The organism is Nocardia sp. JCM 38205, assembly GCF_058222935.1.
The window spans coordinates 1,268,298-1,325,591 of record NZ_JBYHFL010000001.1 but is presented as its reverse complement, the minus strand read 5'-3'; the positions used below and the strand labels follow the sequence as shown (position 1 = coordinate 1,325,591).

Below are 57,294 nucleotides of genomic sequence, written 5' to 3'. Positions count from 1 at the left end.
GCGGTTTTGCCGATCACGAAACTCCAGCCCGCCAGGTACCCCCAGAACGGGCCGAGCCGTTCCCGGCCGTAGACGTAGGTGCCGCCGGAGTCGGGGTAGCGGGCAGCCAGCCGGGCCGAGGACGTCGCATTGCAATAGGCGACCACCGCAGCGACCGCGAGCCCGAGCAGCAGCCCGCTGCCCGCGGCCTCCGCGGCCGGCGCAAGGGCGGCGAAGATTCCGGCGCCGAGCATCGCGCCGAGGCCGATCATGACCGCATCGGGGACGCCGAGGTGTCGGTGTAATCGCTGCGGGCGCGGCTGGTTCGAAGATGGGCGGGGCACGGCGGCTCCTGGCAGGCGGCGGAATTCGCCGCTCACCTTATCCACGACGGTGCGGCGGCGCCGGATGAGACGTCGGGGCTCGGGACCTGGGTGTGCGCGATCCAACGTCGATCCGGACGTGAACGGCTGCCGCACCGCCCCGCGTCGCAGCCGGGTGGCTATCGATGCCCACCGTTGGAGAGGAATTCCAAGGAATATGGCGCAGCTAATTGTTCGCCCTTCCGTGCCGTCTGCGCCGGCGCTGCGACGGCCGATGTTCGCGAATTGCCCATGAAATTGTGGGCACCACGTTAAGTAATTTCTCAGATTATTCCTCCGGCGGGCTCTCGCACGTGCCGTGATCGAACCGTAACCAGGGCATTTGTCCGTTTTCGCTGATAGGACGCCTGCATCGCGGCCGTCTGGCTCACAGGAGCCCGTAATTTGTGGCCTGCGTCACTAATGGGTAATTTCCCGTAACCGATTCTGCGCGCGGCTCGATGGACCGTGTGTCAGCCAGTTCGACTGGATTGAATTTCGACGAGAGGTATTTTCATGATCCCCGTTATCATCGACACCGGTAGCGCCGCTGTGAACGGTCTTTTCGACACCCTGGGTGCGGCCCTGCACGGCCTGGTGAACACCCTGTGGACGGGCTCGTTCGGCGGCTGATCAGACGCTGCGGTCGCGGACGCGACCTGACTCCTGCCCCGGCCTTCCTCGTAGCGGCCGGGGCAGGTCCGTGTCCGGGGGAAAACGGCTACCACGAACCCTCGGCCGCCCGACTGAGGACAGCCGCCTACCAGGCGGTAGGTGGCGCGGAAATTGCGCCAACTAAGCTTGGCCCCGGTAACTGCCGACCCCCATTTCTTCCCCAGGAGTAACCCACAGTGAGCCAAGCAGGCCGTCCTGTAGTTCTGATCGCCGACAAGCTCGCCCAGTCGACCGTCGACGCGCTCGGTGACGGTGTCGAGGTCCGCTGGGTCGACGGTCCCGACCGTCCGGCGCTGCTGGCCGCCGTTCCGGAGGCCGACGCGCTGCTGGTGCGCTCGGCCACCACGGTCGACGCCGAAGTGCTGGAAGCCGGTAAGAACCTGAAGATCGTCGCCCGCGCCGGCGTCGGCCTCGACAACGTCGACGTGCCCGCCGCCACCGAGCGCGGCGTCATGGTCGTCAACGCGCCGACCTCCAACATCCACACCGCCGCCGAGCACGCCGTCACGCTGCTGCTCGCCGCGGCCCGTCAGGTGCCCGCCGCCGACGCCACCCTGCGTGAGCGCACCTGGCAGCGCAGCAAGTTCAACGGCGTCGAGATCTTCGGCAAGACCGTCGGCGTCGTGGGCCTCGGCCGCATCGGCCAGCTGTTCGCCGCGCGCCTGGCCGCCTTCGAAACCCACGTCATCGCCTACGACCCCTACGTGTCCCCGGCCCGCGCCGCCCAGCTGGGCATCGAGCTGGTGACCCTGGAGGAGCTGCTCGGCCGCGCCGACCTCATCTCGGTGCACCTGCCCAAGACCCCGGAGACCAAGGGTCTGCTGAGCAAGGAGAAGCTGGCGCTGACCAAGCCGGGCGTCATCATCGTCAACGCCGCCCGCGGTGGCCTGATCGATGAGCAGGCCCTGGCCGACGCCATCAAGTCCGGCCACGTGCGTGCCGCGGGCCTCGACGTGTTCGAGACCGAGCCGTGCACCGACAGCCCGCTGTTCGATCTGCCGCAGGTCGTGGTGACCCCGCACCTGGGCGCCTCCACCACCGAGGCCCAGGACCGCGCAGGCACCGATGTCGCCAAGTCGGTGCTGCTGGCCCTGGCCGGTGAATTCGTCCCGGGCGCGGTGAACGTCACCGGTGGCGTCGTCGGCGACGAGGTCGCCCCGTGGCTCGACATCGTGCGCAAGCAGGGTGTGCTGCTCGGCGCGCTGGCCGACGAACTGCCGGTGAGCGTGGAGATCCAGGTGCGTGGCGAGCTGGCCGCCAGCGAGGTCGGCGTGCTGGAGCTGTCGGCGCTGCGCGGCATCTTCTCCGCGCACGTCGAGGACCAGGTCACCTTCGTCAACGCGCCGGCGCTGGCCCAGGAACGCGGGATCAGCACCGAGGTCACCACGGTCTCGGAGAGCCCGAGCCACCGCAGCGTCGTCGATCTGCGCGCGGTGTTCGGCGACGGCCGCACGCTGAACGTGGCGGGCACGCTGACTGAGCCCGCTCAGGTGGAGAAGATCGTCAACATCAACGGCCGCAACTACGACATGCGTGCCGAGGGCCTGAACCTGGCCGTGCTCAACTACGAGGACAAGCCGGGCGCGCTTGGCAAGATCGGCATGAAGCTCGGTGAGGCCGAGATCGACATCCTGGCCGCGCAGCTGACCCAGGACGTCGACAAGGAAGGCGCCACCGTGATGCTGCGGGTCGGCAAGGAGGTGCCCGCCGAGGTGCAGGCCGCGATCGGCGAGTCCGTCGGCGCCACCAAGGTCGTCCAGGTCGACCTGTTCTGATTCACCGGGCACTGCCCGAACTGTGTCGTCGAGCCCCGTTCCGTATGGAGCGGGGCTCGACTACATCGGCCGGTCGCGTAGCGTGGCCGCATCGCCCACACGAGCTCGGCACGATCACCTCAGGCGCCTGCGCACAACACCGGTTTCCCAGTGTCCGGGACGAGTTCGCCCTGGTCGCGGCCCGGTTTCGGGCACCGGCTATCGTTGCGATGTTCACGGGCGCATCATCGGAAACGGAGCACTGCTTTCATGAAACTCGCTGTCATCCCGGGCGACGGTATCGGTCCCGAGGTCATCGCCGAAGCCCTCAAGGTGCTCGACGTGGTCTCACCCGGGGTCGAGAAGACCGAATACGACCTGGGTGCCAAGCGGTACCACCGCACCGGCGAGATCCTGCCCGAATCGGTGCTGCCGGAGCTGAAGCAGCACGACGCGATCCTGCTCGGCGCGATCGGCGACCCGTCGGTCCCCAGCGGTGTGCTCGAGCGCGGGCTGCTGCTGCACACTCGGTTCGCGCTCGACCATCACGTGAACCTGCGCCCGTCGAAGCTGTTCCCCGGCGTCACCAGCCCGCTCGCGGGTAACCCCGACATCGACTTCGTGGTGGTGCGCGAAGGCACCGAGGGCCCCTACACCGGCACCGGCGGCGCGATCCGGGTGAACACGCCGCACGAGGTAGCCACCGAGGTCAGCACCAACACCCGGTTCGGCATCGAGCGGGTCGTGCGCTACGCCTTCGCGACCGCACAGCAGCGGCGCAAGCATCTGACCCTGGTGCACAAGACCAATGTGCTGAGCTTCGCCGGATCGCTGTGGCAGCGCACCGTCGACGAAGTGGGCGCCGAATTCTCCGACGTCGAGGTGGCCTACCAGCACATCGACGCCGCTACCATCCATATGGTCAACGATCCCGGTCGCTTTGATGTGATCGTCACCGACAACCTGTTCGGCGACATCATCACCGACCTGGCGGCCGCCGTCAGCGGCGGCATCGGCCTGGCCGCCAGCGGCAACATCGATGCCTCCGGCACCAACCCGAGCATGTTCGAGCCGGTGCACGGCAGCGCGCCCGATATCGCGGGTCAGTCCAAGGCCGACCCGACCGCCGCGATCCTGTCGCTGTCGCTGCTGCTGAACCACCTCGGCGACACCGAGGCGGCTGCGCGGGTGGAAGCCGCGGTCGCCAAGGATCTGGCCTCGCGCAGCGGGGTGGCCTCGACCGTGGAGATCGGCGACCGGATCGCCGCCTCGGTCTGAGTCGTCTGTCGGCAAGGCCCCGCGCTCTTTTCGAGCGTGGGGCCTTTCGACTGCGCGGTGACGCTTGCCTGCTTGTCGGCGGGTGCCTATCGAGTGGACGTCGCCCGGGGCATGGCACCTGTGGCGCTGCGACGTCTGCCGGTGGAGAGGATCCAGAGCGTCGAGCGGTCGCCCGCGAATCCCGGCGCCTGTCTGTGCGGTCGAGCTCACGGAGTGTTCAGCGCGGCGCAGCATCCTTGGGCACCAACGGAATCGCGACGACGGCGAGCGCGGCGGCGGCCAGGTACGTGGCGGGGAATCCGGCGTAGGTGATCAGCGCGCCGAAGACCGGCGGGACCACGGCCAGCACCAGATTCTGTCCGGTGTTCTGGATGCCAAGTCCGCGCCCACTCCAGTACGGCCCGGCGATCTCGGCGACCGCGGTGAAGGCCAGACCGTTGTCGGACACGGTGACCACCGACGCGATCACCAGCAGGGGAATGGCCAGCCACCACCACTGTGCCCAGGCCGCCAGCGCCAGTGCGGCCATCGTCAGTACGGCGGCGACCGCGACCGAGCGCAGCGGCCCCAACCGGCTGCCCACCCGATCCGACCAGGCGCCCGCGCCGATCCGGCCCGCCGCACCCAGCAGCTGGGTGGCGGTGACCAGAATCCCGGCGACCGGCAACGACCATCCGATATCGCGATGCAGCCACAGCAACGCGAACGTCCACACGGTGGCCTGCGGGAACACCAGCAGCACCGACACCGCGTGGATGCGCAGCAGGGTCGTCGAGCCGCGATAGGGATTGGCCCGGTCCGCGGCCGAGCCCGCCGGCCGGGGCGGATCCACGATTCCGATCAGGCAGCCCACCGCGGCGACCGCCGCCATCAGCGCGGGCACCAGGATCGCCACCGCCGCACCGTGCGCGCCGGCGACCCACGGAATGGCCACGGCGCCGACTCCGACGCCCAACGGCTGCGCGGTCTGCCGGATGCCCATGGCCAGCCCACGGCGATGGGGCGGGAACCAGCCGACGATCACCCGTCCGCTGGCCCCATTGGTGCTCGCGGCGCCGACGCCGCCGAGGAACAGCAGCACGCCGAGCGCCGGATAGCTCGACGTGGTCGCGGCCGCGGTACCCGCGACGAACATCACCAGCGGACCGCCGACGAGCACCTTGCGCTCACCGATCCGGTCGACGACGTATCCCCACGCGATCAGGGTGCACACCAGCCCGACGGTCGGCATGGCCACCAGCAGGCCTGCCGTCGCCAATGGCATCCCGCGATCGGTCAGCGCGGGGAGCAGGAACGGGACACCGTGCACGAAGACCGCGCTGGAGGCTTGGGCGAAGACACCGAGACCGAGCATCGACCACCGTCGGAACGCGTCGACCTGCGGTGTGGTCGCTGCGGAAGCGTTCACGGCCATCGGTAGCCCACCTCTCTCGCATCTCACTATATGGAACGTCAATCTCACGCAGTGAGCATCGGTGGTAACCGTACACCCGGGGACCGGCCGCCCTGAACCATCGGATGTGTCTGACTTCTCACATCGGATGAAGGCGCGCGGTGCCGGCCGCTCGGTGCATCGCCTGCGGATCGGCGGACCGTGAACGCCTCGCGGGCGAGCTGGGCGGTGGCCGCCGACTCGCTCGCGTTCGGCGTACGGCCGACGGTCACGCGGGGACGCGCGGATCCGCTTGCGGGTACCAGTGAACCGGTAGCCCGGCGCCGGGCGACCGGACCGCCCGGACCGCCGCGTTCGGGCAGGTGGAGCCGGGTCGATAGACTCCGACCCATGCGTCTAGGTCGAGTTGCCAGTCCGGATGGAGTCGCCTTCGTCAGCATCGAGGGCGAGGGTGGCGACAGCGTCGCCAAGGAGATCGCCGAACACCCCTTCGGCACCCCGACGTTCACCGGGCGCAGCTGGCCGCTTGCCGATGTGCGCCTGCTCGCGCCGATCCTGGCCAGCAAGGTGATCTGCATCGGCAAGAACTACGCCGCGCACGCCGCCGAAATGGGCGGCGAGGCACCCGCCGATCCGGTCATCTTCATGAAGCCGAGCACCTCGATCGTCGGGCCGAACGCGCCGATCATCCTGCCGCCCAGCTCCTCTCAGGTCGACTACGAAGGCGAGCTGGCCATCGTCATCGGCCGTCCGTGCAAGGATGTGCCCGCCGCCCGCGCCCTCGACGTGATCCTCGGCTACACCGTTGCCAACGACGTCACCGCCCGCGATCAGCAGCGCCACGACGGGCAATGGACCCGGGCCAAGGGCTACGACACCTTCTGCCCGCTCGGCCCATGGATCGAAACCCAGCTCGATCCCTCGGACCTGGAGATCGTCACCGAACTCGACGGTGAGGTGCGCCAGCGCAGCCGCACTTCGCTTCTGCTGCACGATATTCCGAAGCTCATCGAATGGGTGACCACCGTGATGACGCTGCTGCCCGGCGACGTCATCCTCACCGGGACCCCCGAGGGCGTCGGCCCGATGACCGCGGGGCAGAACGTCTCCGTCACCGTGTCCGGTATCGGCACGCTGACCAATCCTGTTGCCGCCAAACGCTGATCGAAAGAGAGCCATGACTGAAGTACGGGTCCGATTCTGCCCGTCGCCCACCGGGACGCCCCACGTCGGCCTGATTCGGACGGCGTTGTTCAACTGGGCGTACGCCCGCCATCACGGTGGTGCTTTCGTCTTCCGGATCGAAGACACCGATGCGGCACGCGATTCCGAAGAGTCCTACCGCGCGATCATCGACGCGTTGCGCTGGCTCGGACTCACCTGGGACGAGGGGCCCGAAGTCGGTGGACCGTACGGGCCCTACCGGCAATCCGAGCGCCGGGATCTGCATCTGGACGTGGTGCGGCGGCTGCTGGAGGCGGGGGAGGCCTACGAGTCCTTCTCCACCCCCGAGGAAGTCGAGGCACGCCACCTCGCCGCCGGACGCGACCCCAAACTCGGCTACGACAACTACGACCGCGATCTCACCCCCGAGCAGATCGAGGCCTTCCGCGCCGAGGGCCGCGCGCCGGTGGTGCGGTTGCGCATGCCCGACACCGACCTCACCTGGACCGACCTGGTGCGCGGCGAAACCACCTTCAAGGCGGGCACCGTGCCGGACTTCGCGCTGACCCGCGGCAACGGCGCCCCGCTCTACACCCTGGTCAACCCGGTCGACGACGCGATGATGCGCATCACCCATGTGCTGCGCGGTGAGGACCTGCTCTCCTCGACACCGCGCCAGCTCGCGCTCTATGCCGCGTTGCAGCGGATCGGGGTCGCGGAGTTTACCCCGGAGTTCGGCCATCTGCCATTCGTGATGGGCCCGGGAAACAAGAAACTGTCCAAGCGCGATCCCGAGTCGGACCTGTTCGCTCACCGCGACCGCGGCTTCATCCCCGAGGGTTTGCTGAATTATCTGGCGTTGCTCGGCTGGAGCATCGCCGAAGACCGCGACCTGTTCTCGATGTCGGAGATGGTCGCCGCCTTCGACATTTCGAAGGTCAATTCGAATCCGGCCCGTTTCGACCAGAAGAAGGCCGATGCGCTCAACGCCGAGCACATCCGTTTGCTGGACGTGGGCGATTTCACTCATCGTTTGCGCGAGTACCTCACCGAACACGGGCATATCGGCGCCGAAATCGACGAAAAGACGTTTGCCGTGGCCGCCGAACTGGTGCAGACCAGGATTGTCGTACTGGCCGACGCATGGGATCTGCTGCGATTCCTGTTCGCCCCCGACGAACAGTTCGCTATCGACCCAGCCGCGGCCGCGAAGAATCTCGGCGCCGACGCGGCGCCGGTATTGGACGCAGCCATTGCCGCACTGGACTCGCTGACCGCGTGGACCACCTCCGCTATCGAGGAGGTGCTCAAAACCGCGCTGATCGACGATATGGGCCTCAAACCGCGTAAAGCCTTCGCGCCGGTGCGCGTCGCGGTGACGGGCTCACACATCAGCCCGCCGCTCTACGAATCGCTGGAACTGCTCGGCCGCGACCGCACCATGGCACGGCTGCGGGCCGCCCGGACGCAGACGCCGGCCGGCTGAGCCGACGGTCCCGGCGGTGGGCGGCTGCGTGCACAGCAGCCGCCCACCGCCCGAAAATGGGGCTTTGACCAGGCGATTTGTAGTCACCCTGCACTCGTTTGGTACTCTTCTTCTCGGCCGGAACACGGCCTCGGAGTCACCCAGACACGAGGCCGAAGGTGCTGGTCATTGGGGTATGGTGTAATTGGCAACACAGCTGATTCTGGTTCAGCCATTCTAGGTTCGAGTCCTGGTACCCCAGCGGAGAAAGCTCCAGCTTCGACTCACGCCCATAAGGCCAGAGAAGAATCCTCCTCGCGACGGCGAGCAGGTTCGCCGGACGCTCATCCAGGCGATTTGGTCGCCGAGCCTCGGCCGGTTAAGCTTGCCGAGCCTGATCGAGAGATCAGAACGATCGAAAGATCACCCGGATACACCTCAGCCAGAGGTTGATCCAAGTCCTGGCCCCGTCGTCTAGCGGCCTAGGACGCCGCCCTCTCAAGGCGGTAGCGCGGGTTCGAATCCCGTCGGGGCTACGCAGAATGGAAGGCTCATGCTCACGAAGAGCGTGAGCCTTTTTCTGCTTCGCATTGTTTTCTGGGGGTGCAACCCCCAGACCCCGCCCGGAGGGCTTCGCCCCCGGACCCCCCGCTGTCGGGCACCCGTTTCGGGGCGGGTTCTCGCCGGCCCCGAACCCCGCCGGAGGGCTTCGCGTCCGGATCCCCGCTGTCGGGCACCCGTTTCGGGGCGGGTTCTCGCCGGCCCCAGACCCTGCCGGAGGGCTTTGCCCCCGGAGGGCTTCGTCCACGGACCCCTGGGGGGTGCTTCGTCTATTTGGGATGTAGTCCGCATACTCCGCCCGGGAGGCTTCGTCCGCGGACTCCCTTCGGGGCGTGCTCTCTTTGGGGTGCGAACCGTACATCCCGCCCGAAGAGGCGTCCCCGGACTTTCTCGCGGGTGCCTCGCGCTCTGGGGTGCTTCCTGCCGGGGGAGTTGGTGGGAACGGCCATGTCCTCTGTGGACGTCCTGCGTGAGATGGCCGATCGAGCGACGTTGCCGGTGAGGATGCGTTGGTGGGAGAGTCGCCTGGAAGGTGGCTGCGGTGTGGGGGTTGTTGCCGGTCGGCCGCTGGAGACACGCTGAGGGCCTGTGGGGCTGGTGGCTGAAGCAGGTTCTCGGCTGTTCGCGGCGAGCGGGATCTCGAGGCTTCGCCGGCTGGGCTGCTGTTCGTTGTCGCGGCTGATCGCCGCGTTTCGTGCCTTGCGGCCGAGGTGAATCGCCTACCGGCCTGGCCGGGCTTCCCGCGCCAGGCCGGCGGCTCGGTGGCACTTATCCGCTCTTGCGGCGGAACTCGCGTTTGTGGCTGGCGTTGCCGTGCGGGCCGGTTGCCTTGGAGTGGCCGTCCAAATGATCGGCGGAGCGGGCGTGGTGCTCGTTCTTGCGTTCCAGTGCCTCCCGGAATTTGCGCTTCACTTCGTCGGCGCTGCTATGGGAACCACTCGATTCCGACATGGTGTGCTCCTTGTGGTCGGGCCGAGACCGCGCCCGGCGAGCGGGGGCGGTGCCCGGCCGAAACGTCTCGAACACCTCGACGCTAGCCCGCCGCGGCGGTCCTGTCAGGTGGATTAACCGGGGCCCGAACGCGTCAGGCGGAATTCAGTCGTCCAGCGCGTGCGCGGTGGTGCCGCCCAAAGGCATCTCGGGCAGACCGAGCTTGCGGTGATCCCAGCTCCTGACACGGTCGGCGACCACCCGCACCGCCACCCGCTTGTTGAGCATGGTCTCCACGAACGGGCGCATCTCCTCGCTGTAAGGGCCCGTATAACGCTCCCAGACGCTCACACCGACCGCGAAAAGCTTCTCCGGATCATCGATGATCTCCGCGCGGCCCTCGATCGACACACCGCGCAATGTGTCGTAGGTCTGGCCGGCCTCCACCATGCACGTCACCCGCGGATCGCGGCGCATGTTCACCGCTTTCTGCGACTTGGCCTTGGTTTCGAACCACAACTCCGGCAGGCCGCCGTCCGCAGTATCGATCAGCGCGTACCACATCGCGGTCAGATGCGGTGCGCCGCTCGCACCAAGGGTGGCGAGCGTGGCGACGCGGCTGCGCGTCAAGAAATCGGTGATCTCGCTGTCGGACATGACGATCTGCGACCGTTGATTGACTCCCATGGGTCGACTGTAGTGAGGGCGGGTGCCCTCGGGTAGAGCAGCCGTACCGGGTGGCCGGCGGCAGCGGTAGCGCAGCGGATTCAGAGCCGCTTGTGCAGGGCATCGGCGGCGGCCACCAGATCGGCCGCCCACCGGGCGCCGGGCCTGCGTCCCATGCGATCGATCGGGCCGGACACCGACACCGCGGCCACCACCGAACCACCGGGATCGCGCACCGGCGCCGACACGCTGGCCACCCCGCTGGCCCGCTCGGCGGCGCTCTGCGCCCAGCCACGCTTACGGACCTCGGCCAGCGCGCGTTCGCTGTAGACGGCGTCGGCGAGGATGGATCGCTGCAATTCCGGATCCGCCCACGCGACCAGAACCTTCGCCGCCGAACCCGCGGTGAGCGGCAGCCGCGCCCCGATGGGCACGGTGTCGCGCAGACCCGCAGGCGGCTCCAGCGCGGCGACGCACACGCGGGCGTTACCGTCACGGCAGTACAGCTGCACGCTCTCGCCGGTGATCTCGCGCAACCGCGGCAGAATGGCCGAGGCCGCGTCGTGCAGCGGATCGCTGGCGCCCGCCGCCAGCTCGGCCAGCGCCGGACCGGCGCGCCAGGAACCGCTGTTGTCCCTGCTCAGCAGCCGGTGCACCTCGAGGCCGACGGCCAGCCGGTGGGCGGTGGCGCGGGGCAGCCCGGTGCGTTCGCACAGTTCGTTGAGGCCGCACGGTTGCTCGGCCACCGCATACAACACGGCCACCGCTTTGTCCAGGACGCCGATACCGCTATGCTGTCTCATAGAACGATATTAGCGTCTCGCATGCTGAGATTCCTAGCCTCGGGTTCCAGGTACCGGGATTCCGGGCTCTCGGATCACTGAATGCGAATTCCCCTCATGTCGCGCATCCGGCGCCGCCAGCCCAGAGCGGCACACCGGATGCCAGCCCGAAAGGTGATCGATACATGGCACGCACGCTGGCCGAGAAGGTATGGGAACAGCACGTCGTCGCCCGTGGTGAAGGCGAAGGCGCCGCGCGTGAACCCGACCTGATCTACATCGACCTGCACCTGGTGCACGAAGTGACCAGCCCGCAGGCCTTCGACGGCCTGCGCGCCGCAGGCCGCCAGGTGCGCAGGCCCGATCTCACCATCGCGACCGAGGACCACAACGTCCCCACCATCGATATCGATAAACCGATCGCCGATCCGGTCTCGCGCACCCAGGTGGAAACGCTGCGGCGTAATTGCGCGGAATTCGGGGTACGCCTGCATCCGATGGGCGATCTCGATCAGGGCATCGTGCACGTGGTCGGTCCGCAGCTGGGATTGACCCAGCCGGGAATGACGGTGGTGTGCGGCGACAGCCATACCTCCACGCACGGCGCTTTCGGCGCGCTGGCCATGGGAATCGGCACCAGCGAGGTCGAACACGTGCTGGCCACCCAGACATTGTCGCTGCGCCCCTTCAAGACCATGGCGATCACCGTCGACGGCACGCTGGCGCCCGGCGTCACGAGCAAGGACCTGATCCTGGCCGTCATCGCGCAGATCGGCACCGGCGGTGGACAGGGCTATGTGCTGGAATATCGCGGCGAGGCCATCAGGAACATGTCGATGGAAGCGCGGATGACCATCTGCAACATGTCCATCGAGGCGGGCGCCCGGGCCGGCATGATCGCTCCGGACGAGACGACCTACGAATTCCTCAAAGGCCGCCCGCACGCGCCGCAGGGGGCCGACTGGGACGCCGCGGTGGCCGCCTGGGAGGCGCTGAAGACCGACGAGGACGCGGTTTTCGACGCCGAGGTGCACATCGATGCCGATCAGCTGACCCCGTTCGTCACCTGGGGCACCAATCCGGGGCAGGGCGCCCCGCTGGGCGACCGGGTCCCCGACCCCGCCCAGATCGCCGATGAATCGGCTCGTGAGTCCGCGGAGAAGGCACTGCGATACATGGATTTGGTGCCGGGTACCCCGCTGCGCGAGGTCGCGGTGGACACCGTATTCGTCGGATCGTGCACCAATGGCCGGATCGAGGATTTGCGGGCCGTCGCCGAGGTTTTGAAGGGCCGCAAGGTGGCCGACAGAGTCCGAATGATGGTCGTACCGGGTTCTATGCGGGTGCGAGCACAGGCGGAAAAAGAAGGACTCGGCGAGATTTTCACCGCCGCCGGCGCGGAATGGCGCCAGGCCGGTTGTTCGATGTGCCTGGGAATGAATCCCGATCAGCTCGCCCCCGGCCAGCGCTGCGCGTCCACCTCGAACCGGAACTTCGAGGGCAGGCAGGGTAAGGGCGGCCGGACCCACCTGGTGTCGCCGCTGGTCGCCGCCGCCACCGCGGTGCGCGGAACGCTGTCCTCGCCTGCGGATCTGGACTGACCCGCCAGTAAGTCGCCCCGTCGAAGCCGAATCAGACTCAGGAGAATCAGATGCAAGCCTTCACCGTGCACAAGGGGATCGGGGTTCCGCTGCGCCGATCCAATGTCGATACCGATCAGATCATCCCCGCGGTCTATCTGAAGCGGGTCAGCCGAACCGGATTCGAAGACGGTCTCTTCGCGGCCTGGCGAACGGATCCGGACTTCATTCTGAACACCGAACCCTTCAATCGGGGCAGTGTGCTGGTGGCCGGCCCGGATTTCGGTACCGGATCCTCCCGTGAGCACGCGGTATGGGCACTGTCGGACTACGGCTTTCGGGTGGTCATCTCGTCCCGTTTCGCCGACATCTTCCGGGGCAATGCGGGTAAGGGTGGTCTACTGGCCGCGCAGATGTCACAGAACGATGTCGAAATGCTCTGGAAGTTGCTCGAGGAACAGCCCGGACTGGAATTGGTTGTGGACCTCGAGGCGCGCACGGTGACGGCAGGAACCATCGTGTTGCCGTTCGATATTGATGACTACACCAGGTGGCGTCTGCTGGAAGGTTTGGACGACATCGGGCTGACCCTGCGGCGTAGCGAGCAGATCGCCGAGTTCGAAAAGGCAAGGCCAAGTTGGAAACCCACAACCCTTCCGGCGCATATTTCGCAGACGTAATCACCTGCGGCGGTTAGCTGGGCGCCGACCGGGGCGGTAGCTGTACGTGTGCTAAACCACATGAATTTTGGCGTGGCACATAGACTCTTGCCCAAAGTGGGTTTACCGTGGTACCTAGTCGGTCCGACGACGGGCCATTAGTCTGCGGAGGATTCAATGAACAAGGCGGAACTGATCGACGTTCTGACCGAAAAGTTGGGTACTGACAGGCGCACGGCCACCGCGGCAGTCGAGCATGTGGTCGACACCATCGTGCGCGCGGTGCACAAAGGTCAAAGCGTCACCATCACCGGATTCGGAGTATTCGAACAGCGCAAGCGCGCGGCCCGTGTCGCGCGGAACCCGCGCACCGGCGAAACCGTCAAGGTGAAGCCCACTTCGGTGCCCGCGTTCCGTCCCGGTGCCCAGTTCAAGGCCGTCATTGCCGGAAAGCAAAAGCTGGCGGCCACCGGGCCCGCGGTGAAACGCGGTGTGAATGCGCCGGTCGCGGCCAAGAAAACGGCCGCGAAGAAGACCGCTGCCAAGAAGACCGCGGCGAAGAAGGCGGCCACCAAGGCCCCCGCCAAGACCACGGCTCGCAAGGCAGCCACCAAGGCGCCGGCCAAGACCACCGCGCGCAAGACGACGGCCACCAAGACGGCCGCGAAGAAGGCGCCCGCCGCCAAGAAGACCACCACGGCGGCCAAGAAGGCGCCCGCCAAGAAGACGACGGTCGCGAAGAAGACCGCCGCCAAGAAGGCTCCCGCCGCCAAGAAGACGACGACGGCGGCCAAGAAGACCACCGCCAAGAAGACCGCGGCGAAGAAGGCTCCGGCCCGCCGCGCACGCTGATCCGACGTCAGGCGCGTAACTCAGCCCGTCGCGCGCGGACGCCAGTCCACCGGGTGGATACCTCCACCCGCGGTACCGAACGCGAAACGGCCCCGGGAGATCCCCGGGGCCGTTCGTCGTATTCGAGGCAGCCGCGCGGCTCACTCGGGGGCGTCGGGCCCCACGTCGATCGACAGCGACCGGTCCAGATGATCGGCGGCCACCAGCCGGCGGTCGACGAACGACAGGACCCACACGCTGCCCTTGCGGTTGCGGGCAGGCGGCAGCGTCACACCGTCGCGTTCGGCCCACCAGCTCATCAGATCCGGGATCACCGCGCCCTGGCTGCACAGCACGCGCACAGCGGTATCGGAGACCAGTTCGCGGGCCCGTTCGCGCGCCCGGTCCGGCGCGGCCGCATAACCGGATTCCGACAGCAGCGGTTCGATTCCGATCGCCACGTCCAATTCCCCGGCCAGTGGCTGCACCGTCTGCACACAGCGCAACGGATCGGCGGAATAGATCTCGCTCGCGCCGAAAGCGAGCAAATTCGGCACAAGGGCCAGCGATTGTTTGCGTCCGGCCCGTTCCAGCGGTCGTTGATCATCGGGGCCGTTGAACCGGTCGCGGCGCCCGGCTTTCGCGTGCCGGACCAGCAGCAGCGTGCTCGTCGCCGCGGGTAGCCGGGTGAATGCGCGCACGACCTGCCGATCCATCGGATACGACAGCTCATCCATCACCTGATCCAGCCGCAGCCAGACCAACTCGTCGACCTCGGCATTGGCTTCGAAGGCGCCATCGATCACCTGGGCGGCCCAGTAATAGACGCGTTTGAGCTTGCGATGGCCCGGCACCGGATAGGTGACGTGGCCGAGATAGCGGCCGAGGCGGCAGCGCAGCCCCGTCTCCTCGGCGACCTCGCGCGCCGCGGCGAGCACCGGAGTCTCGCCGGGATCGAGTTTGCCTTTCGGTAGCGACCAATCCTGATATTTCGGGCGGTGGATCACCGCGATCTCGACCGCACCTGACCCGTCGGGTGCGTGCCGCCAGACGACGGCACCGGCGGCGTGGATATTGGCCTGCATCCGGGAATCCCGGAACAACCCACCATTGGTGGCGAAACCGGTCGTCGCGCTCACTGCTGATCCGGCCGCCGCAATCGCATCAGATACGCCTGATGATCCCGGACCTGCGCGCCGTCGTCGGCACCGCTGCGTTCGGGCCAGGCCTGCCAGCTGCCATCGGGTTGCAGCACCCAGCACCTGGTCATCGGATCGAGCGCCGAATCGAATACCGAACCGAGCCGGTCGCGCAGTTTCGGATCCTTCACCTGGGCCATGACTTCCACCCGCCGGTCCAGATTGCGGTGCATCATGTCCGCGCTGCCGATCCAGTACTCGTCCTGGGCCTGGAAATGCATGATCCTGGAATGCTCGAGGAACCGGCCGAGAATCGAACGCACCTCGATGTTGTCGCTCATTCCCGGTACACCGGGGCGCAGCCCGCAGATTCCGCGCACCACGACCTGTACCGGTACCCCGGCCTGCGAGGCGCGATACAGCGCGTCGATGACCTGTTCGTCGACGATCGCATTGGCCTTCAGCCGGATTCGGCCCGGCTGCCCGTTCTGAGCCAGTTCGATCTCGCGCTGGATTCGCTCGATGATTCCGGCGCGCACACCGGTCGGGGCGACGAGAATATTGCGGTAATCGGACTTGCGCGAATAGCCGGTCAGCGAGTTGAACAGATCGGTCAGGTCGGCGCCGATTTCCGGTGCGGCGGTGAGTAATCCGACGTCCTCGTAGAGCCGCGCGGTCTTCGGGTTGTAGTTGCCGGTGCCGATATGGCAGTAGCGGCGGATGGTGGCGCCCTCGCGGCGCACCACCAGGCAGGTCTTGCAGTGGGTCTTGAGGCCGATGAGCCCGTAGACCACGTGCACGCCGGCCTGCTCCAGCGTCCGTGCCCATTTGATGTTGGCCTGCTCGTCGAAGCGCGCCTTGATCTCCACCAGTGCGACGACCTGCTTGCCCGCCTCGGCGGCGTCGATGAGCGCGTTGACGATCGGCGAATCGCCGGAGGTGCGGTAAAGGGTCTGCTTGATCGCCAGCACCTGCGGGTCGGCGGCGGCCTGTTCGATGAACCGCTGCACGCTGGTGGAGAACGAATCGTAGGGGTGGTGCACCAGCACGTCCCCTTCGCGCAGCGCGGCGAAGACATTGCGCGGGGTCTCCCGCTCACCGAACGCGGGCGGGGTCGCGGGCACATAGGGCGCGTCCTTGAGGCCGGGACGGTCCACCCCGTACACCTGCCACAGGCACGACAGATCCAGCAGACCAGGCACCTGGATGACGTCGCCGGGATCGACTTCCAACTCGCGCAGCAGCAGTTCGAGCATGTGCTCGGTCATATCGTCGGAGACCTCGAGCCGCACCGGCGAACCGAACCGGCGCCGGGCCAGTTCCCGCTCCAGGGCTTGCAGCAGATCTTCGTCGCGGTCCTCGTCGACCTCGAAGTCGGCGTTGCGGGTGATGCGGAACGAATGATGTTCCACCACCCGCATGCCGGGGAACAGCTGATCCAGGTGCGCGGCGATGAGTGCCTCCATCGGCAGGAACGCTGCCACCGCACCGGAACCGGAATCGGTGCGGCGCACCCGCACGAACCGGTCCACATTGTCGGGCACCTTGACGCGGGCGAAATGCTCACCGCCGGTAGTAGCGTCCTGCACCGTCACCGCGAGATTGAGGCTCAGGCCGCTGATATAGGGGAACGGGTGCGCCGGATCCACCGCGAGCGGGGTGAGGACGGGGAACACCTGATCCTGGAAATGCGCCGAGAGTCTGCGCCGCTCGGCCTCGTCGAGATCGGCCCAGTCGATGATCGCGATGCCCTCGGCGGTGAGCGCGGGCAGCACGTCATCGAGGAAGACGCGGGCGTGGCGGTCGGCGATCTCCTGTGCCCTTGCCGCGATCAACTCCAGCTGTTCACTGGGGGAGCGGCCGTCGGCCGAACGCACCGAAAGCCCCGTCTCGGCACGGCGTTTGAGGCCGGCGACCCGGACCATATAGAACTCGTCCAGATTGGAGGCGAAGATGGCCAGGAATTTGGCGCGCTCCAGCAACGGCAGCGACGCGTCCTCGGCGAGGGCCAGCACCCTGGCGTTGAAGTCCAGCCAGCTCAATTCCCGATTGAGGTAGCGATCGGCCGGCAACCGCTGGGCCGGGGAACCGGGCTGCAAGGGTGCCGCCGCCGGCGGTGGAGTGGGAAGCACCTGCTGCTGCTTGACGGTTTCGGTATCGCTCACGCCAACGATCATCCCTTACAAACCGGCCGGTGTGCAGCCTGACACCGTGATTGCCACGCGAATCACCCCCGCCGTGGCGACCGGCTAGCACACGTGCGGGACGGGGGCGTGAACACGGCCGCACCAGCCGATGTCGCGCAGCACCGAGCGGGTCTCGGCGCCGGTGCCGAGGGTGATCGCGCGGTCGAGATCGGCCGCGGTATCGACGTCGAGGCGCAGGCCCGGCCAGTCGCCGTCGAGCCGCACCGCACCCGCGGCGATGTGCCGTTGCGCCGACTCCGGACCGAAAGCCGGATCGAGTGCCACGGCGGCGCGGGCCAGCAGGGCCGCGGTACCGCTGCCCGCGTGATCGACCACGACCGAGCGGGCGGCGCGGGGCGCGCGGGCGAGCATGTCGGCTAGTTCGCCGGCGCGCAGCGCGGGCAGATCCGCCTGCAGGGCCAGCAGATCGACGGGGCCGTGCCTGCGGCGCAGCTCGTCGGCCGCCGCGCGCAGCGCCGAGTTGAGTCCGTCGGGATCGTCGGGACCGCCGGAGCCGGTCATGGGTTCGGGATGCACGCGCGCGCCGAGCCTGCCCGCGCGTTCGGCGACGGCCGGATCCGGGGTGACGACGGTGACCGAGGCGAGCTGCCCGACGGCCGTCGCGGCGCGCACGGTATCGGTGAACATCGCCAGCACCAGGTCCGCGCGCTCGCGCGGCGGCAGTCGATCGGCCAGGCGGGACTTGGCACGATCGAGACTCTTCACCGCGATCACGGCGTGCACGGTGTGCGAACGCATGGCCCCGATCTTTCCATGGCATATTGGGCTGATGACGAGGGCGGCAGTGCTTGGTGCGGGATCGTGGGGTACCGCATTCGCGAAGGTGTTGGCGGAAGCAGGATCGGACGTCACCATCTGGGCGCGCCGAGCGGAGGTGGCGGCGACGCTGAACGCCGAACATCGCAACCCGGACTACCTGCCCGGAATCCAGCTGCCGCCGGTGCGGGCCACCGACGATTACCATCTCGCCCTCGACGGCGCCGAACTGATCGTGCTCGCCGTGCCCTCGCAATCGCTGCGCGCCAATCTCGAGGTGTTCAAGCCCGCTATCGGCCCCGACACCACCCTGCTGAGCCTGGCCAAAGGCATCGAGACCGGAACGCTGCTGCGGATGAGCCAGGTGATCTCCGAAGTCACCGGCGCCGAGCCGAGCCGGGTCGCGGTGCTCTCCGGCCCGAATCTGGCCAGGGAGATCGCGGCCGGGCAGCCCGCGGCCACCGTGGTGGCGTGCAGCGACGCCGACCGTGCGGTCGCCGTCCAGCAGGCTTGCGCCACCGGATACTTCCGGCCCTACACCAACACCGACGTCATCGGCTGCGAAATCGGCGGGGCCTGCAAGAACGTCATCGCTCTCGCCTGCGGCATCGCCGCGGGCATGGGCCTCGGCGACAACTCCATCGCCAGCCTCATCACCAGGGGCCTCGCCGAAATCATCCGATTGGGCGTCGCGCTGGGAGCCGAACCGGTCACACTGGCCGGACTCGCCGGCGTCGGCGATCTGGTGGCAACCTGCACCTCGCCGCTGTCGCGCAATCGCTCCTTCGGTCATGTCCTCGGTGCGGGCGGATCCATGCAGGCCGCCCAGGAAGCCACTCATGGCCAGGTCGCGGAGGGTGTGAAGTCGTGCACATCGGTGCGGGCGCTGGCCGCCGCGCACGATGTGGAGATGCCGCTGACCAACGCCGTGCACCAGGTCTGTCATGAGGGAATGCCGGTGCCGGAGGCGGTCGGCAAATTGCTGGGTCGTCGGATCAAACCCGAGTAGTCCGGCGCGTGTACCCGGCCCCGCAACGGGTACGGTTCCGAGCATGACGAACCGGATCAGGGTGGCTGTGGTGTTCGGCGGGCGCAGTAACGAGCACGCCGTGTCCTGTGTGTCGGCCGGCGCCGTGCTGCGCAACCTGGACCCGGAGCGCTATGAGGCCGTCCCGATCGGTATCACCACCCAGGGCACCTGGATGCTCGGTGGCACAGATGTCGCCGCGCTCGGCTTCGGTGCGCAGAGTCTGCCCGCGGTCGACGACTCCGGCACCGAACTTTTGCTCGCCACCGATCCGAGCCGATCCGGCGATCTGATCCCGGTCGGCGATCCCGGTGCGGCTCTCGGCTCGGTGGATGTGGTCTTCCCCGTGCTGCACGGTCCGTTCGGTGAGGACGGCACGGTCCAGGGCATGCTCGAACTGGCGGGCCTTCCGTATGTCGGTCCCGGTGTGCTGGCCAGTGCGGCCGGTATGGATAAGGAATTCACCAAGAAACTGCTGGCGGCCGAAGGTCTGCCGATCGGCACGCAGGTGGTGCTGCGCTCCCGCGATGTGACGGTGAGCGAGGCCGACCGGGAACGGCTCGGATTGCCGGTGTTCGTCAAGCCCGCGCGCGGTGGATCATCCATCGGTATCACCAAGGTCACCGACTGGGCGGAGCTGGACGCGGCCATCGCGGCCGCGCGCGCCCACGACCCGAAGGTGATCGTGGAGGCGGGCATCGTCGGCCGCGAAGTCGAATGCGGTGTGCTGGAATTCCCGGACGGACGCATCCAGGCCAGCGTGATCGCCGAGATCCGGATGCCCGAGGTGGATGCCGCGGCACCGGAGTTCTACGACTTCGAGACCAAATACCTCGACGACATCTGCGAATTCGACGTCCCGGCCAAGCTCGACGACGACATCAGCGACGAGATCCGGGCGCTGGCCGTGCGGGCTTTTCGCGCCCTGGACTGCCAGGGACTGGCGCGGGTCGACTTCTTCGTCACCGCCGACGGCCCGGTGATCAACGAGATCAACACCATGCCCGGCTTCACCGCGATCTCGATGTACCCGCGGATGTGGGAAGCCACCGGAATCGACTACCGCACCCTGGTATCCACGCTCATCGAGACGGCACTGGCGCGCGGTACCGGACTGCGCTGAGCGCGCGTACCCTCGATCCCATGCTGATGGCCATGACCATCCCTGGGCTCGCCCTGCTCATCATCGTGGTCGCCTTCGGGGACGTGATGTATCGCCGGATCACCGGTCGAACGGCGTTGCCCTGGATGCGCGGTGACGAGGACGGCCGCAGCGCGGGCGCGATCGGACTGGAACAGTTCGACGCGGTATTCGCCGCAGGCAGGCAACACCAATTCGAACAGCAGCAGATGGTGCTGATGTACCGGGAAGACGCGGGTGAGGGCGCACCCGGCGACGTCGGCGTCGATCTGCGTTCCGGAAAGGCGACGCTGCGCAAGGATTGAGCGGGCGGCTCAGTTCGGCAGCGGGCCCGGGTCCAGGGGCTGGGCGGGCAGATTCGCGGTGATCGTGTCGGACACTTCCTGCAACGGCGTCGGCCCGGAACCGCCGGGGATGGTCAGCGCGATATAGGTGGCGCGGTCCACGGCGAACCAGGTGCTGGCATCGGCATCCGGATCGGGGATCTCGAACCACTGCACCTCGTTCACCATCTGGATGGGGGAGGCGCGGTTGAACTCCATCGGCCGATCCAATCCGCACCGCAGCACGATCGGCTCGCCGCCGTCGGGGCGCTGCCAGGCGCGGGTCGCCGGAGGCGCGGGCTCGACCAGCGTCGACTTGGTGAACTCGCCCAAGTCGGCGGGCAACGCGGGCAGCAGCGTCGCACACGCCTCGCTGTCCGCGGCGGGCGCCGGCACCGGACCGAGCACCAGCGGTTCACGTTCGACGGGCATATTGCGGGCCATGATCGCCGCGACGAGCACCGCGATCACCAGGGCGACCGGGAGGGCGACGGCGGTCGCGATCAAGGCCGGCGGATAGCCGGAGCCGCGGGATTCGGTCGCCGGTTCGTCGGTGCCGGGCTCGGTGCCGTCCGAACCGGATTCGGCCGGGGCGGGCTCGTCGGTCGGGGCAGGCCCGTCGGCCGAGGTGGACTCGTCGGTCGGGGCAGGCCCGTCGGCCGGGGCGGGCTCGTCGGCCGAGGTGGACTCGTCGGCCGGGGCGGGCTCGTCGGCCGAGTCGGACTCCTCGGCCGTCACGGACTCGGTGGCGGGCGTGCTCGCGTCCCCCGCGGTCGCCTTATCGCCCGTGGCTTCGGCAGGCGTGGTCGATTCGCCGGCCTCTTCGGGTGATTCGGCCGAATCGTGGTCCGGCGTACTCGCCATGCGCGCACCGATCCTTCCTGGTCTCACTGTCGATTGCGGACTGTGCGGTGGTCGTCCGGTCGTCGCGGCGCCGCCCCGGCGATACGGGCAGGCCGCGATACCGGGCGGTAACCCGATAGCCCGTGCACAGGGTACCGTCGGGGCGAATCCACCTCGGCGGCGCGCCCGCGTCGACCAGCGCGGATCCGCACACGGAAAGGGCCGACCATCAGCAGCAGCACGCAGCCGAGGACAGTGGCCGAACTCGGCGAGTTCGCATTGATCGAGCGCATCAACACCGGACGCACCCAGGCGCCCGCGGTGCTGCTCGGCCCTGGCGACGATGCCGCGCTGCTGGCCGCACCGGGTGGCCGATTCGTGGTCACCACCGACATGCTTGTGCAAGATCGCCATTTCCGGCTGGACTGGTCGAGCCCCTACGACATCGGCCGCAAGGCCATCGCCCAGAACGCCGCCGATGTGGTCGCGATGGGCGCGGTGCCGGCCGCGTTCGTCGTCGCGCTCGGCTGTCCGGGCGAGACACCGGTCGCGCTGATCGACGGCCTGGCCGATGGCCTGTGGGCCGAAGCCGCGGTCAGCGGCGGATCGATCGCGGGCGGAGACCTGGTGCGCGACTCGCATCTGGTGATATCGGTGACGGCGTTCGGTGATCCGATCGAGCCGCAACCGGTACTGCGCAGTGGCGCACAGGTCGGCGATGTCATCGCGGTGGCCGGGCGGCTCGGCTGGTCCGCGGCGGGACTCGCGGCTCTGAGTGCGGGCGTGGGGGAGCGCGCGGAGTTCGCCGAAGCCGTTGCGGCACATCGAGTTCCGCGCCCGCCGTATCGGGCTGTGCTGGACGCGATGACGAGCGGGCTGATCCCGCACGCGCTCACCGACGTCTCCGATGGCCTGCTCGCCGACCTCGGCCATATGGCCACCGCGTCGCGGGTCGCGATCGACCTCGACGGCAGTGCGCTCACCGACGTCCACCTCGAAGAATTGGCCGCCGCGCTGGATGCCGATGCGGCCCAATGGATTCTGGCCGGCGGAGAGGATCACGCCTTCGCCGCGGCCTGGCCCGCCGCGACCGAACTGCCCGCGGGCTGGACCAGAATCGGCGTGGTCGGCGCTGGTCAGGGCGTCACCGTCGACGGGGTGCGCCCAGCCGGGCGGGGCGGCTGGGAATCGTTCGCCGGGGCGGACTCGGCACAGCGGCCCGGATCACGATAGGTTGTCCGGTCATGGGCGCGAAACCACTGTCGGAAGTCGTGGATCCGGGTTGGGCGAAGGCACTGGAACCGGTGTCGGATCAGATCTCCGCCATGGGCGATTTCCTGCGCGCGGAGAACGCCGCCGGACGCGGCTATCTGCCCGCGGGTGAGAACGTCCTGCGCGCTTTCCAGCGTCCGTTCGAGGCGGTGCGCGTGCTGATCGTCGGCCAGGACCCCTATCCCACCCCGGGGCATCCGATGGGACTGAGTTTCTCCGTCGCGCCGGACGTCTCGCCGATCCCGCGCAGCCTGGCCAACATCTTCGCCGAGTACAGCAAGGATCTGGGCCATCCGACACCCTCGTGCGGCGACCTGAGCCCGTGGTCGGATCAGGGGGTCCTGCTGCTGAACCGGGTGCTGACGGTGTCGCCGGGCCAGCCCGCCTCGCACCGGGGCAAGGGGTGGGAGATCGTCACCGAGCAGGCCATCCGTGCGCTCGTCGCGCGGGACGAGCCGCTGGTGGCGATCCTGTGGGGCCGCGATGCCCAGACCTTGAAGCCCGCACTGGCCGAGGCCGAGGTGCCCTATATCGAATCCGCGCACCCCTCGCCGTTGTCGGCGTCGCGCGGCTTCTTCGGTTCCCGCCCGTTCTCGCGGGTGAACGAGCTGCTCGACGAGTTGGGAGCCGAACCGGTGGATTGGCGTCTGCCCTGAACCGGGCGTCGATAGAAAACAAGTGAGGAGCTAGAGACATGCAGACCAGAACCGTCCGGAGCGTCGTACGCGGCACCACCGCCACCCTGGCCGTCGGTGCCGCGCTCGCCGCCGGTGCGGCCAGCGCGGGTGCGGCGCCGCTGGCGCTGGAACCGGCCACCGAGACCAGCACCGCGCCGGTCTCCGAGCAGTACACCTCGTCCGGATCGTCCACCATTTCGGCGACGGTGCACGCCAAGTTCGCGTGCGTGATCTTCACCGGAACGTTGGGCTGCTGAAACCCGTTCCAATATTCCCGGGGGTTCGTTCCGGCGCCAGGTGGCGGCTGTGCGATCCTCAGATCGTGAGTAGTGCGAACAATCTCGTCGATCCCGTCCGGCTGCGCTTGCGCGGTTCGGGCGGGATCGAACTCGCTGCCGACCAGTACGGGCCCGCCGACGGCCCGCTCGTGGTGTTCCTGCACGGCGGCGGGCAGACCCGGCACTCGTGGAAGCAGACCGGCGCCAAGCTGGCCGCCACCGGGATGCGGGTGGTCACTCTCGACGCGCGCGGACACGGCGACAGTCAATGGTCGGCCGAGCGTGATTACCGGCGCGAGACGATGGTCGAGGATCTGATCGAGGTACTCGGCCAACTCGGCGGCCCGGCGGTGGTGGTCGGCGCGAGCATGGGCGGCATCACCGGCCTGCTGGCCACCGCGGTGCCCGGCGGAGACCAGATCAGCGCCCTCGTGCTGGTCGATATCGTCACCCGTCCCGAGCCGGAAGGTGTGCAGCGGGTGCTGGATTTCCTCGGCAAGCACCGCGACGGCTTCGACAGTCTCGACGAGGTGGCCGACGCCGTCGCCGAGTACATGCCGCACCGTCCACGTCCGGACAACACCGACGGCCTGCGCCGCAATCTGCGTGAGCGCGACGGACGCTGGTACTGGCATTGGGATCCGGACATGCTCGCCGATCGCGCCGAGGACCCGTCCGAGATCACCGGCCGGATGGAGGAAGTCGCGCACACGCTGACCATTCCGGTGCTGCTGGTGCGCGGATTGCAGTCGGATGTGGTCAGCGCCGAAGGTGCCGCGGCCTTCCAGGAACTGGTGCCGCATGCGCGCATGGTCGAAATCGGCGGGGCTGCCCACACCGCCGCCGGCGACGACAATGACGCCTTCACCGACGCCGTCGCCGAGTTCATTCTGAGGCTGAACGACTGAATCTCAGCGCTGCGTCTCCCGTTCGGCCAATAGCCGGGTCTGTTCCCGATGGACGTCGAGCGCGGTGCGCAGGAAGTCGAGAATGACCGCGAGCGTTTCTTCGTCGTAGCGGCTCAGTGCGCGGGCGCCTGCCATGCCTACGGGCCGGAAGATCTCCGCGTCGACCGCATGGGCGGCGTCGGTCGCGGTGACCAGCACCCGCCTGCGGTTGTCCGGATCCTGTGCGCGGGTGGCGAATCCGGCGCGAACCAGCCGATCGATGACCGTCGTCGTTGCGGCCGGACTCAGTCGAAGCGCAACGCTCAGCTCTCCTGCCGCGATGGGCCCGCGTTCGAGCACCAGGTCCAGGCAACGCATATCGGTGCGATTGAGTCCGAGACGTGCGGCAGCTGCCTCGTCGAAGGTGTCGAAGCTCTGCTGGAGCAACCGCAAATGATGTCCGATCGCGCCGATCTGTTCATCTTTCGACATTCGAAGCTTTCTGTTATCGTATGTTTCGAACATCGAAACGATAGCAGGGATGCACCGCCATGACCGACAGCCTCACCCGCACTGCCGACGACACCGCGATCCTGGCGTTGTTCGGCGACTTCAAGCAGGCCTGGACCGACAACGACGCCGCCGCGTTCGGCGCGCTGTTCACCGAGGACTCCGACTACGTCTCCTACGACGGCACCCGGGCCAGTGGCCGCGCCGAGCATCAGCGCAATCACGACAAGCTCTTCCGGGGTGTGCTGGCCGGATCGGCCCTGGTGGGCGAGGTGGAATCGATCCGCTACGTCACCGAGGACGTAGCGATCCTGCATGGCACCGGCTCGGTGCTGATGCCGTGGCGTTCCCGGTTGCCCAGGCGCAGGCTCTCCCGGCAGACGGTGGTGCTGGTGCGCACGCCTGTGGGCTGGCGGATCACCGCCATCCACAACGGGCGGGTGCGTCCGGTGACCGTGCCGGAACCGGACGCGTTCCCGTCGAGGATGGCCCAGCTGATGGGGCGCTGGGCCCGGCGGCTCGGAATCGGTCGACCTCAGGCGAGTCCGCGGTAGTCGGGTGCGCGTTTGCCGACGAAGGCGTCGACGCCCTCGCGTCCGGCCGGAGTGCCGGCGGCGGCGGCGATGGCGTCGCGCTCGTCGTCGAGCTGCTGGCTCAAGGTGGCCGTGGTGGAGCGGTTCAGCAGGGTCTTGATGCTCGCGTAGGTGCTGCGCGGGCCGTTGGCCAGCGAGACGGCAAGGGCCAGCGCTTCGTCGCGGACGGATTCGTCGGCGACCAAGCGGCTGAGGATGCCCAGCCGCACGGCTTGTTCGGCGTCCAGGATCGCGTCGGTGAGCAGGATCTCGCGAGCCCGGCCGTTGCCGACGATGCGGGGCAGTGTCCAGGACATGCCGCCGTCGGGGCTCAGGCCGACGCCCGGGTAGGCGGGCCGCAGTTTGGTCGACGGTCCGCCGAGGGCGATATCGGTGGCGCACACCAGGCTCATGCCTGCCCCGGCCGCCCAGCCCTGCACGCCCGCCACCACCGGGACGGTGGTCGCGTCCAGCGCGCGCACGAACTCGTGCAGCCGGTCGGCGAGATCGTAGAGGTGGGCCGAACGGTCCTCCGCGGCGGCGAAACCGCGGACGTTGCCGCCCGCGCAGAAGTTGGCGCCGGTGCCCGTCAGCAGGACGGCCCCCACCTCGGGATCGAGCTCGCGCAGGGCCGCGGTGCCCGCGGCGATACCGGTGAAATCCAATGAGGTGCCGTTGGCGGCGGTGGCGATGGTGATCTGCAGGACGCCGTCGACGGTGCTCACGTACTCGGCTTGTTCGGTGGTGGCCATGGCCACGACCCTATCGCGCCCTCCGGACGCACCATCCGCTGCTCGGTGACGGCGGCGAAATACTCGGTGCGGGTGGCGCCGTCTGGGGTGAATCCGTATTTGCGGTAGAAGGCGATTGCGCGCGGATTCTGTTCGAACACCCACAGCGAGCAGGGGATGTCCGGGTTCAGCGTGGACTGCACCAGGTCATCGGCGACGCCGGAGCCATACCACCGTGAGCGCACGTAGAGCGCGTTCAGTTCGAGTGGCGTCACCACCGGGCGGTACACGGACGGGCCGAGGGTGATGAAGCCGATCACGGTGTCGTCGGTGATGGCGATGGTGGTGCGGCCCGGATGCTCGTTCAGTCGGCGGATCCAGGCGTCGGTGCGCTGGCCGATGTCGAAGGCGTCCAGTACATGGTCGGGGACCAGGCCGCGGTAGGCCTCGCGCCAGCACACGATGTGGCATTCCGCCAGACCTCGGGCATGCTCGGCGGCCGCTGGCACGATGCGGTAGGGGCGCGGGGCGGGCATGGCCCTATTCTGTCCCGGATCCGGCCGAGTCCGGACATGACCGCGCCCCGGATCACCGAAAGGTGCCGGGGCGCGGGGCTGTACTTATAGGTGGTGCGTCGGGCGGATCAGCCGCGAACGACCTTGCCTGCCTTCAGGCAGGAGGTGCAGACGTTCATCCGGCGGGTGTTGCCCGGCGCGACCTGCGCACGCACGGTCTGGATGTTCGGGTTCCAGCGACGGTTGGTGCGCCGGTGCGAGTGCGAGACCGACTTCCCGAAGCCGGGGCCCTTGGCGCAGACGTCGCAGACGGCAGCCATAGTCGCGAACTCCTTCATGTCATAGGGGGACCGCTGCATCACAACACAGCATGTCCGGAAACAATGTCGTAGTGCCCTGCCGGAGGAACCGGCGAGCGCAAGCCGAAGCGGCCGCGCGAGGCAACCCTGCAAGATTAACCGCCCGCCCCGCGATCCACCAAACCGGCCGCCGTCACCGCGCCGATCGGGTGCTGTGCGCCACACCGGGGCGTGCTCGCCGGCAGCCGCGGCGATGTCGGCCGATCCGGCTAATCTGGCCAGCAGTGGTGTCGGGTCGAGGTGGCGAGAGGAGCAGCGCGGTGCCGGAATCGTGGGAGGCGAGCGGCGGGTACGCGGCCCTGCGGCCGCAGGCGCTCAACGGCACGGCCCTGATGCGCTGGGGCCGGCTGTGCCTGGACGAGCTGACCAACCGGCGCGAGGAGATCAACGCCCTCAATGTCTTCCCGGTCGCCGATTCCGACACCGGAACCAACCTGCTGGCCACTATGCGCGCGGCCGTCTCGTGCGCCGAAGTGGCGGTGTTGTCCGCGCACGGCGGCGCCTTTCCCGGGGGGCGCGGGCACCTCCACGCGTGGAGCCGCGATCAGGAACCGGCGTCCGCCGCGCCCGCTGCCCAGCGTCGGTGGCGCGAGGTGGTCGACGCACAGCCACCCGCGCCGGTCGCGGAGAGTGCGCTCGAATCCGACGGCGGCGTGCCGGCCGCTCTGGTCGCGGCCGCGATGGCGCGCGGTGCGACGGCGGGCGCGCGAGGCAACTCCGGGATCATCCTGTCGCAGGTGCTGCGCGGGATAGCGGAGGCGACGCGCGGTGCACCGCTGGACGGCGACACCGCGCGCACCGCGCTGCACCGGGCCGCCGTGCTGGTGCGGGAGGCGCTGAGCGTCCCGGTGGAAGGCACCATTCTGACCGTGCTCGAGCGCGCGGCGGGAGCGGCCGCCGAATGTCGCGGTGACGAGCTGGCCGAGGTGGTGCGCGCGGCCGCCGATGGCGCCGCCGAGGCGCTCGGCGAGACCACCGCGCAGCTGACCGTGCTGCAATCGGCCGGCGTGGTCGACGCGGGTGCGCGTGGGCTGGTGGTGCTACTCGACAGTCTGGTCGAGGTGGTCACGGGCGCGCGCCCCGAGCGGCCGGTGTATCGGCCCGCCGCGAGTTCACCCGAGCGGCGGGCGGAAGCGGTGCCGCCGCCGGCTCGCTACGAGGTGATGTACCGGCTGGACGACTCGGACCCGGACCGGATCTCCGCGCTGCGCTACCGGCTGACCGAGCTGGGAGATTCGGTGGTGGTGGTCGGCGACGGTGCGGACAGTTGGTCGGCCCATGTGCATTGCGTCGACGCCGGTGCCGCCATCGAGGCGGGGATCATGGCTGGAACGCTCAGCGGCGTGCGGGTCGAGTCGTTTGCGACCGCCGGCGAGTGTGGTGACCGGTGTGCACCTGGATGCGCGGACCACGGGGAGCCCGCGATCGGTGCTGTCGACGGCCGGGTGGGCGGCGCGGAGATCGACGTCCGGCGCCCCGAATCAGATGACGAGGCTTCGAATACTGCTGCCGCACGGGATGATTCGCCGCGCCCGGGCGGCGCGCCCGGGTCCACCGGAGGTGCCGACCGCGCGATCGTGGCGGTGGCGGCGGGCCACGGCGCGATGACGCTGTTCCGTGACGCGGGCGCCGAAGTGGTCCCCGGTGAGCCGGCCGTCACTACCGCCGCGCTGCTCGCCGCGATCCGGCGGCTGTCGCACCGCGAGGTACTGGTGCTCCCCAACGGCGCGCTACCCGCCCAGGAATTGGTCGCGGTCGGTGTGGCCGCCCGCGACGACCACCGTGACGTGCTGCTGTTGCCGAGCGGCTCCATGGTGCAGGGACTGGCGGCTCTGGCTGTGCACGACGCCGGCCGAATCGCGGTCGACGACGCGTTCGCGATGTCCGAGGCCGCGGCCGCGACCCGGTGGGGTTCGTTACGGGCGGCCACGGAGCGCGCGCTCACCATGGTCGGCACCTGCGAACCCGGCGACGGACTCGGCCTGGTCGGCCACGACGTCATCGTGATCGACCGTGACGTGCGCGCCGCGGGGCAGACGCTGCTGGACCGGATGCTCGGGCTGGGCGGGGAACTGGTCACCCTGCTGGTCGGTGCGGCGGCGCCGGAAGGGCTGGCGCAAGAGCTCTCCGATCACATCGCCGAGGGCTTCCCGGGAGTGGAGATCATGGTGTATTCCGGGGGTCAGCATGCCGATCTGATCCAGATCGGAGTCGAATGACGATGCGCGGTGAGAAGCAGGCGACGGCGGCGGGAACGGGGTCATGGCAACACTGAGCGATCGGCTCGACCATCTACTCGGCGTGAAGGCGGCGGCATCGCTGGCCGACGCGTTCGATATGCACACCGTCGAGGATCTGCTGCGGCACTATCCGCTGCGCTACGCCACGCAGGGCCAGCCGCTCACCGAGGAAGAGCCCGAGGACGGCTCGCATATCACCGTCATCGGCCGGGTCACCAAGGCCGAGCTCAAGCCGATGCGTCAGCGCCGCGGGTCCTTGCTCAAGGTGGTGCTCGATACCGGCACCGGCAAGGGCGTCGATGTCACCTTCTTCAATGGTGACAAGGTGAAATACGTGGTCCGCGAAGGAGTGCGGGCGATGATGTCGGGCACGGTGAACTATTGGCGGCCCGGACAGTGGAATCTGAGCCATCCCGGTTATCTGATCCTGCCCGAGAGCGCCGACGACGAGACGCCCACCCTCACCACCGTGCGCGGCGGCGGCGATCTGCGCGGCATCGCCCAGAGCGCCAAAGACGCGGGCGGGGTGGACATGTCGTTCTTCGAGCGCGAATTCATCCCCGTCTACCCGGCCACCGCCAAGGTGCAGAGCTGGGAAATCCTGGCCTGTGTGCGGCAGGTGCTCGATCAGCTCGACCCGATCGACGACCCACTGCCGCAACGCATTCGCGACGAGCACCAGCTGATGGCCGTCTCGGACGCGTTGCGCCTGATCCACCTGCCCGAGCACAAACTCGATATCGAACAGGCGAAGCAGCGGCTGCGTTTCGACGAGGCGCTGGCCTTGCAGTTGGTGCTCGCCGAACGCAGGCACGAGGTGTCCGCGCGGACCGCCACACCGTGCCCGCCGCGCACAGACGGCATCGCGGCCGCGTTCGACGAGCGACTGCCGTTCGAGCTCACCGCGGGGCAGCGCCAGGTGATCGAGGAGATCGCCGCCGACCTCTCCCGCGAACAGCCGATGCATCGGCTGCTACAGGGTGAGGTCGGCTCGGGTAAGACCATCGTCGCCCTGCACGCGATGCTGCAGGTGATCGACGCAGGCCAGCAATGCGCGCTGCTCGCGCCCACCGAGGTGCTGGCCGCGCAACACTATCGATCGCTGCGCGGCATGCTCGGCGACCTCGGACAGGCCGGGGAACTCGGCGCCGCCGAGAATGCCACTCAGGTCACGTTGGTGACCGGGTCCATGTCCGCGAGTGCCAAACGCGCGGCACTGCTCGCGGCCGTCACCGGTGAGGCGGGCATCGTGATCGGCACGCACGCCCTGATCCAGGACGCCGTGGAGTTCTTCGATCTCGGCATGGTCGTGGTGGACGAACAGCACCGCTTCGGTGTGGAGCAGCGAGACGCGTTGCGCGCGAAGGCCAAGGCCGGATCCACACCACACCTGCTGGTGATGACCGCGACGCCGATTCCACGCACCATCGCCATGACCACCCTCGGCGATCTGGAAACCTCCACCCTGACCGAACTGCCGCGCGGCCGCTCACCGATCACGTCGAAAGTGGTGCCGCGCCGGGTGCATCCGAACTGGGTCGACCGGGCCTGGGAGCGGATCACCGAGGAGGTGCGCGAGGGCAGGCAGGCGTATGTGGTGTGCTCGCGCATCGGCGACGACGAGGACGGCGGCGGCACATCGCGTAACGGCAAATCCAAGGCCGAGGGCAAAGAGGGGCCGACCACGCAGGCCGTGCTCGACGTTTTCGATCAGCTGCGCACCGGTCCGTTGTCCGAACTACGGGTCGGACTGCTGCACGGCCGCCTGCCCTCGGACGACAAAGACCAGGTGATGCGGGAGTTCAACGAAGGCAGCATCGACGTGCTGGTCTGCACCACCGTCGTCGAGGTCGGCGTGGACGTGCCCAACGCCACCGTGATGGTGATCGTCGATGCCGACCGGTTCGGCGTCAGCCAGCTACACCAATTGCGCGGGCGGATCGGCCGCGGTAAGCATCCGGGGCTGTGCCTGCTGATCACCGACGCCGCCCCGGGCGGTCCGGCGATGACCCGGCTGGAAGCGGTCGCGGCCACCACCGACGGCTTCGAGCTTGCGGTCCTGGATCTGCGCCAGCGCCGCGAAGGCGATGTGCTCGGCTCGGCGCAGTCGGGCACGGCACGGTCACTGCGGTTGCTGTCGCTGCTCGACGACCTCGAAGTGATCACGGCGGCACAGCAACTCGCGCGCGAGCTGGTCGAGCAGGATCCCGGGCTGACCCAGCACCCGGGTCTGGCGGCGATGATGCATGCCGCCGTCGATTCCGAACGTCTGGAGTACCTGGCCAAGTCCTGATCGGTTCAGATCCGCACCCGCGGGTACGGCAGATCCGCCGACACCTCCTCGGTGACCGCCAGCGGGCTGCCGATCTGCGGGAACGCCCGCTGCGGGCAGGCGGGCCGGTCGCAGACCTTGCACCCGGCGCCGATCGGCACCGCGTTGGCCGGATCGTCGAGCTGGATGCCCTTGGAATACACCAGCCGGTCGGCGTATTCGATATCGCAGCCGAGGCCGATGGCGAAATTCTTGGCCATCGTGCCGAACCCCTGCGGCGCCATCATCGCGGTGCGCGCGATCCAGAAGTAACGGCGGCCGTCGGGCATCTCCGAGACCTGCGTGAGGATGCGGCCGGGATGGGCGAAGGCCTCGTGCACCACCCACAGTGGGCAGCTACCGCCGACCCGCGAGAAGTGGAAGGCGGTGGCGGACTGGCGTTTCGAGATATTGCCGGCTCGATCGGTGCGCACGAAGAAGAACGGCACTCCACGCTGTCCCTGACGTTGCAGGGTGCTCAGCCGATGGCAGATGGTCTCGAAACCCACCTCGAACCGCAGTCCGAGCAGGTCGATGTCGTAGCGCAGTTCCTCCGCCGACCGCAGGAATCGCCCGTACGGCAGGACCAGCGCGCCGGCGAAGTAGTTGGCCAACCCGATCCTTGCCAGCGTGCGGGATTCACCCACCAGTGCGGGCGCCTCGCTCAGCACCGCGTCGAGTTCGTTGCCGTAGAGCAGGAAGGCCAAAGTGGTGGCGATCTGGAAGGCGCGCTGCCCCGGGCGCAACCGCCGGGCCAGGGTGAGGGTGCGACTGTCGGGATCGTAGCGGCGTTTCGGGACCGAGGAGTCGGCGCCGTCACCGCGCACCAGCACGGTCACTCCTGCCCGCTCTTCGGCCACCCTGGCCAACTGCCGATCCAGCGAGCCGATCGACAGCCCGCATTCGTCGAACAGCCGTTCCGCGGCCAGATCCAGGCGGCCGATGTGGTTGTGATGGTCGTAGAAGAAGTCGCGCACGTCCTCGTAGGGCGCGGGCACACCGGCCGCGCCCGCGGGCGCCGCGACCCGTGCCGAGAACAGATCGAGTTGATCGGTGGCCGTGCGTAACCGGCGGTGCATGGCCACCACCAGGCGCGCGATCTCGGGCTGGCGGGTGGCGAGTTCCTCGATCTCGGTCAGCGGCGCGCTCTCCCCGCCCGCCGCGTCGACCAGGACCTCGTGCAGATCCGATACCAGCCTGGCATCGGAATCGGCGGCGAAGAACTGCACATCCAGGTCGAAGGTGGAGTTCAGCTTGAGCAGGACCGGGATGGTGAGCGGGCGTTGGTCGCGCTCGAGCTGGTTGAGGTAGCTGGGCGAGAGGTCCAGCGCCTTCGCGAGCGCGGCCTGGGTCATCCGCCGCTCCTCGCGCAGCCGTCGCAACCGGGCACCCGCGTACATCTTCCGCACGGCGAGCGATCGTACCCCGCGTTCTTCGCAAACATCGCAAAAATGCCGGTTGTTACCCACAAAAATCCACGCGTGCAAGGTGTTTTGCCACGGGTTCGTGCTGCGTAGCGTGCGAAGTAACGGTAGAGAGAACGCCAACAGTGCGGAGGACGCATGAAGACCCACATCGTACGTGCTCGCGGATCCGCGGAAGATTTCCCGCGGGCCGAGCATCTGGCCACCAGGATCGCCGAAGTCGCCACCGATCCGGTCGAGGTGACCGAGGCGGTGCGGGAGATGATCGTCAACCGGATCATCGACAATGCCGCGGTGGCGGCAGCCGCGCTGGTCCGCAGGCCGGTGGCGGCGGCCCGGGCGCAGGCAGTGGCCGCGGGCTATTCGCCGCGGGCCGGTCGCGCGGGAGCCACGGTGTTCGGGCTGCCGGCCGATCGAGTGGTATCCCCGGAGTGGGCGGCCTGGGCCAACGGGGTCGCGGTGCGCGAACTCGATTTCCATGACACCTTTCTGGCCGCCGAGTACTCCCATCCCGGCGACAACATCCCGCCGATCCTGGCCGTGGCCCAGCACACCGGGCGCAGCGGCGCCGACCTGATCCGCGGGCTGGCCACCGGATACGAGATCCAGATGGATCTGGTGCGCGGTATCTGCCTGCACGAGCACAAGATCGACCACGTGGCTCACCTCGGGCCCTCGGTCGCGGCCGGACTCGGCACCCTGCTCGGCCTGGATGCGGAGACGATCTACCAGGCCATCGGCCAGGCACTGCACACCACCACCGCCACCCGGCAGTCCCGCAAGGGCGAGATCTCCAGCTGGAAGGCGTATGCGCCGGCCTTCGCCGGGAAGATGGGCGTCGAGGCGGTCGATCGGGCGATGCGCGGGGAGGGTGCGCCGTCGCCGATCTGGGAGGGCGCCGACGGCGTGATCGCCTGGCTGCTCGGCGGACCGGACGCCGAGTATCGGGTTCCGCTGCCCGGCCCTGGCGAGCCGAAACTCGCCATCCTGGACAGCTACACCAAGGAGCATTCGGCCGAGTACCAGAGTCAGGCACCGATCGACCTCGCCCGCCGGATGCGTTCGCGGATCGGCGATCTCGATCAGATCGCCTCGATCGTGCTGCACACCAGCCACCACACCCACGTCGTGATCGGCACCGGTTCGGAAGATCCGCAGAAGTTCGATCCGTACGCCAGCCGGGAAACCCTCGACCACTCGGTGCCCTATATCTTCGCGGTCGCCCTGCAGGACGGCAGCTGGCATCACGAGCGCTCCTATGCGCCGGAACGCGCGCGGCGGCCCGACACCATCGAGCTGTGGCGCAAGATCTCGACGGTCGAAGATGCCGAATGGACCAGGCGCTATCACTCGACTGATCCCGGTGAGAAGGCCTTCGGTGCGCGGGCGGTGGTCACCCTGAAGAGTGGCGAGACCATCACCGACGAGCTGGCCGTTGCCGACGCGCACCCGCTGGGAGCGCGGCCGTTCGCGCGCGAACAGTACATCGAGAAGTTCACCGCGCTGACCGAAGGCGTGCTCGACGCCGCCGAACAGCGCCGTTTCCTCGACGCCGCGCAGCGGACGCCCGAACTGGCCGCGGGTGAACTCGATCGGCTCACCTTCACCGTCTCCGAACAGGTGCTCGCCGGCGCACCGGCCATCCCCGAGGGCGTGTTCTGATGACCGGGCTCATCGCGGCGGCCAATAGCGCCGCCGACAAGCGGATCGCCCTGCGGGCCGGGCTGGCCGCCGATCGGATCCTGCGGCTGCCGGGCGCGTTCAACCCGCTGGTGGCCAAGCTGATCCAGGAATTGGGATTCGAAGGTGTCTACGTGTCGGGGGCGGTGGTGTCGGCCGAGTTGGGCCTGCCAGATATCGGGCTCACCACGCTGACGGAGGTCGCCGAGCGTGGACAGCAGATCGCGCGGGTCACGGAACTGCCGGTACTGATCGACGCCGACACCGGGTTCGGTGAGCCGATGAACGCCGCGCGCACCGTCACCCTGCTCGAAGACGCCGGCCTGGCCGCCTGCCATATCGAAGATCAGGTCAATCCGAAACGCTGCGGGCATCTCGACGGCAAGGCCGTGGTCGATCGCGACGAGATGGTGCGCAGGCTGCGGGCCGCGGTCACGGCCCGGCGGGACCCGAACTTCGTCATCTGCGCTCGCACCGACGCCAGGGCGATCGAGGGGCTCGACGCGGCCATCGACCGGGCCAAGGCATACGCCGACGCGGGCGCGGACCTGATTTTCACCGAGGCGCTGGCCGACGAGAGCGAGTTCGCGAAGTTCCGTGCGGCGGTGGATGTGCCGCTGCTGGCCAATATGACCGAGTTCGGTAAATCCGAGTTGATCTCGGCGGGCACGCTCGAGGCGATCGGCTTCGACGCCGTGATCTATCCGGTGTCCACGCTGCGGCTGGCCATGTTCGCCGTCGAATACGGGCTGCGTGAGATCGCTTCCACCGGAACGCAAGCCGGGTTGTTGGACGCCATGCAGCACCGGTCGCGGCTCTACGAACTGCTGGAGTATCAGCGCTACAACGACTTCGATTCCGGAATCTTCAATTTCACCGTGAGTGAGTGATCGATATGACCGAGATCAAGAAGGGCCTCGCCGGCGTGGTGGTGGATACCACCAGTATTTCGAAGGTGGTGCCCGAAACGAATTCGCTGACCTACCGCGGGTATGCCGTGCAGGATCTGGCGCGGCAATGTTGCTTCGAAGAGGTCGCGTATCTGCTGTGGTACGGCGAGCTGCCGAATGCCGGGCAGCTGGAACTGTTGTGCCAGCGTGAACGGGCGCAGCGGCGCGCCGACCGGTCGATTCTGTCGCTGGTGCAGAAGATGCCCGACAGCTGCCACCCGATGGATGTGGTGCGCACCGTCGTCAGCTATCTCGGGTCCGAGGACCCGGCCGAGGATCTGTCCGGATCGCCAGGCGACAAGGCGCTACTGGGGAAGGCACTGCGGCTGATGGCAGTGCTGCCCACCGTCATCGCCGCCGATATGCGCCGCAGGCGCGGCCTGGAACCGATTGCGCCGCATTCACATCTGGGATTCGCGGAGAACTTCCTGAACATGTGCTTCGGGAAGGTGCCCGATCGGCGGATCGTGCAAGCCTTCGAAACCTCGCTGATCCTCTACGCCGAGCACGGATTCAACGCCTCCACCTTCGCCGCGCGTGTGGTGACCTCCACCCGCTCCGATATCTACAGCGCGGTGACCGCCGCGATCGGCGCCCTGAAAGGCCCGCTGCACGGCGGCGCCAATGAAGCCGTCATGCGCGACATGCTCGCCATCGGTGAACCCGAACGCGCCCCGCAATGGTTGCGCACCAAACTGGCGAACAAAGAGAAGGTGATGGGCTTCGGCCACCGTGTCTACAAGAACGGCGATTCCCGCGTCCCCACCATGAAAGCGGCCCTCGACGACGTCACCGAAGTGACCGGCGGCCAGAAGTGGGTGCGCATGTACTCCGCACTGGAACACACCATGGCCGAGGCCACTGGCATCGAACCCAACCTCGATTTCCCCGCAGGCCCCGCCTATTACCTGATGGGCTTCGACATCGAGATGTTCACTCCCATCTTCGTCATGAGCCGCATCACCGGCTGGACCGCCCACATCATCGAACAGACCCAGTCGAACGCCTTGATCCGCCCGCTGTCGGCGTACGTCGGCGTCGAACAGCGGGAACTGGTCGTCGCCTGAGACGCGCTGCCGCCGGCGAACCGCGAACAGCTCATCGGAGTTGTTCGCGGTTTTCGCGCGTTGCGACCGACCTCGACGTGGTCCGATTTCTGCCGTCGACGCCACGATTTCGGCGTGTCGTACGGTGCGTCGAAAATTGTTGACGCCGACGGGAACCGAATCCCCATCCGGTCCGTCCAACCTGGCGAAACGATCGAATCGACAGGTGAGGAGGGGCAGGCACATGGAGCGGAATCAGGGGTGCAGGGCGCTGTGGCGTGGGGTGGTGGCGCCGGATGCTCGGGACCGGCCGGTGTTGCGGGTCGGGCGTCGGTGTCAGGGATGTGTGATCAAGCGTGCTCGGCGTAAGGAAACGGGGGCTGCGGGGGAGACGGAGGGCTGAAGGGCGTGCGGCAGCAGGTGGCCGATGTGAGGCTGGGCCACGCCTTTCGGGGCGTGGCCCAGCTCGTTCACCCGGTCCGGCGGATCAGCGCACGGCGCGGGCGGCGGCGACCATATTGCGCAGCGAAGCCTCGACCTCGGCGGTGCCGCGGGTTTTCAGGCCGCAGTCGGGATTGACCCAGAGGCGTTCGGCGGGCACGGCTTTCAGCGCGGCTCGCAGCGACGCGGTGATCTCCTCGACACTGGGTACGCGCGGGGAGTGGATGTCGTAGACGCCGGGGCCCACGCCGAGATCGAAACCGGCGGCATTCAGATCGTCGAGCACCTCCATGCGTGAACGCGCCGCCTCGATGGAGGTCACGTCGGCGTCCAGGCCCGCGATCGCATCGATCACCTCGCCGAATTCCGAATAGCACAGATGTGTGTGGATCTGCGTGGAGTCGGCGACGCCGGAAGTCGCCAACCGGAACGCCCGCACCGACCAGTCCAGATAGGCGGGCTGTTCGGCGGCCCGCAGCGGCAGCAACTCCCGCAGCGCCGGCTCGTCCACCTGAATGATCCGGATGCCGGCGTGTTGCAGATCCACGGTCTCGTCCCGGATGGCCAACGCGACCTGCCTGGCCGAATCCGCCAGCGGCTGATCATCACGGACGAACGACCAGGCCAAGATGGTCACCGGCCCGGTCAGCATGCCCTTGACCGGCTTCTCGGTCAGCGATTGCGCGAAGGTGATCCAATCGACCGTCATCGGCGCGGGACGCACCACATCACCGAACAGGATCGGCGGACGGACGCAGCGGGTGCCGTAGGACTGCACCCAACCCAGCTCTGTCGCCGCGAATCCGTCGAGCTGCTCGGCGAAATACTGCACCATGTCATTGCGTTCCGGCTCGCCGTGCACCAGCACATCGAGCTCCAGCTTCTCCTGCAGGGCGATGACGTCGGCGATCTCGTCGCGCATCCGCTGCTCGTAGGCGGCGCGGTCGATCTCGCCCGAACGCACCGCGGCGCGGGCCGACCGAATCGCCGAAGTCTGCGGATACGAGCCGATGGTGGTGGTGGGCAGCAGCGGCAGCTCGAGCCGTTCGCGTTGCAGCTGCCTGCGCTGTTCGGCCGGCGCCCGCCGCACCGCGTCGGGACCGAGGGCCGCCAGCCTGGCCCGCACCTGGCCGTTGCTGATCCGTGGATCGGCCGCACGGCTCGCCGAAGCCGCACGCGCAGCGGACAATTCATCGGCGATCGTCGCGGTGCCCGCGCTCAGGCCGGTGGCCATCACCCGCACCTCGCCGACCTTTTCCGCACCGAAGGCCAGCCACGAACGCAACGCGTCGTCGAGCCCGGTCTCGACCGCCAGCGAGTACGGCACATGCAGCAGCGAGCACGAGGTCGATACCGCCACCGACTTCGCGCAGCCGAGCAGTGTGCCGAGGGTGCTCAGTGCGGCATCGAGGTCGGTGCGCCACACATTGCGTCCGTCGACCACACCGGCCACCAGCAGCGTGTTCGCCAGTGCGGGCACCGCCGCCAGCTCGCCCACTTCGGTGCCGGAGACCAGATCGACCGCGAGGCCTTCGACGTCGGTGCCCGCCAGTGCCGCGAGCGCGGGGCCCGGGGTGCCGAAGTAGGTGGCCACCAGCATCGCCGGGCGATCACCGGACGCGGTGAGCTCGGTGTAGACCCGCCGAACCACGGCCAGCTCGTCCTCGGTCAGATCGGTGACCAGCACCGGTTCATCGATCTGCACCCAGTGCGCGCCCGCCCCGGCCAGCAGGCTCAGCAGTTCGCGATACAGCGGCACCAGCTCGTCGATGCGCTCCAGCGCGGCCGCCCCGGCCGTCTTGGCCAGCTTCAGGAAGGTGACCGGCCCGATGATCACCGGCCGCGCGGGCACGCCGAGCTCGATCGCCTCGCCCAGCTGGTCGAGCACGGTCTCCGGATGCAGGGTGAACGTGGTCTGCGGTCCGAGCTCCGGAACCAGGTAGTGATAGTTCGTGTCGAACCACTTCGTCATCTCCAGTGGTTCGACCGCGTCGGTACCGCGCGCGGCGGCGAAATAGCGGTCCAGCGGGGCCTCGATACCGGCCACGCGCGGCGGTAGCGCGCCGAGCAGCACGGCGGTGTCGAGCATCTGGTCGTAATAGGAGAAGGTGCCGACCGGGATCGAATCCATTCCGGCATCGAGTAATTCGGTGTACTGGGCACGACGCAGCTCGCGAGCCACCTCGTGCAGTCGAGCAGCGTCGATGCGCCCGGCCCAATAGGACTCGGTGGCGCGCTTGAGTTCCCGGCGTGGCCCCACCCGGGGAAGCCCGAGAACCGTTGCGGTGAACGGGTTGTGCGTAAGAACAGTCACGGTGTTTCTCCAGTGCTGAGTTGCGGCGGGCGATCGCCGATTCGGGTACGCACGGCACCGATGAGCCCCGGACGACCCGGCAGACGGGTCGGGTATTGGCAACACAGGTGGCGAGCGCCCGGTCCACGAGGCGATGGCCGCCGGATACGGCGTATCCGGCACAACGGGCAGGTCTTCGGACTCGCGGGCACCGGCCGATTCGGCCGACCTACTGGCCGTCGCTTCCCAGGCGGTGTGCCCAGTGCTGATGACGGCGGTCGTTCCCACTCACCGCTGCGGGACAGTCCCGGATTTCCACCGGGTTCCCTCTCACCCGCCAGGGGCGGGCTTCGACGCCGGGGCGGACGTTCGGGGCTCCTTGTCGTCCGGCCGGCGAACCAGCTGCGGTGCCCACGATAGTCGGGGCAGCGCTCCGGTGGTGAGCCGCCCATCCCTGACTTAACCTAAACACCTGTCTTTCACAACGGCGAGGAGGAGGAGCCGTGCAGGCACCGAAACCACCGATGACCTCGGTCGTCATTCCCGCGCACATCGCCGGCGATACCGATCGCGGGCATCTCGACGAGCAGCTCACGGCACTCGCCGAACAGGACTACGACGGCGAGTTCGAGGTCGTCGTCGCGGACAATCGCAGCGCACTCGGCCTCGAAGCTCATCTGGCCGGGCACCCGCTGCGGGAACGGCTGCACCTGCGCTGGGTCGCCGCGTCGGAGAGGGCCGGCGCGGCGTACGCCCGCAATGTCGGCGCCGAGTACGCCACCGGTGATGTGCTGCTGTTCTGCGATCACGACGACCGCGTGCAGCCGGACTGGATGCGTCGCATGCTCGCGTTCCTCGACGAAGGCTACGACCTGATCAGCTGTGCGGTCGAAGGCCGCTCGCTCAATGCCGGCAACCGGCGGGGCATCGCCGAGGTGCCCGAACCGGATCGATTCCAGCCGCCCGGAGTGTTCGCCCCGGTGATCGTCGGCTGCGCGATGGCGTGCCGAGCGAACGTGTATCGCAAACTCGGCGGGATCGACGTCACCTATGCGGCCAATGAGGATCTCGCCTTCGGCTGGCATGCGCACCGGGAAGGTTTCCGTACCGGGTTCCTGCCCCAGGCCTTGGTCGCCTATCGCTATCGCCGTGGGTTCCGGCCGGGCTATCGCCAGGGACGTGCGCGCGGTATCGGCCTGGCCCGGCTGAATGCCGAATTCCCCGGTAACGGTCTGCCGGAGATCCATCTGCCGGAGGTGCTGATCCGCCTGCTCCGGCTCGCGTTCTCGCGTGGGCTGACCGGCGAAGAGCGTGGTCTGCTGATCGGCGTCGGGGTGGGCCAGCTGCGTGGTGGCCTGCGGTACCGCACTCTGCACTGGTGGTGACCGGCCAGTAGGTAACTCACCAGTAGCTATGACCCGGCGTTCATCGCACGTTCCGCCGGGCGGTGCGGTGAGATATGACGGCCGGGTGAACGCAACTTCGCAACCATGCAAGGACCGGTTGTGAAGATTGCTGCGAAGGGGACTTCCCTGTCGGCCCACGGTGCGAGGGCGGGTACCTTAGGTCAATGTTCTCGAAAGTCTTGGTTGCCAACCGCGGCGAAATCGCCATCCGCGCCTTCCGTGCGGCCTATGAACTCGGCATCGGGACCGTGGCCGTCTTCCCGCATGAGGACCGCAACTCGGTGCACCGCCTGAAGGCGGACGAGGCCTATCAGATCGGCGAGGAAGGCCACCCGGTCCGGGCATACCTGTCCATCGACGCCATCATCGAGGCGGCCAAGACAGCCGGGGCCGACGCCATCTACCCCGGGTACGGCTTCCTGTCCGAGAACCCCGACCTCGCGGCCGCCTGCGCGCGGGAGGGCATCACCTTCATCGGCCCCTCCAGCGAGGTGCTCGAGCTCGCCGGTAACAAAGCGCGCGCGATCGCCGCGGCCAAGGCGGCCGGGCTTCCGGTACTGAAATCGAGCGAACCGTCGGCAAATGTCGAAGAGCTGCTCGCCGCGGCGGAATCGATGGAATTCCCGATCTTCGTCAAGGCCGTCGCCGGTGGTGGTGGTCGCGGTATGCGCCGGGTCGCCGCGCCCGCGCAATTGCGCGAATCCATCGAAGCCGCCTCCCGCGAAGCCGAATCGGCCTTCGGTGACCCGACCGTCTTCCTCGAACAGGCGGTGGTGAATCCGCGCCATATCGAGGTGCAGATCCTGGCCGACACGCAGGGCAATGTCATGCACCTGTTCGAACGCGACTGTTCGGTACAGCGGAGGCACCAGAAGGTGATCGAGCTCGCCCCCGCGCCGAACCTCGATCCCGAACTGCGCGAACGCATCTGCGCCGATGCGGTGGCCTTCGCCCGCGAGATCGGCTACAGCTGCGCTGGCACCGTGGAGTTCCTGCTCGACGAGCGTGGCAACCACGTCTTCATCGAGATGAACCCGCGCATCCAGGTCGAGCACACGGTGACCGAGGAGATCACCGATGTGGATCTGGTGCAGTCGCAGCTGCGCATCGCCGCCGGTGAATCGCTCGCCGATCTGGGTCTGAGCCAGGACACCGTCGCCATTCGCGGCGCGGCCATGCAGTGCCGGATCACCACCGAGGATCCGGCCAACGGCTTCCGCCCCGACACCGGCCGCATCACCGCCTACCGCACCCCGGGCGGCGCGGGCATCCGGCTGGACGGCGGCGCCAACCTAGGCGCCGAGATCGGCGCCTACTTCGACTCCATGTTGGTCAAGCTGACCTGTCGGGGCCGCGATTTCTCCACCGCGGTCGCGCGGTCCCGGCGTGCGCTGGCCGAGTTCCGCATCCGCGGCGTCACGACCAACATTCCGTTCCTGCTGGCCGTGCTCGACGACCCGGATTTCCGGGCGGGCAAGGTCACCACGTCGTTCATCGACGAACGGCCGCAGCTGCTCGACCTGCGCCGGTCCGCCGACCGCGGCACCAAGATCCTCGAATACCTGGCCGACGTCACCGTCAACAAGCCGCACGGTGAACGCCCGACCGCGGTGTACCCGCACGACAAGCTGCCCGCCATCGACCTGTCGGTGCCGCCGCCGGACGGTTCGCGCCAACGACTGCTGACGCTGGGCCCCGAAGGTTTCGCGCGGGCACTGCGCGAACAGGACGCGGTCGCGGTCACCGACACCACCTTCCGCGATGCGCACCAGTCCCTGCTCGCCACCCGGGTACGCACCGGCGGACTGCTCGCTGTCGCCGGCCACGTCGCCCGGCTGACCCCGGAGCTGCTGTCCATCGAAGCCTGGGGCGGCGCCACCTACGACGTCGCGCTGCGGTTCCTCTACGAGGACCCGTGGGAGCGACTGGCCGCCCTGCGCGAGGCGATTCCCAACATCTGCTTGCAGATGCTGCTGCGCGGCCGCAACACCGTCGGCTACACGCCGTACCCGGAGAAGGTGACCAGGGCCTTCGTCTCCGAGGCGACCGCCACCGGTATCGACATCTTCCGCATCTTCGACGCCCTGAACAACGTCGACCAGATGCGTCCGGCCATCGACGCGGTGCGCGAAACCGGTACGGCGATCGCCGAAGTCGCGATGAGCTACACCGGCGATCTGTCCAACCCGGACGAGAACATCTACACCCTCGACTACTACCTCAAGCTGGCCGAACAGATCGTCGACGCGGGCGCCCACGTCCTCGCGATCAAGGACATGGCAGGCCTGCTGCGTGCCCCCGCGGCCGCGACCCTGGTCTCGGCGCTGCGCAGCAATTTCGATCTGCCGGTGCACGTGCACACCCACGACACTCCCGGCGGTCAGCTGGCCACCTATCTGGCGGCCTGGCAGGCCGGGGCCGACGCCGTCGACGGCGCCAGTGCCGCGATGGCGGGCACCACCAGCCAGCCCGCGCTGTCCGCGATCGTGGCGGCGGCGGCCAACAGCCCGCACGACACCGGCCTGAGCCTGCAGAACGTCTGTGATCTGGAGCCGTACTGGGAGGCGCTGCGCAAGGTGTACGCGCCGTTCGAATCCGGTCTGCCCGCGCCGACCGGCCGCGTCTACACCCACGAGATCCCGGGTGGCCAGCTGTCGAATCTGCGTCAGCAGGCGATCGCGCTCGGCCTCGGTGATCGTTTCGAAGAGGTCGAGGCGAAATACGCTGCCGCCGACCGGCTGCTCGGCCGGCTGGTGAAGGTGACGCCGTCGTCGAAGGTCGTCGGTGATCTGGCGCTGGCGCTGGTCGGTACCGGCGTCGACATCGAGGACTTCGCCGCCGACCCCGGCCGCTACGACATCCCGGATTCGGTAATCGGGTTCCTGCGCGGCGAGCTCGGCACGCCCGCCGGTGGCTGGCCCGAACCGTTCCGCACCAAGGCGCTGGCCGGGCGCGGCACCGCCAAGCCGGAAACACCGCTCACCCCCGAGGACGAGGCCGGGCTGGCGGGTACCTCCGAGCAGCGGCGCGCCACGCTCAACCGGCTGCTGTTCCCAGGGCCCACCGCTGAATTCCTCGCCCACCGCGACAAATACGGCGACACCACCGGCCTGTCCGCCAACCAGTTCTTCTACGGCCTGCGGCGCGGCGAAGAACACCGCGTGCAGCTGGAGAAGGGCGTCACCCTGCTCATCGGCCTGGAGGCGATCTCCGAGCCCGACGAACGCGGCATGCGCACGGTGATGTGCATCCTCAACGGCCAGCTGCGGCCGGTGTCGGTGCGCGACCGCTCGGTGGCCAGCGAGATCCCGGCCGCGGAGAAGGCCGACAAGAACAACGCGGGCCACATCGCCGCGCCGTTCGCCGGTGTGGTGACCCTCGCCGTCTCCGAGGGCGACACGGTGGCGGCCGGCGACACCATCGGCACCATCGAAGCCATGAAGATGGAAGCCGCCATCACCGCGCCGCGCGCGGGCCTGGTCGGCCGCGTCGCCATCGGCAAGGTGCAGCAGGTCGAGGGTGGTGACCTGCTGGTCGAGCTGGCCGTGCGCGAATCCGAATGACCCGCATCGTCGCCGGGACCGCGGGCGGGCGCCGTCTGCGCGTCCCGCCCGCGGGCACCCGGCCCACCTCGGATCGGGTGCGCGAGGCGTTGTTCAGCGCGATCGATGCCCGGCTGGATCTGGAGGGTGCCCGGGTGCTGGACCTGTACGCCGGGTCCGGTGCGCTCGGGCTGGAAGCGCTCTCGCGCGGCGCGGCGCGGGCGATGCTGATCGAATCCGATCGCAAGGCCGCCGCGGTGGTGCGCGGCAATATCGCCGATCTCGGACTGCCCGGCGCCGAGCTGCGTGTCGGGTCCGTGGCGAGCGTGCTGGCGCAGCCGGCGCCGGTCGAGTTCGACCTGGTGTTCTCCGATCCGCCCTACGATCTCGACACCGCCACCGTGATCGCCGATCTCACCGCGCTCGCCGGCAACGGCTGGCTCGCACCCGATGCGCTGGTGGTGGTCGAACGGTCCAGCCGTTCACCCGAGATCGACTGGCCCGCCGGATATTCGGCGCGGAAGCCGCGCCGCTACGGCGAGACCAGGATCGAGCTCGCCGAGTTCGATGGCGCCCCCGCCGAACCCGGCCCCCGGCCTGCTAGCGTCTGACTCATGGCAGGAGCGCTGTGCCCGGGCTCGTTCGACCCGGTGACCAATGGACATATCGACGTGTTCAATCGGGTGGCGGCCCAGTTCGACGAGGTCGTCGTCACCGTGATGATCAACAAGAACAAGAAGGGCATGTTCAGCGTCGACGAGCGCATCGACATGCTGCGGGAGGCGACCGCGCATCTGCCCAACGTGCGGGTGGAATCCTGGGCCGGTCTGCTGGTGGATTTCGCCCGTGAACAGGGCATCACCGCGATCGTCAAGGGGCTGCGCGACGCAGGCGACTTCGGCTACGAACTGCAGATGGCGCAGATGAACAAGAAGCTGTCCGGTGTAGACACCTTCTTCATCGCCACCAACCCGGCGCTCAGCTACCTGTCCAGCTCGCTGGTCAAGGAAGTGGCGACCTACGGCGGCGACGTCAGCGACATGCTGCCGCCCGCGGTGCACAAGCGGCTGCTGGATCGAATCGCCGAGCGCGCGAACTGACCGTACTCACGACGTCGCCCCGGACACCACCTCGGTGGGCCGGGGCGACGTCGTCTGGCAGGTGAACTCAGAAGACCAATCCGCGCAGCGCCAGGAAACGCAACCCGCCGACGGCGGCGGTGATGCCGAGGACGGCGGCGGCCTGGAAGGTGCTGTCGAGGCCGGGCGCCCAGAAATCGAGTGCGGCCAGACCTGCGGTGGAGATGCCGAGGCCGGCCAGCGCGAGCCCGCCGCCTTCCCACTGGGCGGTGAACCAGCCGACACGACCGGCGGCGTGGAAGGTGAGCTGGCGATGCAGCTCGTTGGCGATGATCGTGCTGACGACGGAACCGACCACATTGGCCACCAGCGGCCCGATGCCGAGCATGCCGAAGAACAGCAGCACATAGGCGATATTGCTACAGCCGCCCACCAGGGCGAACCGGATCAGCTGAGGGAATGCCCGATCGCCGCGCAGATACCCGAGCACGCGACCGAGCCGCCGGCTCGACGCTTCCCGCATATCCGGGTACGGCCCGGCCAGCGGCGTGAGAACGCGCGCGGTGGGCAGTGCCGGTCGCGGTAGTTCCAGGACGGTCATGGTCATTCCGATCGAACGTGAGCCAACAGGTAAGACAACTGCGAGGGTCTTCGCATTCCTTCCCGTCGGCGTGAACGCCAGGCTTCGTGTGTCGTGTGTTCAGTGTGTACTGAACACACGAAACCTGTCAACGTCGATGTCGAGGTGTCCTGCTCGTCGGCCTGCTTCACTGCACGGTCGCAGGGTGTGCCTGTGGTCCGCTTATGAAGATCTTGTGGCTTCCGAACGAATTTAGCACGAAGCGGAGGCCCTTACTCCACTTGATTTCTGTGGTCTGCGAGACACTGGCACGACACACCGGAAAGGGACTCGGCACAGGCCGTGGCGAAGGGCACACTGGGCGGCGACGGAAGTTCGCCGTCGATCCGGAGAGCGGGGTAAGTGAGCATGTATCGCGTATTCGAAGCACTCGACGAGTTGGTCGCCATCGTCGAAGAGGCGCGCGGGATCCCTCCGACGCGCAATTGCATCGTGCCGCGCGGTGATGTGCTGGAGCTGCTCGACGACGTCAGAGACGCCCTGCCGGGCGAACTCGACGACGCCCAGGACGTCCTCGACCACCGCGACAAGATCGTCACCGATGCCCGCAACGCCGCCGAAACGGCGGTGACCGGCGCCAACGAACAGGCCGCCGAAACCATCGAGAACGCACGAGCCGAGGCCGACCGCATCCTCGCCGACGCCAAGGCGCACGCCGACCGCATGGTCGCCGAGGCCACCGCGCACGCCGACCATCTGGTGGACACCGCCGAAGCCGAGGCTGCTCGCGTGGTCGCCGACGGCAATGCCGAATACGAGGCCCTCACCGGACGGGCGCGCGCGGAGTCCGAGCGGATGATCGAGGCGGGCAAGGCCGCCTACGAGCGCTCGGTCGCCGACGGTCAGGCCGAGCGGGACCGGCTGGTCGCGCAGACCGAGGTGGTGCGTGCCGCGCACGCAGAATCGGCGCGGCTCATCGACGCCGCGCAGGCCGATTCGGACCGGATGCGCGAGGAGTGCGATCACTACGTCGACTCCAAGCTCGCCGAATTCGAGGAGACGCTCAACGGCACGCTGCGCATCGTCGGCCGCGGCCGTCAGCAGCTGCGTACCGGGATGGGCATGCCCGACTACGCCTCCGACTACCGCCGCTAGGGGCGGAAACCGTCGATCGGGGCGCGGGCCCGGCCGACCGGCTCGACTTGGGTTCGGCGCGCGCTGTCGCGTATTGTGGAGTGGTTGCCCATTCCCCCGTGATGATGAAGGTGAGTTCGTGATGCCCGCCGGTTCCGGTTCCGCCTCGCGTTCGCGTATCGGTTCGCACCCGGTGCCCGACGCGGGTTTCGTGCTGGACGTCCGTAACCTCGGCCGGGGCGCCGGGTCGATGCGTGAGCTGCATCGCACGGTCACCACCACCGATCGCCTCGGACTCGACCTGATCGCCGTCCCCGCCGGCAGCGACGTGGAGCTCGACCTGCGTTTGCAGTCGGTCTCCGAGGGTGTGCTGATCACGGGCACGGTGTCGGCGCCGCTCACCGGCGAATGCTCGCGGTGCCTCGAATCGTTCGACGACGAGATCGAGCTCTCGCTGACCGAGCTGTTCGCCTATCCCGACAGCGCCACCGAGCAGACCACCTCAGAGGACGAGGTGTACCGGATGGCCGACGATCTCATCGACCTCGAACCCGTCATCGTCGACGCCCTGGGCGTCGAGCTCCCGCTGCAACCGTTGTGCACGCCCGACTGCGCGGGACTGTGCCCGGAATGCGGCGTGCGGATGGCGATTGCGGGTTCTGATCATGGGCATGAGATACTTGACCCTCGCTGGGCCGGGCTGGCGAAGTTCGCCGCCGATTCACCCAGCACCGGCAGCCCCGATGAGGGTGCCGCCACCCCAGACCGTTCCGCCGAACAGGCAAACACTGCCGACCGGGCAGAGACACAGACAGAGGAGAAGTAGTCGTGGCCGTTCCCAAGCGCCGGATGTCCCGTTCCAACACCAGGTCGCGGCGCAGCCAGTGGAAGGCTGTCGCGCCCACCCTCGTCACCTGCCCGAACCGGGCCTGCGGTGAGAAGACCCTGCCGCACATCGCCTGCCCGTCCTGCGGCACCTACAAGGGCCGCCAGGTCACCTCTGCGGTCTGAGCACCAGATCAGCCGTGACCGCCGGTAAGGACGAACTCGGCCCCTCCGGTGACCACGCGAGCCTGCTCGCCGCACTCGGTGTCGAGATACGGCCGGAGCTGCTGACGCTCGCGCTCACCCACCGCTCGTACGCGTACGAGAACGGTGGACTCCCGACCAACGAGCGCCTGGAATTCCTGGGCGACTCGGTGCTCGGGCTGAGCATCACCGAACGGCTCTACCACGAGCACCCGGACAAATCCGAGGGCGAGCTCGCCAAGCTGCGCGCCAGCGTGGTGAATATGCACGCGCTCGCCGAGGTCGCCCGCGGTCTCGGCGAGGGCGGGCTCGGCGCGCACCTGCTGCTCGGCAAGGGTGAGGAACTCACCGGTGGCCGGGACAAGCCGAGCATCCTCGCCGACGGCATGGAGTCGCTGCTGGGTGCCGTGCATCTCGAGCACGGCATCGAGGTCGCCCGCGGTGTGGTGCTGCGGCTGTTCGCCGATCTGCTCGAGCGTGGCCCCCGCATGGGTGCCGGACTCGACTGGAAGACCAGCCTGCAGGAGCTCACCGCCGAACGCGGACTCGGCGTGCCCAGCTACGAGATCACCTCGACCGGGCCCGACCACGACAAGGAATTCACCGCGACCACGGTGATCGGCGGCCAGGCCTACGGTCAGGGCGTCGGCCGATCCAAGAAGGAAGCCGAGCAGAAGGCCGCGGGGGCCGCCTACCAGGCGCTCACCGCAGAATCCTGACGTGCCCGAACTTCCCGAAGTCGAGGTCGTGCGGCGTGGGCTGGCCGGTCATGTGGTCGGCCACGTCATCGACGCGGTGGCCGTCAGCCATCCGCGCTCGGTCCGTCGTCACCTCGAAGGCGCCGCCGATCTCGCCGCCCGGCTGTCCGGGCTGCGCGTCACCGCCGCCGAACGCCGCGGCAAGTACCTGTGGCTCACTTTCGACGACCCCGATCTCGCCTTGGTGGTCCATCTGGGGATGAGTGGTCAGATGCTCATCCGCCCGGCCGGCGCGCCGGTGGAAAAGCACGCCCACATTCGCGCCCCCCTCGACAACGGCTCGGAACTGCGCTTCGTCGACCAGCGCACCTTCGGCGGCTGGGCTTTGGCCGATCTGGTCGAGGTGGACGGCACCCGCGTCCCCGAACCAGTCGCCCATATCGCCCGTGACCCGCTGGACCCGCGATTCGACGCCGAGGCGGTGGTGTCCGCGATCCGGACCAAGCGCACCGAGATCAAGCGGGTCCTGCTCGATCAGACGGTGATCTCCGGCGTCGGCAACATCTACGCCGACGAGGCGCTGTGGCGAGCCAAAATCCACGGTTGCCGCCTTGCCTCCGGGCTCACCAGACCGGTGCTGCGCACCCTGCTCACCGAGGCCGCGGCCGTCATGCGGGATGCTCTCGCGGCCGGCGGTACCTCGTTCGACGCGCTGTATGTCGACGTCAACGGCGATTCCGGCTATTTCGAGCGCTCCCTGGCCGTCTACGGCCGCGCCGACCTGCCGTGCCCGCGCTGCGGGGCGCCGATCGGGCGGGAGAAGTTCATGAACCGCTCCTCGTATTCGTGTCCGCGATGCCAGCGGAAGCCTCGCCCCGGCACCCGTTAGCGAGCTACCGTTTCTGCATACGGCTCTACTGTGACACCGGCCGTGCAGGAAGGACACATGCGCAAGCTCACCTACTACGTCGCATCCACCATCGACGGGTTCATCGCCACCGAGGAAGGGTCGGTCGACTTCTTCCCGGTGGGCGGCGACCACGGCCCGGCGATCACGGCGCAGTACCCGGAAACGCTGCCGACCAAAGTGCGCGAGGCGCTCGGGATCGATAAGCGCAACGCCAACTTCGATACGGTGCTGATGGGCCGTAAGACCCACGATTTCGGGGTCCGTACCGGTACTTCCAGCCCGTACGCGCATCTGCGTCAGTTCGTGGTTTCCACGACCATGACCGAAAGCCCTGACCCGGCGGTCGAGCTGATCTCCGCCGACCCGCTGGCCACGGTGCGCGAGCTCAAACGCGACAAGGGGCTCGGCATCTGGCTGTGCGGCGGCGGCGAACTGGCCCAGGTGCTGCTGCCGGAGATCGACCAGATCTTCCTCAAGCTGTATCCGATCGTGCTCGGCCGGGGCCGTTCGCTGTTCGGCGACGGACCCAAGCTGCCCGAGCCGACCCGGTTCCGGGTCATCACCAGCCAGGTCTTCGAGGACGGCGTGGCCTTCGTGAAATACGCCAGGATCCGATAGGCCGAGGTGGGCGGCGATCCGACCGGAACACCGGACCCGGCCGAGGTGCCGGGGCCGGTGGCCGCGTTGCGCGAGATCGGCTTCTGGCTCGAGCGCGAGCGCGCGAAAACGCATCGGGTGCAGGCCTATCGGCGGGCCGCCGATATCGTCGCCGGGCTCAGCGAGGACGAACGCGCCGCCAGGCAGGCCGCGGGCAGCTGGCAGGAGCTGGCGGGCATCGGACCGAAGACGGCGGCCGTCATCGAGCAGGCGTACTCCGGTGTGGTGCCGCGGTACCTGACCGAGCTGCGGGCCGCCGCCGAACCGATCGGCATCGAGGGCAGGCCGCTGCGCCGGCTGCTGCGCGGTGACCTGCACACCCACTCCGACTGGTCCGACGGCGGCAGCCCGATCGCGGAGATGATGCGCACCGCCGCCGCGCTCGGCCACGAATACTGTGCGCTGACCGATCATTCGCCGCGACTGACCGTGGCCAACGGACTCTCGGCGCAACGACTGCGGCGTCAGCTCGACGTGATCGCCGAACTCAATGCCGAACTCGCGCCGTTTCGCATCCTCACCGGCATCGAGGTCGACATCCTCGACGACGGCAGCCTCGATCAGGACCCCGCCCTGCTCGATGAGCTGGATATTGTTGTGGCCAGCGTGCATTCGCGGCTGCGCGACGACCGCGAGACCATGACCAAACGCATGGTCTACGCCGTCGCCAATCCACTGGTCGATGTGCTCGGCCACTGCACCGGCCGGCTGGTGCTCGGCGGGCGCGGCACCCGGCCGGAATCGGATTTCGACGCCGAACTGGTCTTCGAGGCGTGCCGGCGATTCGGCACCGCGGTCGAGATCAACAGCAGGCCGGAACGGCAGGATCCGCCGAGCCGGTTGATGCGGCTCGCGGTCGAGATCGGTTGTGAATTCGCCATCGACACCGATGCGCACGCGCCCGGCCAATTGGATTGGCAAGGCTACGGTTGTGCCCGTGCCGTCGCCAACGAGGTGCCACCCGAACGTGTCATCAATACCCGGCCGGTGGACGAATTGCTGGCCTGGACGCGGCAAACCGGGGCCTGATCGCGCGCGGAGTTTGATTAACTGTTGGCGAACATTTCGGCCGACGCTGGTGAATTGCGCCGGGCGCGGCCGAAAATGATTGCCACGCATTCTCGTTGGGGAGGGACAGTTCAGTGGGCGGTTTTCCGCTAGAGATCGTGCTCGCGCTCATCGGTATCGCGGTGCCGGTCGGGGCCTTCCTCTGGGAGTTCGTCTTCGTCGGGCGCAAACAGCTCGGCTATCGAGTGCAGATGGATACGCCGGTCACCGGTGAGATCGAATCGGTGTTTCCCGGTGTACTGCCCCAGTTGCGCCCGCAGGCCGACGGGGCGAGTCCCGATCTGAAAGACCTGTCGGTGGTCCTGATGCGGATCGAGAACAGCGGTGCCACCTCGCTCGACAGTGCCGACTACGGCGTTCCCGACAACGGTCGCGCCGGGCTGCACCTGCGGTTCCCGCAGCGGCGGGTGATCGGTATGGCCGTCACCGAACTCAGCGATCCCGCGCTCGGCGATCTGCTCGAACCGGATTCGGGTATCGCGGTGCGGGAGACTTCCGACAATGTCGGGATCATCGACCTGCCCCGGGTGCCGCTGAACCGGGCCGATCACTACAAGATCCTGGCCATCCTGCAGCGGTCGGCGGGCACGGGGGAGTATCCGCCGCCGCGGTTGCAGGGCATGATCAAGGGCGGCCGGGTCACCGAAACCCGCAGCCAGACCGGCATTCCGTTGTTCATGATCGCGCTCATCGCGTTTCTGGTGGTGGTGATCGTCGCGCAATTCATCGTCGCGGCGGTCGAACGGGGGAAGGCGCCGCTCGGATGCGCCGACGGAAAGCTGACGGTGGTCGGGTCGACCGCGTTCGAACAGGTGATTCGCCAGGCGGCCGACGTCTATAAACACAGCTGCCGTGGCGCCACCTTCGAATTCGCCTTCGAGGGCAGCGAACCGGGCATGAACCGGCTGGAATCGGAGGGCAACGACAATCCGGGGCTGCTCGCGATCGCGGACGGCCCGATGGGGCTGGATTATCCGGAGCTGGTGGAGCGGCCGCTGGCCCTCTCGCTGTTCAGCGTGATCGTGCACCCCGGAACGAAGGTCCGGCATCTGACCGTCGAGCAGATCCGCGATCTGTACGCCGGGCGGGTGCGGAACTGGAGCGAGCTGGGTGGGGCGGATCTGCCGGTGCGGCTGATCAACCGGCATCCGGGCTCGGGGACGCGGCGAACCTTCGAGACCCGGCTGCTCGACGGCGAGCAGCCGCCCGCTCGCGATGCCACCTGCCGGGAGATCCGCCGCGAGCCCGGCCCCGGCCGCTGCGATGTGGCCGTCACCAAGGACATGCTCGCCGCGGTGGCGGAGACGCCCGGCGCCGTCGGCTACGCCGAGCACGCCGACGCCGCCGAATCCACGCAGGTCGCGACGGTGACCATCAACAGCCAGCAGGCCACCCGGGAGGCGGCCGCCAACCGCGTCTACCCGTTCTGGGGTATCGAGTACGCCTACAGCTACGGCGATTTCGCGCCCGGCTCGCTGGGTGCGAGCTTCCTGCGGTTCCTCACCGAAGCCGGCGGGGAAGACGTGATCCGGGCCGCCGGGAACATGCCGTGCCGGGATCTGGCCTACCCGTCGATGTGCCGCCCGTTCCCGTGAGTTCGATGGCCGGACCTGTCGGTGGGGACGGCCATAATCGTCGACCATGCGGGAGTTGTCGTTACGTGAGTTGAACCGGACGTTGCTGGTGCGGCAGCGGCTGGCCGAACGCGTCGACGACGCGCCGCTCGAGGTGATCCGGCATCTGGTGGCGGTGCAGGGGCAGGAACCGAACTGGCCCTATGTGGGGCTGTGGGCGCGGGTCGACGGATTCCGGCACGCCGATCTCGAAGGGCTGCTGCGGGACCAGGAAGTGGTGCGTTCCACCATGATCCGGCGCACCATGCACCTGGCCACCGCCGAGGACTACCGCTGGCTGCGCCCCACGATGCAGCCGTGGGTCGAGTCGTTGCTGAAAGCGGCCTACTACCGCGACGAGATCGAGGGGATCGACCTCACCGCCCTGGCCGCGCACGGCAGACGCCTGCTCACCGGGCGCATGCTCGCGCGCGGTGAACTCGGCGCGCTGCTCGCCGAACACTTCCCCGACCGGCACACCCGCCGCCTCGCCGACACCGTCGAGGTGCTGGTTCCGCTGGCACACAGCGCGGAGACGGGGGCGTGGGGCCGCTGGCGCAATCGCTACGTCACCGTCGGTCTTGCCGACGAATGGATCGGCGCACCGCTCGCCGAGGCCGACCTCGACACCCTCGTGCTGCGCTACCTTGCCGCCTTCGGTCCTGCGACGGTCGCCGATATCCAGGCGTGGTCCGGCACCACCCGGCTCGCCGCGGTGATCGCCCGCCTGCGTCCGCGGTTGCGGGTCTTGCGGGACGAGGAGGGCCGCGAGCTCTTCGACGTCCCGGATGCCCCCATTGCCGCCGGCGACCTCCCCGCCCCGGTCCGCTTCCTGCCCGCGTTCGACAACGCGCTGCTCGGACACAAGGACCGGCGGCGCGTGATCGCCGAAGCGGACCGCCGCCGCACCGCCAAGGAAGCATCCGCCGGGATCCCGGCCTACCTGGTCGACGGTTTCGTGCACGGACGATGGCTGCTGGACGGTGCCACGATCCGGATCGTGCCGTGGCATCCGTTCACCGCCGCCACCGAGCAGTCAGTGCTCGACGAAGCCGCCGCGCTGATCGCGTTCATCCTGCCGGGAGGAACCGGCGAGATCGTCATCGACCGGTCGGAGCTGAACGGCTCGTGAGTGCGGCGAGCGAGCACCGCCCGCCCGGACGACCCGGACGGGCGGGCGGCGGAACCGCTCGGGGGTGGACGGCCCCCGAGCGTCTGCCGGTCAGCTCGGGAACGGGTAGGTGCGGTCCAGGTCGAGATTGAGTTCCACGACGTCGACCCGTGGTTCGCCGAGGTAGCCGAGGGTTCGGCCGTCGGTGTTGGCGTCGACCAGGGCGCGTACCTGGGCCTCGGTGATATGCCGGGCGCCGGCGATCCGGGCGATCTGGATCTCGGCGTAGGCGGGGGAGATGTGCGGGTCGAGGCCGCTGCCGCTCGCGGTGACCGCGTCGGCGGGGACGGCGGGGGTATCGGGTGCGTCACCGCGGATGGGGACGATGCGGCCGATGGCGTAGTCGGCACCTGGTTCGGCACATTCGACCGGGACACCCAGGTAACTGCTGACGAACGGCTCGGCAGGGCACAGTGCGTTGACGCTGACCACCCGGACCGGCGCGCTCACCTCGCCGGTGCCATCCCGCGGCCCGATCACCGACAGCACCGCGCCCACCCCGTCTTTCGTGCAGAACGGGCGGGAACCGTCGACCCCCTCACGGTCGGCGATCTCCTTGCTGCGGGCGCACACGGTGGTGAGCAGGCTGGTGCGGTCGGCGGTGTCCACGACGTCCTCGGGGCCGAGGTTGCTCGCGGAGCTGGACATGGGGTCGTAGCCGTCGCCCGCGGCGGACGGGCGGGACTGGAAGTACTGCGGCAGCGCGTTGCCGTCGGCGTCGGTGAACGATTGGCCGATCAGGCTGGAGCCGACCAGTTTTCCGTCCGCGTACAGCAGCGAACCGTCGGCCTTGCCGTTCAATCCGGGCAGCTGGCCCGCCGCGAACACGGCGAGCGGATAGGCGATCCCGGTGATGGCGGTCAGTACGAGCAGCGCCCGCACCGCGGCCAGATGCTGGCGGATCCAGGTGGCTTTCCGCATCGAGAACACAGACATATCAGGACATCCCGGGGAAGAGGTGGACCACGAGGTCGATGAGTTTGATGCCGGCGAACGGCGCGATGATGCCGCCGAGGCCATAGACCAGCAGGTTGCGGCTCAACAGCGCGGAAGCATTGCTCGGCCGGTACTTCACCCCGCGCAACGCCAGTGGAATCAACGCGACGATCACCAGGGCGTTGAAGATGACCGCCGACAGGATCGCCGACTGCGGACTCGCCAGCCGCATGATGTTGAGCGCGTCCAAGCCGGGGAACAGCGAGACGAACAGCGCCGGAATGATCGCGAAGTACTTGGCGATGTCGTTGGAGATGGAGAAGGTCGTCAGCGCACCGCGGGTGATGAGCAGCTGCTTGCCGATCTCCACGATCTCGATCAGTTTGGTCGGATCCGAATCCAGATCGACCATATTGCCGGCTTCCTTGGCGGCCGAGGTGCCGGTATTCATGGCGACTCCCACGTCGGCCTGCGCCAGCGCCGGTGCGTCGTTGGTGCCGTCGCCGGTCATAGCGACGAGCCTGCCGCCGTCCTGCTCCTTCTTGATCAGCGCCAGCTTGTCCTCCGGGGTGGCCTCGGCGAGGAAATCGTCCACGCCTGCCTCGTCGGCGATGGCCTTGGCGGTGAGTGGATTGTCGCCGGTGATCATCACCGTGCGGATGCCCATCCGGCGCATCTCGTCGAAACGTTCCCGCATGCCGTGCTTGACCACGTCCTTGAGATGGATCACGCCGAGCAGGCGGGCCTGGCCGCCGGCGAGCTCGCCCACCACCAGCGGTGTGCCACCGGAGGCGGAAATACCGTCGACGATCGCGCCGACCTCGTCGGGAACCGAACCACCATGGCCCCGAACCCATTCGGTCACCGCCGACGCCGCACCCTTGCGCAGGCTGCGCCCGTCGGCGAGATCCACGCCCGACATGCGGGTCTGCGCGGTGAACTCCACCCAGCTCGCCCCGGTCAGCTCACCGGGCGTGCGTTCGCGTTTACCGTAGGCCTGCTTGGCGAACACGACGATCGAGCGGCCCTCCGGCGTCTCGTCGGCGAGGCTGGACAGCTGCGCGGCATCGGCGAGCGCGTCGGCGGAGACGCCTGGCATCGCGACGAAATCCGCGGCCTGCCGATTACCGAGGGTGATGGTGCCGGTCTTGTCCAGCAGCAGTGTGTTCACATCGCCTGCCGCCTCCACCGCGCGTCCGGACATGGCCAGCACATTGCGCTGTACCAGCCGGTCCATGCCCGCGATCCCGATGGCCGACAGCAGTGCACCGATGGTGGTGGGAATCAGGCAGACCAGCAGCGACACCAGCACGATCCCGGTGATCCCGTGCGCGTCCAGCGCCGCGCTGTCGGGAACGCCCGGATTGTTCGACTTGGCGAAGATCGCCATCGGCTGCCAGGTCGCCACCGCGAACACGAAGATGATCGTCAACGCGGCGAGCAGGATGTTCAGCGCGATCTCGTTCGGCGTCTTCTGCCTGCTCGCGCCCTCGACCAGCGCGATCATCTTGTCGATGAAGCTCGCGCCCGGTTCCTGGGTGATCTCGACGACAATGCGATCCGACAGCACCGTGGTGCCGCCGGTGACCGCCGAACGGTCGCCGCCGGATTCCCGGATGACGGGCGCGGATTCGCCGGTGATGGCCGATTCGTCCACCGAGGCGATGCCTTCGACCACGTCGCCGTCGCCGGGAATCACCTCACCCGCCTCGACCACCACGTAATCGCCGCGGCGCAGCTGCGGTGCGGCGACCCGCTCCTCGGTCACCC

Annotated in this window: 51 protein-coding genes, 2 tRNA genes and 1 riboswitch (2 of these 54 running past the window's edge); of the genes, 35 read left to right on the top strand and 18 right to left on the bottom strand. The window is 68.2% G+C overall.

All coding sequences use genetic code 11. From position 1 onward, the window contains the following. A protein-coding gene (locus AC4HOU_RS06195) for an APC family permease (protein WP_490724204.1) crosses the window boundary here: on the bottom strand, positions 1–323 show its 5' portion. Its footprint begins 952 nt before the window's first position; only the first 323 of its 1,275 coding nucleotides appear in the window; it begins with the start codon at positions 321–323; its stop codon lies beyond the left edge, outside the window. Between the two features lie 869 nt (positions 324–1,192). On the opposite strand from AC4HOU_RS06195, the gene serA reads away from it, so the two are divergent. Further along, positions 1,193–2,791, top strand: coding sequence for a phosphoglycerate dehydrogenase (gene serA, locus AC4HOU_RS06190; protein ID WP_036538467.1), 1,599 nt, complete (start codon positions 1,193–1,195; stop codon positions 2,789–2,791). Positions 2,792–3,040: 249 nt separating this feature from the next. Beyond that, complete coding sequence (locus tag AC4HOU_RS06185; RefSeq protein WP_163811552.1) at positions 3,041–4,048, top strand: 3-isopropylmalate dehydrogenase; 1,008 nt, start codon at positions 3,041–3,043, stop codon at positions 4,046–4,048. A gap of 217 nt (positions 4,049–4,265) precedes the next feature. Here AC4HOU_RS06185 and AC4HOU_RS06180 read toward each other — a convergent pair whose 3' ends face one another. Then, positions 4,266–5,462, bottom strand: a complete 1,197-nt coding sequence (locus AC4HOU_RS06180) for an MFS transporter (protein ID WP_490724203.1) — start codon at positions 5,460–5,462, stop codon at positions 4,266–4,268. A 369-nt stretch (positions 5,463–5,831) separates the two neighbouring features. On the opposite strand from AC4HOU_RS06180, the gene AC4HOU_RS06175 reads away from it, so the two are divergent. From AC4HOU_RS06175 to AC4HOU_RS06160, 4 genes are all read left to right on the top strand, one after another. After that, positions 5,832–6,605 (top strand): fumarylacetoacetate hydrolase family protein, encoded by a 774-nt coding sequence (locus tag AC4HOU_RS06175; protein WP_163811554.1) that lies wholly within the window; start codon positions 5,832–5,834, stop codon positions 6,603–6,605. A 13-nt stretch (positions 6,606–6,618) separates the two neighbouring features. Further along, positions 6,619–8,091 carry a glutamate--tRNA ligase gene (gene gltX / locus AC4HOU_RS06170; protein WP_490724202.1) on the top strand — a complete coding sequence of 491 codons (1,473 nt, stop codon included), beginning with the start codon at positions 6,619–6,621 and terminating at the stop codon, positions 8,089–8,091. Between the two features lie 169 nt (positions 8,092–8,260). Then, positions 8,261–8,332, top strand: a tRNA-Gln gene (locus AC4HOU_RS06165). A gap of 201 nt (positions 8,333–8,533) precedes the next feature. After that, a tRNA-Glu gene (locus tag AC4HOU_RS06160) sits at positions 8,534–8,606 on the top strand. 793 nt (positions 8,607–9,399) lie between these two features. On the opposite strand, the gene AC4HOU_RS06155 is transcribed toward AC4HOU_RS06160, so the two are convergent. From AC4HOU_RS06155 to AC4HOU_RS06145, 3 genes are all read right to left on the bottom strand, one after another. Next, positions 9,400–9,582, bottom strand: coding sequence for a DUF5302 domain-containing protein (locus AC4HOU_RS06155; RefSeq protein WP_163811558.1), 183 nt, complete (start codon positions 9,580–9,582; stop codon positions 9,400–9,402). A gap of 144 nt (positions 9,583–9,726) precedes the next feature. Beyond that, a complete protein-coding gene (locus AC4HOU_RS06150; RefSeq protein WP_163811560.1) occupies positions 9,727–10,248 on the bottom strand; it encodes a PPOX class F420-dependent oxidoreductase in 522 nt (173 codons plus the stop codon). Between the two features lie 80 nt (positions 10,249–10,328). Then, positions 10,329–11,030, bottom strand: coding sequence for an IclR family transcriptional regulator (locus AC4HOU_RS06145; protein ID WP_138447146.1), 702 nt, complete (start codon positions 11,028–11,030; stop codon positions 10,329–10,331). 164 nt (positions 11,031–11,194) lie between these two features. On the opposite strand from AC4HOU_RS06145, the gene leuC reads away from it, so the two are divergent. The 3 genes from leuC to AC4HOU_RS06130 all read left to right on the top strand — a co-directional run bounded on the left by leuC (position 11,195) and on the right by AC4HOU_RS06130 (position 14,100). Continuing rightward, positions 11,195–12,610 carry a 3-isopropylmalate dehydratase large subunit gene (gene leuC, locus AC4HOU_RS06140; protein WP_490724201.1) on the top strand — a complete coding sequence of 472 codons (1,416 nt, stop codon included), beginning with the start codon at positions 11,195–11,197 and terminating at the stop codon, positions 12,608–12,610. Between the two features lie 50 nt (positions 12,611–12,660). After that, on the top strand, positions 12,661–13,269 hold the full coding sequence (leuD, locus tag AC4HOU_RS06135) for a 3-isopropylmalate dehydratase small subunit (RefSeq protein WP_036538454.1): 609 nt from the start codon (positions 12,661–12,663) through the stop codon (positions 13,267–13,269). Between the two features lie 156 nt (positions 13,270–13,425). Next, positions 13,426–14,100 (top strand): HU family DNA-binding protein, encoded by a 675-nt coding sequence (locus tag AC4HOU_RS06130; RefSeq protein WP_036538453.1) that lies wholly within the window; start codon positions 13,426–13,428, stop codon positions 14,098–14,100. Positions 14,101–14,240: 140 nt separating this feature from the next. On the opposite strand, the gene AC4HOU_RS06125 is transcribed toward AC4HOU_RS06130, so the two are convergent. The 3 genes from AC4HOU_RS06125 to cofC all read right to left on the bottom strand — a co-directional run bounded on the left by AC4HOU_RS06125 (position 14,241) and on the right by cofC (position 18,163). Further along, positions 14,241–15,164, bottom strand: a complete 924-nt coding sequence (locus tag AC4HOU_RS06125) for an NUDIX hydrolase (RefSeq protein ID WP_163811955.1) — start codon at positions 15,162–15,164, stop codon at positions 14,241–14,243. A 50-nt stretch (positions 15,165–15,214) separates the two neighbouring features. Next, a complete protein-coding gene (locus AC4HOU_RS06120; protein WP_163811565.1) occupies positions 15,215–17,395 on the bottom strand; it encodes an RNA degradosome polyphosphate kinase in 2,181 nt (726 codons plus the stop codon). Between the two features lie 72 nt (positions 17,396–17,467). Continuing rightward, the gene (cofC, locus tag AC4HOU_RS06115) at positions 17,468–18,163 is read right to left on the bottom strand and encodes a 2-phospho-L-lactate guanylyltransferase (RefSeq protein WP_195019741.1); all 696 of its coding nucleotides are present in this window, start codon (positions 18,161–18,163) and stop codon (positions 17,468–17,470) included. Positions 18,164–18,194: 31 nt separating this feature from the next. On the opposite strand from cofC, the gene AC4HOU_RS06110 reads away from it, so the two are divergent. From AC4HOU_RS06110 to AC4HOU_RS06100, 3 genes are read left to right on the top strand one after another with little or no spacing between them, the layout of a single operon-like run. Further along, positions 18,195–19,190, top strand: coding sequence for an NAD(P)H-dependent glycerol-3-phosphate dehydrogenase (locus tag AC4HOU_RS06110; RefSeq protein WP_163811569.1), 996 nt, complete (start codon positions 18,195–18,197; stop codon positions 19,188–19,190). A 43-nt stretch (positions 19,191–19,233) separates the two neighbouring features. Further along, positions 19,234–20,331 carry a D-alanine--D-alanine ligase family protein gene (locus tag AC4HOU_RS06105; protein WP_195019740.1) on the top strand — a complete coding sequence of 366 codons (1,098 nt, stop codon included), beginning with the start codon at positions 19,234–19,236 and terminating at the stop codon, positions 20,329–20,331. Positions 20,332–20,363: 32 nt separating this feature from the next. Beyond that, entirely contained in the window at positions 20,364–20,654 is a 291-nt protein-coding gene (locus AC4HOU_RS06100; protein WP_490724200.1) for a DUF6191 domain-containing protein, read from the top strand. A 9-nt stretch (positions 20,655–20,663) separates the two neighbouring features. Here AC4HOU_RS06100 and AC4HOU_RS06095 read toward each other — a convergent pair whose 3' ends face one another. Then, positions 20,664–21,410 carry a DUF3515 domain-containing protein gene (locus AC4HOU_RS06095; protein WP_490724260.1) on the bottom strand — a complete coding sequence of 249 codons (747 nt, stop codon included), beginning with the start codon at positions 21,408–21,410 and terminating at the stop codon, positions 20,664–20,666. A gap of 333 nt (positions 21,411–21,743) precedes the next feature. On the opposite strand from AC4HOU_RS06095, the gene AC4HOU_RS06090 reads away from it, so the two are divergent. The 4 genes from AC4HOU_RS06090 (at position 21,744) to AC4HOU_RS06075 (ending at position 24,650) form a co-directional block, all read left to right on the top strand. Beyond that, the gene (locus AC4HOU_RS06090) at positions 21,744–22,748 is read left to right on the top strand and encodes a thiamine-phosphate kinase (protein WP_490724259.1); all 1,005 of its coding nucleotides are present in this window, start codon (positions 21,744–21,746) and stop codon (positions 22,746–22,748) included. Positions 22,749–22,759: 11 nt separating this feature from the next. Beyond that, entirely contained in the window at positions 22,760–23,443 is a 684-nt protein-coding gene (locus AC4HOU_RS06085) for a uracil-DNA glycosylase (protein ID WP_163811575.1), read from the top strand. Between the two features lie 38 nt (positions 23,444–23,481). Continuing rightward, positions 23,482–23,721: a hypothetical protein gene (locus AC4HOU_RS06080; RefSeq protein WP_014352134.1), complete on the top strand. Its 240-nt coding sequence runs from the start codon at positions 23,482–23,484 to the stop codon at positions 23,719–23,721. Positions 23,722–23,786: 65 nt separating this feature from the next. Continuing rightward, entirely contained in the window at positions 23,787–24,650 is an 864-nt protein-coding gene (locus AC4HOU_RS06075) for an alpha/beta fold hydrolase (RefSeq protein WP_490724199.1), read from the top strand. A 3-nt stretch (positions 24,651–24,653) separates the two neighbouring features. Here the strand turns inward: AC4HOU_RS06075 and AC4HOU_RS06070 are convergent, their stop codons facing one another. Beyond that, positions 24,654–25,121, bottom strand: coding sequence for a MarR family winged helix-turn-helix transcriptional regulator (locus tag AC4HOU_RS06070; protein ID WP_490724198.1), 468 nt, complete (start codon positions 25,119–25,121; stop codon positions 24,654–24,656). Between the two features lie 59 nt (positions 25,122–25,180). On the opposite strand from AC4HOU_RS06070, the gene AC4HOU_RS06065 reads away from it, so the two are divergent. After that, positions 25,181–25,693, top strand: a complete 513-nt coding sequence (locus tag AC4HOU_RS06065; protein WP_163811582.1) for an SgcJ/EcaC family oxidoreductase — start codon at positions 25,181–25,183, stop codon at positions 25,691–25,693. Here AC4HOU_RS06065 and AC4HOU_RS06060 read toward each other — a convergent pair. From AC4HOU_RS06060 to rpmB, 3 genes are all read right to left on the bottom strand, one after another. After that, positions 25,675–26,463 carry an enoyl-CoA hydratase/isomerase family protein gene (locus tag AC4HOU_RS06060; protein WP_195019737.1) on the bottom strand — a complete coding sequence of 263 codons (789 nt, stop codon included), beginning with the start codon at positions 26,461–26,463 and terminating at the stop codon, positions 25,675–25,677. The two genes, AC4HOU_RS06065 and AC4HOU_RS06060, sit on opposite strands and share 19 nt — an antisense overlap. Then, the gene (locus tag AC4HOU_RS06055; protein ID WP_490724197.1) at positions 26,433–26,978 is read right to left on the bottom strand and encodes a GNAT family N-acetyltransferase; all 546 of its coding nucleotides are present in this window, start codon (positions 26,976–26,978) and stop codon (positions 26,433–26,435) included. The genes AC4HOU_RS06060 and AC4HOU_RS06055 overlap by 31 nt, the downstream gene beginning before the upstream one ends. 107 nt (positions 26,979–27,085) lie before the next feature. Continuing rightward, the gene (gene rpmB / locus AC4HOU_RS06050; protein WP_011210730.1) at positions 27,086–27,277 is read right to left on the bottom strand and encodes a 50S ribosomal protein L28; all 192 of its coding nucleotides are present in this window, start codon (positions 27,275–27,277) and stop codon (positions 27,086–27,088) included. A gap of 371 nt (positions 27,278–27,648) precedes the next feature. Between rpmB and AC4HOU_RS06045 the strand changes: the two genes are divergently transcribed. Together AC4HOU_RS06045 and recG are read left to right on the top strand one after the other, a co-directional pair. Next, positions 27,649–29,535, top strand: a complete 1,887-nt coding sequence (locus AC4HOU_RS06045) for a DAK2 domain-containing protein (protein ID WP_490724258.1) — start codon at positions 27,649–27,651, stop codon at positions 29,533–29,535. Between the two features lie 43 nt (positions 29,536–29,578). Continuing rightward, positions 29,579–31,849 (top strand): ATP-dependent DNA helicase RecG, encoded by a 2,271-nt coding sequence (recG, locus tag AC4HOU_RS06040; protein WP_194990649.1) that lies wholly within the window; start codon positions 29,579–29,581, stop codon positions 31,847–31,849. Positions 31,850–31,854: 5 nt separating this feature from the next. Here recG and AC4HOU_RS06035 read toward each other — a convergent pair whose 3' ends face one another. After that, positions 31,855–33,276 (bottom strand): short-chain fatty acyl-CoA regulator family protein, encoded by a 1,422-nt coding sequence (locus AC4HOU_RS06035; protein WP_175585814.1) that lies wholly within the window; start codon positions 33,274–33,276, stop codon positions 31,855–31,857. 153 nt (positions 33,277–33,429) lie between these two features. Between AC4HOU_RS06035 and AC4HOU_RS06030 the strand changes: the two genes are divergently transcribed. The 3 genes from AC4HOU_RS06030 to AC4HOU_RS06020 are packed head-to-tail and all read left to right on the top strand — an operon-like array spanning position 33,430 to position 36,988. Then, a complete protein-coding gene (locus tag AC4HOU_RS06030; RefSeq protein WP_490724196.1) occupies positions 33,430–34,953 on the top strand; it encodes an MmgE/PrpD family protein in 1,524 nt (507 codons plus the stop codon). Next, a complete protein-coding gene (prpB, locus tag AC4HOU_RS06025; protein ID WP_194990647.1) occupies positions 34,953–35,861 on the top strand; it encodes a methylisocitrate lyase in 909 nt (302 codons plus the stop codon). The genes AC4HOU_RS06030 and prpB overlap by 1 nt, the downstream gene beginning before the upstream one ends. Positions 35,862–35,866: 5 nt before the next feature. Continuing rightward, positions 35,867–36,988: a bifunctional 2-methylcitrate synthase/citrate synthase gene (locus tag AC4HOU_RS06020; RefSeq protein ID WP_490724257.1), complete on the top strand. Its 1,122-nt coding sequence runs from the start codon at positions 35,867–35,869 to the stop codon at positions 36,986–36,988. A gap of 466 nt (positions 36,989–37,454) precedes the next feature. On the opposite strand, the gene metE is transcribed toward AC4HOU_RS06020, so the two are convergent. Then, positions 37,455–39,722, bottom strand: coding sequence for a 5-methyltetrahydropteroyltriglutamate--homocysteine S-methyltransferase (gene metE / locus AC4HOU_RS06015; RefSeq protein WP_490724195.1), 2,268 nt, complete (start codon positions 39,720–39,722; stop codon positions 37,455–37,457). 149 nt (positions 39,723–39,871) lie between these two features. After that, positions 39,872–40,055: riboswitch (cobalamin riboswitch) on the bottom strand. 149 nt (positions 40,056–40,204) lie between these two features. Here metE and AC4HOU_RS06010 point away from each other — a divergent pair. The 4 genes from AC4HOU_RS06010 (at position 40,205) to coaD (ending at position 45,749) form a co-directional block, all read left to right on the top strand. Next, the gene (locus tag AC4HOU_RS06010; RefSeq protein WP_490724194.1) at positions 40,205–41,086 is read left to right on the top strand and encodes a glycosyltransferase family 2 protein; all 882 of its coding nucleotides are present in this window, start codon (positions 40,205–40,207) and stop codon (positions 41,084–41,086) included. A gap of 185 nt (positions 41,087–41,271) precedes the next feature. Then, complete coding sequence (locus AC4HOU_RS06005; protein ID WP_280210363.1) at positions 41,272–44,670, top strand: pyruvate carboxylase; 3,399 nt, start codon at positions 41,272–41,274, stop codon at positions 44,668–44,670. Further along, the gene (gene rsmD, locus AC4HOU_RS06000) at positions 44,667–45,260 is read left to right on the top strand and encodes a 16S rRNA (guanine(966)-N(2))-methyltransferase RsmD (protein ID WP_490724193.1); all 594 of its coding nucleotides are present in this window, start codon (positions 44,667–44,669) and stop codon (positions 45,258–45,260) included. Before AC4HOU_RS06005 ends, rsmD begins: the two co-directional genes overlap by 4 nt. Positions 45,261–45,263: 3 nt before the next feature. After that, positions 45,264–45,749, top strand: a complete 486-nt coding sequence (coaD, locus tag AC4HOU_RS05995; protein ID WP_163811603.1) for a pantetheine-phosphate adenylyltransferase — start codon at positions 45,264–45,266, stop codon at positions 45,747–45,749. Between the two features lie 67 nt (positions 45,750–45,816). Here the strand turns inward: coaD and AC4HOU_RS05990 are convergent, their stop codons facing one another. Continuing rightward, the gene (locus AC4HOU_RS05990; RefSeq protein WP_194992649.1) at positions 45,817–46,329 is read right to left on the bottom strand and encodes a GtrA family protein; all 513 of its coding nucleotides are present in this window, start codon (positions 46,327–46,329) and stop codon (positions 45,817–45,819) included. 387 nt (positions 46,330–46,716) lie between these two features. On the opposite strand from AC4HOU_RS05990, the gene AC4HOU_RS05985 reads away from it, so the two are divergent. The 9 genes from AC4HOU_RS05985 to AC4HOU_RS05945 all read left to right on the top strand — a co-directional run bounded on the left by AC4HOU_RS05985 (position 46,717) and on the right by AC4HOU_RS05945 (position 54,549). Beyond that, on the top strand, positions 46,717–47,463 hold the full coding sequence (locus tag AC4HOU_RS05985; protein ID WP_163811967.1) for a DivIVA domain-containing protein: 747 nt from the start codon (positions 46,717–46,719) through the stop codon (positions 47,461–47,463). Between the two features lie 121 nt (positions 47,464–47,584). Continuing rightward, positions 47,585–48,268 carry a YceD family protein gene (locus AC4HOU_RS05980; protein ID WP_490724192.1) on the top strand — a complete coding sequence of 228 codons (684 nt, stop codon included), beginning with the start codon at positions 47,585–47,587 and terminating at the stop codon, positions 48,266–48,268. 2 nt (positions 48,269–48,270) lie between these two features. Beyond that, positions 48,271–48,453, top strand: coding sequence for a 50S ribosomal protein L32 (rpmF, locus tag AC4HOU_RS05975; protein ID WP_138447171.1), 183 nt, complete (start codon positions 48,271–48,273; stop codon positions 48,451–48,453). A 14-nt stretch (positions 48,454–48,467) separates the two neighbouring features. Then, the gene (gene rnc / locus AC4HOU_RS05970) at positions 48,468–49,190 is read left to right on the top strand and encodes a ribonuclease III (RefSeq protein ID WP_014352117.1); all 723 of its coding nucleotides are present in this window, start codon (positions 48,468–48,470) and stop codon (positions 49,188–49,190) included. A gap of 1 nt (position 49,191) precedes the next feature. Then, entirely contained in the window at positions 49,192–50,058 is an 867-nt protein-coding gene (gene mutM / locus AC4HOU_RS05965) for a bifunctional DNA-formamidopyrimidine glycosylase/DNA-(apurinic or apyrimidinic site) lyase (protein ID WP_490724191.1), read from the top strand. Between the two features lie 57 nt (positions 50,059–50,115). Beyond that, on the top strand, positions 50,116–50,697 hold the full coding sequence (locus tag AC4HOU_RS05960) for a dihydrofolate reductase family protein (RefSeq protein WP_163811612.1): 582 nt from the start codon (positions 50,116–50,118) through the stop codon (positions 50,695–50,697). Between the two features lie 6 nt (positions 50,698–50,703). After that, positions 50,704–51,765, top strand: a complete 1,062-nt coding sequence (locus tag AC4HOU_RS05955; protein WP_280211773.1) for a PHP domain-containing protein — start codon at positions 50,704–50,706, stop codon at positions 51,763–51,765. Between the two features lie 113 nt (positions 51,766–51,878). Next, positions 51,879–53,399: a PstS family phosphate ABC transporter substrate-binding protein gene (locus tag AC4HOU_RS05950; RefSeq protein WP_490724190.1), complete on the top strand. Its 1,521-nt coding sequence runs from the start codon at positions 51,879–51,881 to the stop codon at positions 53,397–53,399. A 46-nt stretch (positions 53,400–53,445) separates the two neighbouring features. Next, complete coding sequence (locus AC4HOU_RS05945) at positions 53,446–54,549, top strand: winged helix DNA-binding domain-containing protein (RefSeq protein ID WP_490724189.1); 1,104 nt, start codon at positions 53,446–53,448, stop codon at positions 54,547–54,549. 90 nt (positions 54,550–54,639) lie between these two features. On the opposite strand, the gene AC4HOU_RS05940 is transcribed toward AC4HOU_RS05945, so the two are convergent. Both AC4HOU_RS05940 and kdpB read right to left on the bottom strand, forming a co-directional pair. After that, positions 54,640–55,509 (bottom strand): potassium-transporting ATPase subunit C, encoded by an 870-nt coding sequence (locus AC4HOU_RS05940; protein ID WP_490724256.1) that lies wholly within the window; start codon positions 55,507–55,509, stop codon positions 54,640–54,642. A gap of 16 nt (positions 55,510–55,525) precedes the next feature. Then, positions 55,526–57,294 carry the 3' portion of a potassium-transporting ATPase subunit KdpB gene (gene kdpB / locus AC4HOU_RS05935; RefSeq protein WP_490724188.1) on the bottom strand. It continues 379 nt past the right edge of the window, so only the last 1,769 of its 2,148 coding nucleotides appear in the window; the start codon falls outside the window, past its right edge; the stop codon is at positions 55,526–55,528.

Coding starts and splice junctions, on each gene's coding strand:
- AC4HOU_RS06175 (WP_163811554.1), top strand. CDS start 5,832: ATGCGTCTAGGTCGAGTTGCCAGTCCGGATGGAGTCGCCTTCGTCAGC.
- rsmD (WP_490724193.1), top strand. CDS start 44,667: ATGACCCGCATCGTCGCCGGGACCGCGGGCGGGCGCCGTCTGCGCGTC.
- AC4HOU_RS06080 (WP_014352134.1), top strand. CDS start 23,482: ATGCAGACCAGAACCGTCCGGAGCGTCGTACGCGGCACCACCGCCACC.
- AC4HOU_RS05985 (WP_163811967.1), top strand. CDS start 46,717: ATGTATCGCGTATTCGAAGCACTCGACGAGTTGGTCGCCATCGTCGAA.
- AC4HOU_RS06100 (WP_490724200.1), top strand. CDS start 20,364: ATGACCATCCCTGGGCTCGCCCTGCTCATCATCGTGGTCGCCTTCGGG.
- AC4HOU_RS06120 (WP_163811565.1), bottom strand. CDS start 17,395: ATGATCGTTGGCGTGAGCGATACCGAAACCGTCAAGCAGCAGCAGGTG.
- gltX (WP_490724202.1), top strand. CDS start 6,619: ATGACTGAAGTACGGGTCCGATTCTGCCCGTCGCCCACCGGGACGCCC.
- coaD (WP_163811603.1), top strand. CDS start 45,264: ATGGCAGGAGCGCTGTGCCCGGGCTCGTTCGACCCGGTGACCAATGGA.
- AC4HOU_RS06060 (WP_195019737.1), bottom strand. CDS start 26,463: ATGGCCACCACCGAACAAGCCGAGTACGTGAGCACCGTCGACGGCGTC.
- AC4HOU_RS06055 (WP_490724197.1), bottom strand. CDS start 26,978: ATGCCCGCCCCGCGCCCCTACCGCATCGTGCCAGCGGCCGCCGAGCAT.
- AC4HOU_RS06110 (WP_163811569.1), top strand. CDS start 18,195: ATGACGAGGGCGGCAGTGCTTGGTGCGGGATCGTGGGGTACCGCATTC.
- AC4HOU_RS06155 (WP_163811558.1), bottom strand. CDS start 9,582: ATGTCGGAATCGAGTGGTTCCCATAGCAGCGCCGACGAAGTGAAGCGC.
- AC4HOU_RS06180 (WP_490724203.1), bottom strand. CDS start 5,462: ATGGCCGTGAACGCTTCCGCAGCGACCACACCGCAGGTCGACGCGTTC.
- AC4HOU_RS06150 (WP_163811560.1), bottom strand. CDS start 10,248: ATGGGAGTCAATCAACGGTCGCAGATCGTCATGTCCGACAGCGAGATC.
- AC4HOU_RS05940 (WP_490724256.1), bottom strand. CDS start 55,509: ATGCGGAAAGCCACCTGGATCCGCCAGCATCTGGCCGCGGTGCGGGCG.
- AC4HOU_RS06070 (WP_490724198.1), bottom strand. CDS start 25,121: ATGTCGAAAGATGAACAGATCGGCGCGATCGGACATCATTTGCGGTTG.
- cofC (WP_195019741.1), bottom strand. CDS start 18,163: ATGCGTTCGCACACCGTGCACGCCGTGATCGCGGTGAAGAGTCTCGAT.
- AC4HOU_RS06085 (WP_163811575.1), top strand. CDS start 22,760: ATGGGCGCGAAACCACTGTCGGAAGTCGTGGATCCGGGTTGGGCGAAG.
- AC4HOU_RS06185 (WP_163811552.1), top strand. CDS start 3,041: ATGAAACTCGCTGTCATCCCGGGCGACGGTATCGGTCCCGAGGTCATC.
- rpmB (WP_011210730.1), bottom strand. CDS start 27,277: ATGGCTGCCGTCTGCGACGTCTGCGCCAAGGGCCCCGGCTTCGGGAAG.
- AC4HOU_RS06105 (WP_195019740.1), top strand. CDS start 19,234: ATGACGAACCGGATCAGGGTGGCTGTGGTGTTCGGCGGGCGCAGTAAC.
- leuC (WP_490724201.1), top strand. CDS start 11,195: ATGGCACGCACGCTGGCCGAGAAGGTATGGGAACAGCACGTCGTCGCC.
- AC4HOU_RS06020 (WP_490724257.1), top strand. CDS start 35,867: ATGACCGAGATCAAGAAGGGCCTCGCCGGCGTGGTGGTGGATACCACC.
- AC4HOU_RS05945 (WP_490724189.1), top strand. CDS start 53,446: ATGCGGGAGTTGTCGTTACGTGAGTTGAACCGGACGTTGCTGGTGCGG.
- AC4HOU_RS05990 (WP_194992649.1), bottom strand. CDS start 46,329: ATGACCGTCCTGGAACTACCGCGACCGGCACTGCCCACCGCGCGCGTT.
- recG (WP_194990649.1), top strand. CDS start 29,579: ATGGCAACACTGAGCGATCGGCTCGACCATCTACTCGGCGTGAAGGCG.
- leuD (WP_036538454.1), top strand. CDS start 12,661: ATGCAAGCCTTCACCGTGCACAAGGGGATCGGGGTTCCGCTGCGCCGA.
- AC4HOU_RS06145 (WP_138447146.1), bottom strand. CDS start 11,030: ATGAGACAGCATAGCGGTATCGGCGTCCTGGACAAAGCGGTGGCCGTG.
- AC4HOU_RS06125 (WP_163811955.1), bottom strand. CDS start 15,164: ATGCAGGCCAATATCCACGCCGCCGGTGCCGTCGTCTGGCGGCACGCA.
- prpB (WP_194990647.1), top strand. CDS start 34,953: ATGACCGGGCTCATCGCGGCGGCCAATAGCGCCGCCGACAAGCGGATC.
- AC4HOU_RS06030 (WP_490724196.1), top strand. CDS start 33,430: ATGAAGACCCACATCGTACGTGCTCGCGGATCCGCGGAAGATTTCCCG.
- AC4HOU_RS05980 (WP_490724192.1), top strand. CDS start 47,585: ATGCCCGCCGGTTCCGGTTCCGCCTCGCGTTCGCGTATCGGTTCGCAC.
- AC4HOU_RS06045 (WP_490724258.1), top strand. CDS start 27,649: ATGCGCTGGGGCCGGCTGTGCCTGGACGAGCTGACCAACCGGCGCGAG.
- AC4HOU_RS06065 (WP_163811582.1), top strand. CDS start 25,181: ATGACCGACAGCCTCACCCGCACTGCCGACGACACCGCGATCCTGGCG.
- AC4HOU_RS05960 (WP_163811612.1), top strand. CDS start 50,116: ATGCGCAAGCTCACCTACTACGTCGCATCCACCATCGACGGGTTCATC.
- AC4HOU_RS06130 (WP_036538453.1), top strand. CDS start 13,426: ATGAACAAGGCGGAACTGATCGACGTTCTGACCGAAAAGTTGGGTACT.
- AC4HOU_RS06005 (WP_280210363.1), top strand. CDS start 41,272: ATGTTCTCGAAAGTCTTGGTTGCCAACCGCGGCGAAATCGCCATCCGC.